The following is a 57,671-nucleotide window of genomic DNA, read 5'->3' as shown; positions in this document are numbered from 1 at the left end:
GTTAACAGATCGTATCCATCAATACGTAAATCGCTGAGTTTGTTTTCATCTAAAAATTTTTCTTCTTCCTTATATCGTTTTTCTTGTTTGAAACAATTTAATTCGTTTGACCACCATCTTAGATGTTCATGTTCATTAGGTACTTTCAATTGAAATTCATTGCTTTTTTTCATGAGCATGAAATCAAAGGACGCCGCTAATTTAGCTGCTTTACTTGAAATTGTTTGGTCTCCTTCTCTTTTAAAGTTACTTGCTAAAATGAGCAAAGGACGCGTCCTCTTTTGTGTGTTACTTTCACTTGTAAAGTAACCTGTAGCCATTCTAGCAATTCCTGTTGTTTTTGGTGTTAACTGTTTTATTTTTTCAGACCATTCTTCTAAACCTTTTTCTTTCAAATTAGAGCTTTTACATTCAATAGCAACCGCAACCGCCTCAATCGGTATAAACTTCAACGAATTGTGTTGGAACACATACGGCGTATACTGCTCATCAAATACGGCAATATCGACTTCGTTAGAATGATTTCCATCTGAGTCAATAATGATGACACCTTGTGCTATTGAATATTTTTTAGGAATGATTTTCCGAAAAAACTCCATCCACATCACTTCTCTAGAATCCCCTGTCAGCCCTCCATGGTTAGAAGCAAAGTCCACTTCTTCTGATATCATGCTGTTTAATCTTTGATAATTCTCTAAGATCAGCTGCTCCACTTTACCGGTTCGCTCCGTTTCACCCAAACCAATTCCTCCTTCATCATTCATTACGAATGGATAAAATTTGAATCTAAATGACTACTTTTCATTTCGACTTATTTTGAGATTTTTTTAGGTTTATTTAGGAAAAAGAAGAAAAAAAACATGACTGCAATGAGTCATGTTTTCACTATACAAATGAACAGTATATTTGATGGCTATTTGAAAGAGGATGTTGTAAGAAGATGGATTTGAGGTGGCCATAACCGTTTAAGAGACAATCATTTAAAATCGCGCACTCATGTAGAGTGCGACTTTCTCGTATGAATATTGACTTTGGAAACAGCATATTTCAATCCACGCACTCATATAGAGTGCGACACTTACCAACAATAGGCGGTGTACAAAGTTGGGGATTTCAATCCACGCACTCATATAGAGTGCGACTGCGATTTCTGCCCTAATTGTAACATTTTTTAGGAAATGATAGGTAAAATCCTCAACTTTCAATAAAGAATTTTGTTTTCTCCTTCACGAAATATACATTTTTACCCATTTTGTCGAATAAAAAGGTGCGAATGTTCCAGGGATTTTATGTTCACCTGACATTCGCACCGAATCTCTCTTAATCCTATTTAATTAAAAACTATTACTGATGATAATCATACTTATTTCGCTGCTTCATCAACATCTTTGAATTCATTAATAAAATGGCTGAGACAGAGTTATGTTTTTCACACCTATTTCAAGCGCAATGTCAATAAATCTTTCAAGCTACCTACTGACAAGAATTTTATTCCTCACATTCAGATAGAGTGCGACAAATATAAGACCTGTAATTAATACGGCTACTGTATTTCAATCCACACACTCATGTAGAGTGCGACGCGTCTTTCTTTCCTTCTGGTGCATCCTCAGCGTTATTTCAATCCACGCACTCATGTAGAGTGCGACATATTTACAAGCTGCAGGAGAAACTATTTGTAAAATTTCAATCCACGCACTCATGTAGAGTGCGACCTTAAAGCAAAACAGACTAGAAGTGTTGCTTTCAAATTTCAATCCACGCACTCATGTAGAGTGCGACAAGACTTAGGCTATAAGATCGACAAAAAGGGCGAATTTCAATCCACGCACTCATGTAGAGTGCGACTGCGATTTCTGCCCTAATTGTAACATTTTTTAGGAAATGATAGGTAAAATCCTCAACTTTCAATAAAGAATTTTGTTTTCTTCTTCACGAAATATACATTTTTACCCAGTTTTGTCGAATAAAAAGGTGCGAATGTTCCAGGGATTTTATGTTCACCTGACATTCGCACCATCAGTTCCTCTTACATCTTCGTCATATATTCCACAATAAACTCCCAAAAGCCAGGTCCTTCTTGGTAAATCAGCCGGTCTACTTTTTCGATGAGTTTGATGTAAAGTTCTTGTTCGAGGTCTTCTCTTTCTTGATATGCCGTGTTTTGTAGTTTCTTTTTGATCATGGGTGTGAAGGTTTCAATGAGTTCTTCCATTTCTCCATTGGTCATTTTGTCTTCGTGCACGGACATCTCCCCCTGTTTCTTCTTTTAGTTTGTTGAGCGCTTTTTTGTGAATGTTTGAGATGTTTTGTCTCGTTTCGCCCAGCCGATCGGCTATTTCTTTCATTGTTTGACCTTCAACATAAATATGGGTTAAGACCATTTTTTGTTTGTCTGTGAGCTGCTGGTAGGCCTTGTACAATCTTTTGTCTTGCAGGTGCTCCCCTAAGTCTTGCTGGTTGAAGAGCACGGCTTCATACGTATCTGTTTGAACAGGATCTTTCACTTCTTGCGTATCAGGATGATCGAGTATGAGCGGAAAACGCTGCTGCTTTTTTTTGACTCGTTTGTCAAAGTCGACTGAAAAGATGCGGATCATTGTGGAAATATACTTGATGATGCGGATTTTTTGATAAAACTGCTTGAACTCAGAATCTAGTTTTTTCGCATTTTCTTCGTTTGGCTCTTCCATGACTTGCCTAAGCAGCTGCTGGTTTTTAGGGTTACTTAAAAATTGCTGAATGAGCGGGTGATCAACGATTTCATTCCATTTTGCTTTCAATAACAGCCGATAATCCATGTGCATCCTCCCCTTTGTTCTCTCTACTTGCATTAAGTGGACAAAAGTTAAAAAAAGTAAACTTTGTAAAACGGGTCTAATGGTTCATTTTCTCCCCCTTTGATTTCCAATTTCTTCTTTCATACCACTTATAAAGATGACGAGCATCCGCTGGGAGGTGAGACAAATGGAGACCTTTTTTTCGGAGGAATGGCTGAAGCAGCTCGGTCAGGCTGGCTTTCCTGCCATTTTGACGGTTTATTTGCTGACACGTTTTGAACGAAAGTTTGATGAATTAAGCAAACTCATCCAACGATTGGTCGCTGTTCAAAAAAATGATGAATCAGATTGACATCTTCTTGATTCGTTTCACCTTATGAAAACGAGGGCGAAATGAAAGGCCTTTTGTCACCTCACACAATACGATGTTGAAAGGGGATTTTATCATGAGTGAAAAGCAAAATGGTGTACCACAGCCGATTCGAGGAGAAAAAGGAGCAACGGTCAAAATTCCACGTAATCTCGAGCGGGACAGACAAAACCCAGATATGCTCACGCCGCCAGAAACCGATCATGGAACGGTTCCCAACATGAAATATTCTTTTTCTGATACGCACAACCGTTTAGAAAAAGGCGGCTATGCCCGCGAGGTAACGGTGCGTGAACTGCCAATTTCTAAAAGTCTTGCCTCTGTGAACATGCGGCTAAAACCTGGTGCGATTCGCGAGCTGCACTGGCATAAGGAAGCGGAATGGGCGTACATGATTTATGGGGAAGCCCGGATTACATCGGTTGATGCAGAGGGGCGCAATTTTACAGAGGATGTGACCGAGGGGGATTTGTGGTACTTCCCTTCAGGCTTGCCGCATTCTATTCAAGCACTTGAACCGGGAGCTGAATTCTTGCTTGTGTTTGATGATGGTTCCTTCTCTGAAAATAGTACGTTCCAAGTGACTGATTGGCTTGCCCATACGCCGGAGGAAGTTGTACTCCAAAACTTTGGAATGACAAAGGAGCAATTTGAGAAACTGCCAGAGAAAGAGAAGTATATTTTCCAAAAAGGAATTCCTGGTTCCCTTGAGTGTGACAAGGTGAAAACAGAGCAAGGAGAAGTCCCGAACTCCTTTAAATATGAGCTGTTAAAGCAAGAGCCGATTACGTCAAGCGGGGGACAAGTGTGGATTGCGGATTCTACCAATTTCAAAGCCTCTAAAACGATTGCCTCTGCTCTTGTGAAAGTTGATCCAGGTGCCATTCGTGAGCTGCACTGGCACCCAAATACGGATGAATGGCAATATTTCATATCTGGAAAGGCACGAATGACGGTCTTTGCTTCTGATGGACATGCGAGAACCTTTAACTATCAGGCGGGAGACGTTGGCTATGTGCCATTTGCGATGGGGCATTATGTAGAAAATACAGGCGACGAACCGCTCTATTTCTTAGAAATCTTTAAGAGCGATCATTATGCAGACATTTCACTCAATCAGTGGCTTGCGGTCACACCGAAACAGCTTGTTTTGGATCATTTAGATCAAGGCGAAGAATTCTTGAAATTGCTTGATACTGAAAAACATCCTGTCATCGCTGCACCTAAAAAAGAGGATTAATTCCAACCTTCCTGCAAAAAGGCTGTCCTTTTTGCAGGTATCTTCATGTAAAGGAGTGTTGGTTCACCTATGCAGCAATCTGTTCACGCTTTATGGCAAGGGCTGAAATGGCTCATGGCGCTATCAGCTATCTGTTACATATTTTTGTTGTTTTGTGTGCTGTTCTTTCATTTGACCGGTGCTTTTTATCAATCGATTTTATCGCTGCTACTGTTTATGGGCATCTATGTTGTACTCGGGATCTCTTTTGAACATCTGGAACATGTGCTCATACGGTTTGTTCGAAAATGCCGGTCCAAAAAACGATCCATCGTTTTCTATGCCGTTTTACTTCACCTTTTGTTTATTTGGGGTGCTGTCTACTTATCAGACGAATTGGTTGACGGCATTTTGCTGAATACTTCTGAAGAAATTCTCTTTGCGCTAAGTCTTTGGCTATTTCATTTTTTATTTGATTATGCGACGTTTCCATTTGAGAAAGAAGCTTCGTGACTCTCTATCGTCTTTTTGTAGAGAGCGCTTGTTTGACCTGCTCCATATGATGAAGATCATGCTTAATTAAACCTTGAAAATAACTTGATAACGTCAGCTCGGTTTGACCGATCAAAAAGGATGTATTCCAGCGAGATGCTTCGATTTTCTTCATTTCTTGAAGCAATTCTGTTCTGATAGCAATAAATCGCCCGATCGTCTCGCTTCTCTCTTCGTGTCTTGCCCTTTCGGCTGACTGTATATTCATTTCATGCACATCAGGTGCCTTACATAACGCCCGATCGTTCCAAAATTCCTTTAGGCGATCATGTAAAATAAATTCATCCCACGGAACAAAATGTGCGATGATCTCAGCAATACTCCACTTCCCATCAGCAATGGCGCGGCGCCATTCTTTGTCTGTTAATTCCGTTAGCGATTGTACCCATTCAAGGGTGTGTTCATAGTGTTTTATCACGGTGTCTTTGCTCATGTTTTGTTATCCCCTTCATGTTGGTTTTAACTTTATTTAAAAGAAGTTGATCAAAAATTGGTTAGTTTCATTCTTGCGAAATCATTTATAACATATTATCATATACTTTAATTACCAAATGAAAAGGGGGAATTGTGATACGCTGTCCTATATGAAAAAGCTTATTTTTTTGCACTAAAATAAACCGACTGGTCTGTTTATAAAAGAGGAGGGGAAATAATGAAATCTCAACATGTGATCATTATCGGCAGTGGTGTAGCAGGATTGGCTACTTCTTTATTTTTAAAAAAGGCTGGGATGGAAAGTACGATTTATGAAAGCAGGTCAGATGAAGAATTAGAAACAGGAGCAGGTTTTTTACTGTCTCCGAATGGGGTAAAGATTTTGGATGAAATCGGGTGTAAAAATGAAGTGATAGCAAATGCAACAGTGATAAAGAAGATCCAGCAAATAAACAGTGAAAATGAAGTAGAAGCGATCTTTCACAATTATAGTGAAAAATATTATGATGCCCCTTTACTGAACGTCATGAGAGACCAAATCATCAAATCACTTTTAAAAGAAGTTCACCGTCAAGGAATAGAAGTGAAATACAACAAAAAGTTAACCTCGATCAAACAGCAGCCTCATTCCGTTCAGGTTCTTTTTGAAGATGAAACTGTGATAACAGGTTGTATTGTAATAGGAGCAGATGGAACTTTTTCGAAAACAAGAGAGGCTATTGCGTTTAATGCTAAATTAGATTATAGCGGCTTTTGGGGACTGCAAGGAGTATCGTTTGTGAAGGATTTTGTATTGGATGAGGCAACAAGTTATTTTTACAATGACGGAAACTTTCAATTCATTTTTGGAAAAGCGCATCCAACAAATAAAATGAATATTTTATGGCAAGCTTTCTCTCAGTGTCCTGAGAAGTTACCTACAAAACATTTTGAGAAAGCCAATAAAGAAACCATTCGACAGTTATTATATAAACAAATGGAACATTGGAACATTCCAAAACACCTATCTGACATCATCGATCATACAGACATGTTCTTTCCAAGAAGTATCTATGAAATAAAGGATCTTCCTGTGTGGTCAAAAGGACGAGTTGTTCTTATAGGTGATGCTGTACATACAGCAAATCCTTTTGTTGGTCAAGGAGCATCGTATAGTCTAGAAGATGCCATGGTCTTAGCAAAAATGCTAAGGGATCATGATGATCGAGATGCGTTCTATTATTATGAAAAGGATCGAAGAAAGAGGACAGAAGAATTGAACGCGCTACTTCAGCACATAAGTATTCAAAACGATATTGATAAAAAAATGAACGAATATACGATTGAATGGGATGAAGAAACTTACGTATGAGATGAAAGACAAAAAAACACCACTTATGATGGAAAGTGGTGTTTCTTGTGTTGTCTCCGTGCATATAGGATCGCCCCAATCAAACTGACGAGTGAAATCAACGCAAGAATTCTGATATAAGGCGGATAGTAGGTTAGCACAATCTCGTTTTTCCCTTTTTCTATTGGAAAACCGATAAAGGCGTAATTGGCTTGTTCAATATCAGTCTGCTGTCCGTTCACCGTGAGCTCCCAGCCTTTTTCATATGGAACAGGCAGAATCATGTAGTCATCACCGCGCTTGTTATCATACGAAATCGTAAAGCGGTTATTTTTTAGCTTTACTTGCTGGTTGCCATCATCCTGTTTTTCTTTTTCATATGCTTTCTCTAGGACGCGGTAAGGTTCTTGATACAGCTTCAGTTGATTGAGCTCGTATGTCCCTTTTGGTACTCGAATGGAGAGGATCTTTTCCGCAGGGACCCGAATCGTCACTTCATTGACACCTGTTTTGTAGATGGATGTATTGCTTTTTCGAGATGTAACATAGTCGTCAATGGATAACTGAAACCCTTCATTACGGTCTGTCCGCTTCACATAAAAACTCACATACACATCCCCGGCACGAGCGATATCATCTGGAAGGGTGATATTCAGCCCGCCCATTTCTCCGTATACATCAAGCACGCCATGTTCGTATACAGCTTGTTCCGTATGAATATTCGTATCTTTGAGTCGATCTGCTGCGCGCTCGATTTCAGCGTTTCCTTTTTTGTCTAAAATGACGCCTTGCAGCATCGCATGCTCTTTATCAAGTGCTGAGGCATCCTTTAAGGATTGTTCTGAATAAACGGTGCTCGTTGTTCTTGCAAATGGCAGTGACCGAGTATTTTCATATACCTCATAATGCTCACTTTTCAAGATTGGCTTAAAATAAGCTGGTGGTGAGTAAGGCATCATGCTGTTTCTCATATAATACTTTCCGTAGGTCAAGCTGTATAAATTCGCCCTGTCCCCCATTGTTGCATACCGGCTGACACTTTCCCGTCCCATATCGATTTGCAGGTCATTCCAATAGAAATTGAGCAAATGCTGATTCAATATACTTGAATACACACTCATGCCTTGAAAGCCTTCAAATAATGGGGTATTGTTGCGCACGCCATTCATCCAATCAATCCGAGCGAGCGGATCTTTTGAGCGGCTTTGAATTTGCTGAATGAGCTTCATTTGTTCATGTCCAGCATATGCCTCACTATTCAGATACGTATCTGATACGCTCTTAATATTGCTTCTTTCAGATAAGTATCCCTGCTGATACACGCCTGCTGTCAGTAAGCTGATGGCAATAAGCACAGCTGAAAAGAGACGAAGGTGCTGACGTTTTTCGGCATGCATCCATAGGAAGAACAAGCTGATCACAACCAGTCCTATACCCGTAAACACAACGACATCCATGTTTCCCTTTGCTCGTTCTGAAAGGACGACAGCAAGAAGGAACACGATCCAAGCGCCTAAGACCGCACGCTTTTTCCACTTCCACTCGATTTGTGAGAAATGCTTGATCGTGATGGCAACGACCGCTCCAACTGTAAAGGCAAGAATGTACTCAAATCTGTATTGCGGTGCTGAAAAACCATTAAACACGCTCGCCATCTTTGGACTGTAGTGAAAAACAATGAGCAGCATACTGATGGATGTGAACATGAAAAACCATCTGTTCCGGTAAAGCGGTACGAGAAACAGACAAATCAGAAAAATCACGGGTAATAAATACACCCTGCTCGTAAACAGCAGATGATCATGCAGTTCGAACCAAGGAATGGCCTGTTCATACGGCGGTCTTATATTGTTAAGAAAGCCATAAACAGACGGGATAAAAAAGGCGGCACTGATCCCAAAGGATAACAGTGTAGAGATCGCAAGCGTCCAAAACACCTTCCACCCGCGCTCCTCACTTCGCAGCTTGATCATATATCTGAAGACAAGATATATCGCTAAAAAGATAAAGTGAATGTAAGCAAAGTAAAAGTTGTTGATCAGCATCAAACTGCAACTCGCAATAAACCAAGCGGGCTTACCCGTTTTGAATATCCGCTCAACCCCAAGTACAAGCAGCGGAAGCCACATCATGCTGTCGGTGAAAAATTCCCAAAACGTTTGATGCCGGAAATATACAATAGATAATCCATAGATTGCGGCACCTGTCAGTGCACCCAATCTATTTTGAACCATTGAAAGAAGCACACGGTAAGCGATGAAAAGAATAAGCGTCAGCTTGATTACACTCAGCCAAATCACGGCATTTGCCCAGAAATGAATGTCCGTTGACTGTATGAGATGGAGCGCATTCATCAGCCAGACGACAGCGACTGTCACCATAAAGACCGTCGACGTAGTGAAATAATACCCTAATTGCGTGTATGTACCGCCGCCTAGACCGAATTGATAGGAATAAAAGAAATTCCCTTTGACATATTCGTCGTACAGCAGCTTTTTAAATGGGAGCATTTGCGAGATGCCATCCCCATCTCCTGTCATGTACCGGCCTTGCGTATATTCATATAAGAAAAAGGAGTGGCCTAATAATGCGAGAATGAGGCACATTCCAATGATTATCCATCTACGTTTCATCATCTAAATCCTTTCCACAAAAGATCCATTGTTCTTTGAAACAAAACAACCCAGCAAGCGATTCGTGCTTGCCGGTTATTTGACTCCACGTTATTTAAATAACTGTGTTAACACTCGGTCTTGTTCCTTTGAGCTTGTCTCTTGTTGCATGACATTTGATTCTTGGATCAAATAATGTGGCCTCTTTTTCGTTTCATAATAAATGCGGCCAATATATTCTCCAATCACACCTAGACTCAAAAGCTGGACACCTCCGAGGAAAAGCACAGCCGATATTAAAGTGAAATAACCAGGTACCATCACGCCCGTTCTGACGATTTGAATAAAGGTGGCAACGATGTAAATCAAAGAAAGGAATAAGATCAGTATGCCAGTATAAAAACAAATACGCAGCGGGCGGTTGTTAAAGGAAATGACGCCATCTATGCCGTAGTTAAACAACTTCTTTAGTGACCATTTTGTATCACCATGCTGTCTTTCTACATTTTCATAATAGATGACCTTTTCTTCAAACCCAATCCAGCAAAAAAGTCCTTTTGAAAAACGATTTCCTTCTTTCAACTGAAGCAATGCATCGATTGCTTGGCGCGAAATTAAACGGAAATCTCCGACGCCATCACGCAAGTCCACTTCGACTACCTTGTTCATCACTTTATAGTACATGGATGATAAATATGAGCGAAGCTTGCTGTCTCCTTTACGGTTCCGTTTGGCAATGACTTGATGGTAGCCTTCTTCATATCCTCTGACGAAGTCCTGAATCAAATACGTTGGGTGCTGCAAGTCGGCGTCCATGATGATCGCAGCTACTCCCTTCGCATATTCAAGTCCTGCCAGAATAGCGGCTTCCTTCCCAAAGTTACGTGAGAAGGAAATGTATTTAACCTTTGCACTTTTGCGAGAGAGCTCTCTCATATATTGAAGTGTGTTGTCTTTGCTTCCATCATTCACAAAGATGATTTCAAAGTCATAATGAAAATCGCGAAACTCTTCCTCGAGTGCCTCAAAGATTCGTCTGATGTTTTCACCTTCATTGTAAGAAGGAATTATAACAGAGAGCAATTCTCGTTCCATATCGCACCTTCTCTTCACTTTTTTCACATAGTCTGATATGTTCATTATTCCTTTTTTGTCAGGAAACGAAACCCTTTTTTATTATCCATAAATTACATGTCTCTTTAATCGTTCCATTATATCAAAGTTTTATTTCCAGTGATTTTCAGTAAGATGAATTTAATGTAATTTTAAGTTTAACCATTGTAAAAAGCCTGTAATTTCGATCACAGACTGGGTATTGTATCATAAAATTGTTTACTCATTTATATATTTTCCTATTTCTTGAAAAAGATGAGGGGCACTTCTTTTAATGAAGCAGCCCTTTATTCTGCTCTTGTAGATGCTCGTTTGCCTTCGATTGTTTATTTTGGAATAAATGCAGCTGCGCACCGTAGCTCTCAATCCACTCTTGGACAATCCGTTCAGTTGTTTCCTGTCCTTTATACTTGTGGCCAGCCTTTGCATAAGTTGTCTCAAAATCACTCCAAAGCAGCTCCACCCATGTACGTGCTTCGTCATATGTTAGCATATTGTTTTTTTCCATCAGTTGTTCTGTTAATCGCTCAAAGTATTGTTCCATGTCGGTTCCTCCTTCATCTAGCAGAAAGTGCCTTTTTAAAAAAACCTCTTTTTTCATATACTACCCTTACGTCTTCAAAAGACGCAAATGATTTGTATTGTTTGGAGGGAATCGATATGCGTAATAAAGCAAAAGGCTTTCCAAATCAAGTGAATCACAAATTTGAAGGCGAGCCAGGCGCCACAGATGCTTATGCGTCTAAAAGGCCGAATGGTGAGACGAATACACGTCCACAGGAACGAATGAGGGCATCAGGGAAACGCTAATTTTTCCAAAGGGAGTGCTTGAGATATGAGTTCAAATGGGAAATCGTATATGGAAGACTTTGTTCAATTAAGGACAACCGCTTACCCTCAACCATGGGCGAATGCAAAGCATTCTGCCTCTCAGGTCAACGGAGAAACGCAGCAAACGCAGCACGACATCGTACTTCAGAACAACGTCCGTAAACAACGTTCGAAGTAAAGAAAAGGACTGATCTCTCGGATCAGTCCTTTTTCGTAAGCATTGAAATTGGCAGTGCATCTTCCTTATTTGGGGCTGATACTCTGTGTCCCCACGCAAATACACCATTTAAATATTCCACATAAAACTCTTCGTCTGTATCTTTGATTTGATAAGTCGTTTTCGTTTGAATCAAGGCTGGATCTAATAAGTAGGCTTTTGCCATATCGATTTTCCGTTCTAAGACGGCATATTCATTCACAATGCCAAGCTGCTCAGCCTTACGTGCTTTTTCAGAAAGAGAGGCTATCTCCTGCTTCAATTCGTATTCCGTCATCTCACTATAACGTTTGTCCATCTGTCATTCCCCTTTGTCTAAAACGTGATCAATTGTGTCGAGATCAAAGCCTTTTCTGAATAAAAATTGCTTCACTTTCATCTTCTTTTCAAATGATCCGTCATATCCTACCTTGCGTTTTGCCTTCTCCAGCATATAGAGGAGGGCTTCTTCTTCCTTTTCCTCTTCTTGTCCATCATAGGCTTCTTGAAGGGCTTTATCAATGATCCCAAACGAAAATCCTTTTCGTTGCAGCTGCAGCTTGATGCGCTGCTCGATCTCTTTTGCGGAACGATTTTTTTCTTTTCTCACAAGCTTCTGAACCTGCTTCACAGCTTCCTCCAGCTGTAAGTCATCAGGATATTGCGATAGTGCTTGTTCAATGTTGTCATCATCTATCCCTTTGAGCTTTAGCTCTTTTTTCAGGACGGACGGCCCTTTGCTGTTCGTTTTACGGTGGGTGCTGACATAGGCTTCCGCAAATTCAAGATCATTTACATACTTGTATTGCTTTAATTTGTGTATAATTTCACTAATAGCAGGTGCCGGGATTTCTTTTTTCGTCAAATAATCGGTTACTTCTTTCACCGATCTCATTCGGTATGATAAATAATCGACGGCCTGCTGAAATCCTTTTTTCACAGCATCACCGAATTGAATGTCGATGATATCTGCTTCGTCCAGCTCTTTCCCTTTTTTCAAATCGTGCTGGACGAGCACATCTAGATCAACGCTAAAGGCGTATTTTTCATCTAGAAAAATGTTCACCCGCTCTGTATTGTTTTTCTGAGCGGAGATTTTTGTAATATAGGGCATCCTGTGATCACTCCTTTTTTAAAACAGTCAGGATGTTTCTTCTGATTCAAAATCGTGAAAGATATAGGTATGTATATGAGAGGAGAGATGTCAATTGAATATCGCCATCACCGGAGGAACCGGTTTTATCGGCCAGCACGTCACGAAAGTGCTCGCTGCTGAAGGACATCATCTATATATTTTAACAAGAAATCCAAAGGAATCCGAACAAAATTATTTACACTATGTGCAGTGGCTGACAGAAGGTGCTGCGCCTGAGCATGAACTTCCTGCGATTGATGTCTGGATTAACCTTGCTGGAAAATCCATTTTCACCCGCTGGACAGACAAGGCAAAAGAAGGCATCCTCTCTAGCCGTATTCAATCCACACAAGAAGTGAGACGCATTATAGAAGCGCAGGAATCGAAACCATCTGTGCTCATTCAAGCAAGTGCTGTCGGAATTTATGGCACGTCTCAAACAGGAGATTTTACAGAGGAATCACCTCCTGCGGATACTGATTTCTTAAGTCATACATCAAAGCGTTGGGAAGCTGAGGGGCAAAAGATTGAAGCACTCGGCATTCGTACCGTCTACACACGCTTCGGCGTCGTGTTAGGGGAAAAAGGTACCCTACCACTGATGACACTGCCATATAAACTATTTGCCGGCGGAACGATTGGCTCCGGCTCGCAATGGCTTTCATGGGTTCATGTCGAAGATGTAGCACATCTCATTGCTTATGCAATACACAATGACGACATCTCAGGTCCACTCAATGTCACATCACCGAATCCTGTTCAAATGAAGCAGCTTGGACAAACGATAGCGTCTGCTCTTCACCGCCCTCACTGGCTGAAGGTCCCATCCTTTGTCATTCGAACGGCACTTGGCGAAATGTCATTACTTGTTTTAGAAGGTCAGCGTGCGCTGCCGAAGAAGGCATTGCTTTCTTCTTATGACTTTTTGCATCCTGAATTAAAAGAAGCGATTTTGCATTCAAAGGAATAATTTTTGTCAAAAACACCCATCCTATTAGAAATGAGATGAGGGGGCGATTTTGATGAAGAAAAAAGAACACCAGCCAACTTCAAAGCTGAAGAAAACCCAGGAAGTCCTGTATCAGCAGGAATTCAAAAAAGCGGAAAGAGCAGCAGAAAAAAGAAACAAATAAGATGGATATTCCACTCCAACAAGCACATAACTAAAGTGATCTTGTAAAGGAGGGAAAGGCTTTGAAAAAAGACCAACACCAAAAAGCCAATCACGAACTTGCAGCACAAGAGTCGGATGGCGAATATGTTGAATTTTCCAAAGAACTTGCAGATCCGAATGACGTAAAAGCAATGGCACGTATGAAAGCAGCCGATCAGCGCGCCAAAAAACAATAAGTAAAAAAAGCAGACCCTTTTGCGGTCTGCTTTTCTTCTTTTATTGAATTTCAGTAAGAAGACTTGATGCTTTCTGACGTGATTTTTCCTCAGGCACCTCTTCTGGATAACCAATATGAAGGATGGCAGCAAACCGCTCGTTTTCCTTTAGGCCCATGTCCTGTTGAAAGCCTTTGTCGTATAAGATGCGGCCGCTCTTCCAGACCATACCGATTCCTTGATCCCAAGCAAGCAGCTGGAAGTTTTGAATGAGCGCGCTCACAGCGGCAAAATCATCATTTCTTACCACTGGGTTCTCGTCTTCCTTTAACACCACAAGTAAAAGGGCTGGGACTTTTGAAAAGTAATCTCTATATTGATTGATCTTTTCTTCCTTTGCATCTGGATTGTTGCGCTTGAAGAACGCAATGAAGCGATCAATAAATGTCGCTTTCGCTTCCTCCGTCACCGCATATAGAAAGCGCCAAGGCTCCGTAATTTTATGATTCGGTGCATAGACCGCATCCTCTAATAACGGCTGAAGCTGCTCAATGGTCACCGGCGTTTCTTTAAATTTTCGAATGGATCGTCTATATCTGACAGCGTCGCGAACCGTTAACGCTTCTGTTTGTTGTTTGATTTCTGGCATATGTGTCATCCTTTCAATCAATCTTAATTGAAATTGATTCTCATTCACATTATAAACATCATTGCGAGCAGTTGCAAATGATGTTTCCCATCCCTTCTGCTAAAAAGTTGTTTGAGTTTTTCAAGTAATGTTACAATCATATTACGTTTTAAACAAATTTTGATAAAAAACCCAAGATGATGAAATAGGTTTAGTTATTCCCATTTTGTCTAATGCGGTTATTTTGTCAAAAGGCTTTCAAACCATGATTGGAAGGGAGGCTTCTGGATGGAATGAAAATCAATATCGGGCAAATCATTAAGCTCTACCGGTATAAACAAAATATGACCCAATCTGAATTGGCAGAAGGAATTTGTTCTGTCTCTCATTTAAGTAAAATCGAAAATGGCTCAAAGGAGGCCAATCAAGATACGATCAATTTATTGCTTGAACGACTAGGCATCAGTCAAGAAACTCTGTCACAAAAGGCACGTCACCTGCTGTCACTCTTGGATGAGTTTCAAATGAATATGTATTTCTATGCACTTGATCAAGCTGAACAAAATGCAGAAATGATCATTCAGCACGAGGAACAGTTCTTTTCGCTAGATTTAGGCATTCAGTATCATTTGTCCCTATTTCAATTTTATTTATTATCGGACAAGCAGCCACTTGCCTTAAAAACACACCGCGTGCTTAAAAAGTTTGAAAAAACCTTTATTGAAACGGAAAAAGAAATATTTGAATATCTAGATGGCATTCATCTCATTACAAATGGTCAGCTTGAAGAAGGGATAAAGAAACTTGAGAGCTGCTTTTCTTACGCGTCTGTTGAACAAAGTGACCTGTATTATCACTATGCAAAAGCACTTGGAAACATGGGACTTCTTGGCGATGCGCTTGAAGCAACCCATCAAGCCATGGATTTATATAGACAAAAGAACAATTTCAAGCGGATCATTCACTGTACACTCATTCATGGCGTGATCTCACTGGAACTAAAAGCCTTTCAAACGGCGAAGAAATATTTAAAAGAAGTGATTTTGCACACGTCCCTTTATCCTGATGCCTATATTAAAATGACCGCTTATTTTTATTACGGGGTGCTCTTAAAACGGGAAGGCGATTTTTCTTCAGCTGTGCCTTATTTACTAGATTCACTCAATTACTTTAATCAAGAACAGATAGAAGACCGTTATTGTGAAACTCTGTATGAAATCGCGACCTTATATGCTGAATACGACCGCAAAAAGGCCCTTCCCTACATACATGAGCTGTTAAAACAGCCTCGCATTCAGCCAAACTGTTTATATATGATCAAAATCTATAAATTGATGATTGAGGAAAACCCTCTTGATTTGAAAACCTATCTGATCGAAGCAGCTCTTCCTTACTTTAAACAAAATGAGCTGCACAGTGAGTACTTGTTTGCTCTTAGAACCTTGCTTTCCTATGCGGGTTCTGAGCTTGACGAACGTACCTATATGTCCTACACGAGAACGCTGCTTCATCACCTTGCATCATATGTCCCCTATTACAAAAAAGCATGACCTTCTGCCGATCGAAGGTCATGCTTTTCCTATTCATTAAATGGTCTTCTGTTGATCTGTATCAGGACGGGTGACTTGTTTGACTGAATGAACATACCGTTTTCTCGCAAAGTAATCGTACGCATGTTGACCAAAGCCTAACCAAATGCTGAGCACGATGAATGGGATCGTTCCCCATAATGCAGGGATATTGCAAGCAATTTTCAGCCATGTATAGATCCCTGAGTTTTTTTGGTTTTTGGCTAAGGAAATTGACACGATTCGCTTTTCTGCCTTTTCTTCACTTATTTTGTTCAGTTTGAGCAGCTGCGAGTGTCTAAAGGATTCAAAATGAATACGGTTCTTCCAATCGAGAGCTTTCAACAAGTCCATCGCTTTTGCACATGAAGGACTTTGCCCGTCATAAAACACAAGCAGCCTAAGTGATTTGATGGAACGCTGTTCTCTTTTTTTCGATTCAGCGAGCTTCTTTCTTTCTTGATCGAGATAAATGATTTTTTTCATAGATTGATCGCCAGCCCTTTTCCGTCATTTGTTTTTTAGTTCGTTCAAAGGAGATTACAACTAGATTACTATAGTTGCTGGGCCTCTTGTATTGGGAAAAAGCAAACCAACGTGCGTTATATGAGCCTTTAGATAAGGGCAAAATTAAGGTTTTCATGGCACATATGAGGTTTTTCAACTAAAAATGGTTGGGAAAATCGTGATGCGTTGCGGCTTTCTGCGGTTTTTTGTAGAATTCTGCGGTTTTTCTACATCTTTATGCGGTGTTTTGTAGGTGAGACGCAAAAACAAGATAAAAAAAGACTACTTCCCGTTGCGGCGAAGTAGTCTTTTGGTTTATATTTTTTCCAAAACTTCTACTATTTCTTTCTCAATATCTTTCCATAAGTAACGATCTGTCGTATAGTGATGTGCGGCTTCTTTCGCAAATACTTGAAAAGCTTCCTCAAAATCAGGTGCATCCTTGTCGGGTTTTTTCTCATCAACAAATCGCTGTGCTTCTGTTGAGCGTGGTCCCCATTTACCTACTTCATTCCCGTCCTGATCAATGATCACGATAATCGGAATCGATCTTGCGGTCCCGTTCGTTAAATACTGATCCATCAGGTCTAGATGCTCGTCCCGAATGAAATAGCGCGCATCAATGAGTGCTTCACTTGCAATACGCATGAAAATTGGTACATTGACCATCGCATCTCCGCACCAATCCGCTGTGATGACAAGCGCTCTGAGCTTTTTCTTTTGCAGCTTTTGAAGCAGCTCTTTTTCTTTTTGATGAATTGCGTACTGATTGTACACCGTGAGTAGATTTTCTCGGTTTTTCTCCATGTTGTGTACATATGTACGTTCAGTTAATCCCTTTTTAAACCATTCATTTAATGTCATATTTACATCCCCCTTACTCTTCAACTTTACCACTTTTGCTATTCTTTTGTCTAAAAAAACCTTCACCTAGTGAAAGGTAAAGGCTTTTGATCTATGGACGCCGGTTGCGATTTGGGTCCATCCCTATCAGCTTGGTGACAAGCACCATTGTGACAGGTAATGATGTATTCTTTTTATACGCTAAGTATTTTCCGCGCCATTCAGGTTTATATTTCTGTTTAAACGACCGTAATCCGCTGAAGCTGTACATAAATCTGACGTTGTTGAAAATAACACTCGCCAAACGCTCCGTGAGGAAGGACTGATGAAATGTTCCTACATTCGATAAAGGCGCCATTCCCATGTTAAAGGATTTGTAGCCTTTTTCTTTCGCCCATTGAAAAAGGTGGATAAACAGCGCATCCATCATCCCGTTCGGTGCATCATGCATATGACGCATTAGGTCGATGGAAATCTCCCCTTCTTGATACATCGGCATTAGTGATACAAAAGAAATGATTTCCCCTTGTTCATCCTTCAGAATCGCAATCGGTGCTTTTTGAAGATAATCTTCTTGAAAATAGCCGAGCGAAAACCCTTTTTCATTTTTCTTTCCGAGCCAGCTGTCAGAAATCTGTTTTAAGGTTGAGATGAGCTCATCTGAAAAAGGCGGTTCCAGCATTTCAAACGTATAGCCTTCTCGTTCAAACTTATTGGCCACAGCCCGTAAATTTGATTTTTTCTTACCGGAAAGAGAGAACGTTTCTAAATCGACCATGGCTTCTTCTCCAAGCTTAAAGAAGTGAAAGCCTAAGTCATGGTAGAGCGCCATCCCTTCCCGTTCTACTTGATAAAAAGCAACGCGATAGCCTGCTTTTTCTGTCTGCTGTAGAAACTCTTCAAGTACAAGTGGATAGGATGCTTTACGTCCGGATGGATCTCCAAGCACAATGACGCAGCGGCCAATGCGCCCAAATTGAAGCATCGCCTCTCCATCACTTGAGAAAAATAGTTTTTTGTCGCCTAAAAAGCCAAGATGACTGAGGGCATTTCCGCCCTTTTCTTCTAAAAACGTTTTTAATTTTTCCTCATCTGCTTTTTCTCCAATCGGAAATGCTCTTTTATTAAAAATCAATCTGCTAATGAAGAAAAAAAGCGGTACACCGATGAGAGCAATCATGCTTGTCATTGTGATATGCCGTTCATTATGCACGAGGTAATCCCTACTCAAGAAATGTCCAATTTTTGTCCAAATAAAGTTGCCGATGACATTATAGTTAAACAGCACGAGTAAATATCCAGCGGCAGCCGCCACAAACTGATACAAGGAATAAGGGGCCTGCTGCTTCACAAATTGATTTCGAAGAGAGAAAAATACAGCCATGATGACTGGCAGTATAAAGATGAGACTCAGGTTAAATCCTTTTAACAAAGTAAACACAAAGCCGCCTGCTAGGGCGATCATCGTCAGCACGTACGATCTTTTTGTTCGTTTATACACTTCAATGGACAAAATCATCAGGATGATGCCGAACATTAAAGAAAGACCATTAAATCCTGATAATAGAAAGCGTGGAATGCTTGTAATCACGCCTAATCGATCGACAGGAAGCACAACAGACGCCATAATGAGCAAGCCGCTTCCAAAGGTTAAAATCGATAAAGATCCGTACAATAAACGGATTAATAAAGCACGGTGCAACACAATTAAGACGTTCGTTGTTTCTATGGCAGGTGCCATTCTCGGATTGCCTTCAAGACGTCTTAGCGTCGTTCCCGTTAAATCGTAAGCAGCTAGACAAAGCCCAAGGATAAACGGGAAGATCGAGTACACGAAGCGGTACAAAACGAGCGCCGTCAGCACCATCTCTTTATCAAACCCAATGTACTGCATGCTCAGTAAAAAGATGAGGTCAAATGAACCAAATCCGCCCGGAACCATACTGATTAAACCACCGATTGACGCAATCGCAAATACGCCTAATACAATTCGGACATCGACATTCATCCCCATAGAGACGACAGCCATGTACATGACGAGACCAGCTGCCAGCCATTCTAAAAACGATGCTCCGATATAAGCGTAAATCGGATGCTTCAGTCCGCTTTCACCGCTCTCAATCGAGCTTTTTCGTACGGACGCCATAATGATGTAAATGGGCACAATACAAGCAAAGATGATCACAAAGGCCCATAGCCACGGCTCTTGGCTAATAATACTTTCAACAGGAAGCACCCTCACCAAGATCAGATCACTGAAAATAGATAAGCCCAAAAGAACCGAGGAAGTCAAAAGGGCAATGCCTTTGAGCAGTTTTTTCGTATCGGTTATGTACTCCTTATATAGAAGTGTTCTAAGCCCTGCTCCTGATAGACCGCCGAACCCAAGGACACTGTTAAAGGAGTTCGCAATCCAAGAAATGCGAATCGTTTTCCAGCCGCTGATGGGCATATTCAGGCTTTTTCGTAAAATAAAATCATATAAGGACATCGATAACACTGCGACAAGTCCAAGAAAAACAAGAATAAACAAGTCCATCCGATTCAAGCTGTCAATGATATAAAACGTTTTTTTAATGGAAAGGCCGCTCAGTTCCTTTTTGGCGACGAAAATTAAGACAAGGATAATCACGATCGGAAAAAGCATTTTTAAGATCGTCATACCCGTTTTTTTGTTCCACATGATTTTCCCAACTTTCTAAGTTGCTTCATTTATTTCGACTGACCATTATTATACAACAAATACCACTTGATTCATGCAGTTTAACATTCAAAAGCTTGTCGAACCTTTCAATTAGAAGTAAAAATCAGTAATATAGAGAAAAGAGCCGCTTAAAGGAAGTGAACGAGCGTGGAATATAATATTCATGACACCACCGTATTAAAAGAAGAGATTCTATCTCCAGAGGAAAAAAAGACATGGGTGCTCTATATGAAAGTACTCACAGCTGCAGGTCTTGGAGATGTGTCAGAATGGATGAAGCTTGATATGAGTATGCCTCAAATGAAGGTACTCATGCTACTCAATAACCATGGCTCTCTCAAGGTATCCGAAATCGCTGAAAAAATGGGCGCTTCTTTGTCCAATATGACAGGCCTGCTTGACCGGTTAGAACAGTCTCATTTTGTTGAACGAAAACACTCTGAGCGTGACCGTAGAATCATTGTCGTCGAACTAACAGAGGAAGCGAAAAATATTTTTAGAAGCATTTATCAAAAAGGACACGAAAAAATCAAAAACTCCCTGCAACGGCTCAATGACGAGGAAAAAGAAAAAGTCAACGAAGGGCTGGCTATTTTAGAAAAAGCACTGCGTCCTGAACGCGGCTAAACATGAAAAGGAAAAAAGACGGTCACTTGAGATCCGTCTTTTTTAGTTCTTCTACTTGTCGATCTGGGGTGAAGAGATTTTTACGAATGACTTCCCTGTCGTCCCATAAAAGATAACCTAAACCGATGATAAGAAAAAAGATACTGATCCACGTACCGCCAGGCAGTATCTGTTCAAGTTCCTCAATCGTTCTTTCTGAGCCTAAGCTATTACTATAGCGTATCTCAAAAAGCACATATTTTACTATATAAAACAATGCCGCCATACAAATAAACATGGCGCCGACAATTCTTCTACCAGACATGTCATGACTCCTTTAATTCCATTGATTTCTTTTGATTAATTCCGTGATATGGGCAAGATGATGCTTTGAGTGCCAGACGTACATACCTGTTGCATCATATAAGGACACCGTTTGTTGATCGGCTGGGTGATAATAGGATGCAGTGAAGTCTTCCTCTGACATCCCTCGAAGTAATGTAACCCATCTGCGATGCAGACTGCTGATTAAGGGCAGTGATAGGCTGATGGGCGCTTTGCTATCTGGAAGCTCGGCGAATCCCGCCTGATCATATGGACGGATGTGCGGTATTTCTTCTGTGAGCGCAAGCTTGAATCGTAAGTATGCATTCAGATGGCTGTCTGCTACGTGATGAATGAGCTGACGGACGGTCCACCCTCCAGGCCGATAGGGTGTATCCAGCTGAGCATCTGTCAATTGATTGGTGACTGTTTCATATTCTTGTGGAATCGCACCCAACTGATCAATCCATGACTCTAGCTGTTCCTTTGTTTTATTTTCAACCGGTTCATATAACCCAATCGGATATTGTAATGACGTCATACCCTCTCCCCTTTCTCAAATCCTTCTAGTACAAATTTGCCAATCATCTTTCCTTGTTCAAGGGTTTGGTGTGCCTGCTTCAAATGAGCGGCATTGATCGGACTGAGAACCTTTGTTAACGTATGCGTTAATGTCCCGTGTTCAAATAACTCAGCCACCTCTGTTAAAAGCTCATGCTGTTTGATCATGTCCGCTGTTTTGTACATAGGGCGTGTGAACATGAACTCCCATACAAATGCAGCACTTTTATTTTTGAGTAATTGAATGTCTAGGTTGTGCTGATTCTCGACAATGGTACAGATCGTGCCTTGCGGTTTGATGGCTTCTGCCATGCCTTTGAAGTGTCCATCTGTATCATTTAGGCATAAAATGAAATCCACTTCGCCTATTCCTTTTTTCTGAAGCTGCGCGAGAAGCGGCTCATGATGATCAATGATATGATCAGCACCTAATGATAGACACCACTCTTTTGTTTCAGGTCTTGATGCGGTGGCGATTACAGTGGCATTTGCTAATTTGGCTAGTTGGATGGCAATAGAACCTACTCCGCCTGCACCGCCGATGATGAGCAGTGTTGCCCCTTCTGCATTTCGCTTCATATGCATCCGGTCAAATAACGCTTCATATGCCGTAATTGTCGTCAGAGGCATCGCGGCTGCTTCTGCAAAGGAGAGATTAACAGGCTTTTTTGCCACAATCCGTTCATCCACAAGCTGATACTCACTATTTGAGCCTTGACGCGTGATATCTCCCGCATAGTACACGTGATCACCAGGCTGAAATAATGTACACGCTTCGCCAACTTCAACAACCGTACCGCTTGCATCGTAGCCAAGAATTTTCAGTTTTTCTTCCTTCTGATCCTTCGGTGATCTCACCTTCGTATCAACTGGATTCACTGACACAGCCTCTACCTTCACCAGTATATCCCTGCCCGTTGCTTTAGGCTTTTCTACTTCCTGATCCATCAAGCTTTGCTCATGCTCAATCGGTAAGTACTCCAATAGTCCAACAGCTTTCACTCGCTCGCACTCCCTTTCACCATGCTTCTTTTCCACATTTTATCATAATTTTCTGATGTTTATGGATAGATCAAACGAGTGATTGCACATTTAGGACCCTTTCAAAGCCTTTCGCTCCCTCGCTATATATGAAGGACGAGCCTTTTGCAATGAAGGAACATAGGAGAACCAGCTTTTGGATTTAAAAAATAGCTGAACGTAATAAAGCTGGATGTGCTGAAGGAAAACAAGGATGAAGAAAAAAGTAATGAAGAAGAGGTTAGACATATCTGCTATCCCCTGTATCCATTCGTTTATAAAAAACAGCACAAAACTGATCATCATCAGCTGTTCAAGCCTTTGCACGATCTGGGTCAAGACATGTCCTCGTTTCGATAGATCACCAGACTGATGCTTTCTGATCTTTCTCGATTTATAAAACCAAATGATACTTTCCGCTAAGTTATGAGTGATAAAAAATGCAATGAGCGTAATGAATAAAAGCGATGGGTAATAAAAGAATGGGATCAAAAATGGGATGACAAGAAAATAAATGGCCATACATGCGTGTCTCACTGATAAGAGAAATAGTTCTTTTTCTATGTATGGTTTCATCTGTTTCACCTCCATATGTACTACGTCTTATCTGCCAAAAAGTTCCCTTTGCCTATCAAAAAAGGATGCCCCAAAGGCATCCTTCCTGAATCACATTTAAAATGCAGCGCTTAGTACGACAGGTCCTTGCGGCAGTTTGTTATCCTTTTTTGGTTCAAGGGTGACTGCCACGGTATCCCATGATTCGCTCGCTTCTTTTTCTGATAATGCATAGGTGACGGTTCCTTCTCCTTTGTTATCTGTTTTAAAGGCACCAGCTGGTACCGGCTGATCTCCTTTAATGAGCCACACTTGATAAACAGCAGATGAATCAAGCTGATCCTTTAATCCGTCTGCACTCACCACCAGCTCTTTTTTGCCGTTATGCTCAATCACTGAAAAAGCACCCGTTGTTTTTGGTGATGCGGCTGATGCCAGTGATTTTGTCGCTACAACCCTGACAGGTTCTTCCGCTTGTTCTTTTCCATTCGATAAGAAATACACGTTTCCAGCTGCTGAAATAAGAAGCAGTGCGGCAACAAGTGGCAATAGCCATTGGTTACGTTTCTTTTGCAGTGGTTTCATCTCGTTTGGTTCATGTGCTGCCTTGAGCTCTTTCCTATGGCTATTCTTTTCTTCGACCGTCTCTTCTTCAAACACCTGGGATAAAATACGGTCTTTCATCCCTGCCGGAGGTGTTTGGTCATCTGCTAGAAATGGAATGTCAGACATGAGCGATGTCAATTCTTCAAGCTCTTCTTTGCAAGCTGAGCAGTTCTTGAGGTGCTCTTCAAATTGTGCTTTTTCTTCTCCTTGTACATGCCCGTTGAAATAATCAATCACTTGATGTTTACACTGAGTCATGCCTCTTCCTCCTTTCCTCCGCGAGACAGTCTCGTCCGTAAGTGCTTCAATGACAATCGAACTCTTCCCTTCACCGTTCCAATGGGGATGCCTAGTTTTTCAGCAATGCTTTTTTGTGTCATTCCTTTAAAATAGACATCTTCTATGATAGTTTGCTGTTCTTTTGACAATGTAGATACTGCTTCACGTATGATTTGTTTTTCCTCGTTCCATTCAACTTCCTTTGATACATCTTCTTGATGATCGGCTAAATATTCAATATGCTCATCTTCTAGTGCCGTTTCGTTCCGGTGCTTTCTTAGGAGATCGATGGCTGTGTTGCGTGACATCATGAATAACCACGAGGAGAATTTGCCTTTATCCGTATGGTATTCTCCTATACCGCGCCAGAGCTTGATAAAGACTTCTTGCAGCACTTCCTCCGCAAGCTCACGACTTCCAGTCATTTTATAAATAAACGAATATAACACACGTTCATAGCGATCATACAGCACTTCAAGTGAAGGCTTGTGACGATCAAATTTGATCTTGTGATACAGCTCAGAATCTTTCAGTGTATCCATGGTCATCTCCTTCCTTTTTCATGAGAAAGAGCATGCTGCATTCATCATGAAATCCTTCACGTATTGCTTATCACTCGATTTGCTGAAATAAGCCTACTTTGTACTTTACTCTTTTTTAAAGGAGAAAAAAAGAGCGCCGAAAAAGGAAGTGTGCTCCTCATGAGAATGTACTTACTGTACGAAAAGCAAGGCCATTTGGATCACTTCTATCTGAAAAGTCAAGAATCCATGTGTTTCCATTCTCTGTTCAGTTGATTTTAGCAAACTCTCATGTCCCTCACAATGTCAACATGTCATAATAGAAGGTAACGAAATGAATTGGAGTGTCCTTACATGATGTTGACGATCGTTCTTTTTTTATTAGCAGGAATAGCAGAAATTGGCGGTGGCTATCTTGTGTGGCTTTGGCTGCGCGAAGCCAGACCTGTCAGCTATGGAATCGCCGGCAGCCTCATCCTCGTCGCTTATGGGGTCATCCCTACCTTCCAGCAGTTCCCGACTTTCGGACGAGTTTATGCGGCCTATGGCGGTGTGTTTGTGGTTCTTGCTGTGTTTTGGGGCTGGTGGGTCGATCGAAAAACGCCTGATTTGTACGATTGGGTAGGCGCTCTTATTTGTTTAATAGGTGTGAGTATGATGCTCTTTGCCCCTAGAAACTAGGGAAAAAGATTGCAATACATGTCATGAGAAAAAAGCCGGCGCTCTTTTGCCGGCTTTCACATTTCTTCTAATGGACTTTTTATGCCCCGAATTGTGTTTCATAAAGGCGCTTATATAAGCCATTTTGCGTTAGTAATGTTTTGTGATTTCCTTGCTCTGCAATGCCACCTTTTGTCACAACCACAATTCGATCTGCATGTTGAATAGTTGCAAGGCGATGCGCAATGACTAGCGTCGTTCTACCTTCTGAAAGCTCTTCTAGTGATCGTTGGATCGAAGCCTCTGTTTCAGTATCTAGTGATGAGGTCGCTTCATCCAGTATTAAAATAGGTGGATTTTTCAGGAAAATACGTGCAATTGATACACGCTGCTTTTGTCCACCTGACAGCTTGACGCCTCTTTCACCAATCATTGTCTCAAGACCTTCGGGCAGGGATTCGACGAGTTCTTTTAGCTCTGCTTTTGACACTGCCTGCCATATTTCATCCTCAGTTGCATCAAGTTTTCCATAAAGAATGTTCTCTCGAATGCTCCCATTAAATAAATAGACGTCTTGTTGGACTATTCCAATTTGTTGGCGCAGTGAAGACAGCTTCATCTGTCTACTATCAATTCCGTCTATCGTAATGGTTCCAGATTGCCATTCATAAAACCTTGGTAATAAACTGCAAAGCGTGGATTTACCAGCACCGGAAGGACCTACTATGGCAACCGTTTCCCCTTGTTTGATCTCCAGATTAATATGCTCAAGGATCAAACTGTCCTTCTCATAACCAAAGCTGACATCATGAAATGTAATTTCACCTTTTAGCCCATCGACATGAATCGCATCAGGGACGTCCTTTTCGTCTGGGGCTTGATCTAAGAGCTTAACAAATCGCTTAAAGCTTGCGACTCCCTTTGGATACGTCTCAATGACTGAATTAATTTGTTGAATAGGTCCTAAAAAGATTCCAGACAGCAGGACGAATGAAATGAATTCGCCATAGGTCATATTCTTTTGCATCACAAACCATGTCCCGCATACAAGTCCAAAGATGGTGACGCCCTTCATAAGCAGGTGACTAATTGAAGCGTGTAATGCCATCATTTTGTATGTGGTTAATTTCGTTTGTTTAAACTGTTCATTGTGTTCAATAAAGCGATCCACCTCGTGCGTTTCATTCCCAAATGCCTTCACTACTCGAATTCCGCTCACATTATTCTCAACCCTTGCATGGAATTGACCAATACTTGAAAACATGTGATCAAAGGCAATCGACATTTTCTTCGTAAAATAAACCGATAGCCCTATTAAGAATGGGACAATGAGAAACGTGAGGACGGCAAGCTGCCAATTGATTGATAGCATCAAGGCAAATGCACCTGTAAGAGTCATCATTGCAATAAATAAATCTTCAGGACCGTGGTGAGCGATTTCACCAATATCCATTAAATCGTTTGTCATGCGTGAAACAAGCTTTCCTGTTTTCTTTTGATCAAAGAATCGAAAAGACATTTTTTGTACGTGGGTGAATAGCTGACTTCTCATATCTGTTTCAATATTGATACCTAGCTTATGTCCGAAATATGTCACCACATAATTCATTGCTGAGCTGACGACATAGACTGCCAGTAAAATTCCACTCCAGATGAGAATCATTTCCCAGTTTCTGTTTGGGAGAAGGTCATCTACAACCATACTGATCGCGAGTGGAAATGATAATTCAAGTAGTGCCGCTATGACGGCACAGGAAAAATCTAATATAAACAGCCCCATATATGGCTTGTAATAGGAGAAAAATCGTTTTAACAAAAAGCAGCCCCCTTACTTCTGAGATAATTCTGTCAATATCTCAACGTATTTTTCTGCTTGATTGGCGATAGCTATTGGATCAAATGGCCAGAAATACGTAATATCCAAGTCATGTACTTGATTCTTTTTCACCGCTTTTAAGCTTTTCCATATTGAATTGTTCTTATCGAACGTACCTCCGTTGGCTTCATCAACAAATATATAATCACCTGCATATTTTGGTAGCACTTCATATGAAATATGTTCAAATCCTGACTTTCCATTTAAAACAGTGTCTGCAACATCTTTTGGCGGCTGAAGCTGCAATTGTTCATAAAGTGCTTGTCCACCTCGATAGATACCATTCCCATACACATAGACATCATTTTTAAATGCACCCAAGATTGACACTGTTTCGCCTTCTTTGATGACTGTTTTCACTTTCTTTCTAGCAGCTTCTATACGTTGATCAAATTTTTTCAAAAACGCTTTTCCTTCTTCTTCTTTATTCAAGATGCTGGCTAATGTAGTGATCTCTTCTTGTGAATTTTTAAATACACCGAACGGATAAACAATCGTTGGGGCAATCTTTCTGTAGACGTCAAGTACCTTTTCATCGTCTACAGCTGAAATGATGAGGTCTGGTTTTAAGCTTGCCACCTTTTCGGCGGAGCGTTCATCACTAATGTCTGCCACACCATCCACTTTGCCTTTGAGATGTATGTTTTTTAAATCTTGTGTTGTGGCACCAACCGGTTTCACCCCTAGTGCAACAGCACTACCCAAATAGCCATCTACGAGAATACGCTTTGGATTTGCTGGAATCTCGACCTTGCCTTTCACTGTGTCAACCGTTTTTGTTTTTTCTTCGGCTTTTTTACTTTCTTCCTTTTGACCGCAGGCTGCTAGTGCGAATAACAACACTAAAGCTATTAAACTAAGAAATATGCCTTGTTTTTTCATAACTTCTTTTCTCCTCCATATCATGATGAATCACTGAGAATCATTATCATTTGTCTCTCGTATTCTATCAACCGCTTGTCTATCGGTCTATGGATAATCGTCATAACTTGTTTATGGACAATTGTTAGATACTCTTATTCTTTTATTAAAAATTGAGAGAATCGTTTCATGATTTCTATCGCCCGTTCCCCTTCACCAAATCTAAATTCTTCTAGTTTTAACAGGTAGAATGTATTATTTTGCACTGCGGGTAAATTACGCAGGACATCACTTTCCTTCATACGTTTGTCCATATGTCTGTACCATCCATTCCGAACAGCCACAATAAAAAACATATGATCTGCTGCATAATCTGCTAAACGCTCAAGCGGAATCACAACATGTTTATCCGGTTTCAGCACCTCCTCTTGAATGGCTTCAGGGGGATTCAACCCCAACGTTTTATATAGGTTGATTGCTCCTCTCGCATGAAAAGACCACATATACACCTTGTCATGTCCCCTTACTTCATATAAAGCAACTGTTTCCTTTTTTTTAGAAAATGGCGTCAAGCGAGCTCTTTCCTTCTGTGCTTGCTTCTCATAACGCTCCACCCATTGCTTTGCTTCTTCGCTCCTTCCGATGAGGCTACCTAAACAAAGTACCTCCTCTACAGGACTCAGACGACTATATGGAAAAACAAGCACAGGAGCGATTTTCTCCATGCGTTTCATCCATTCTATGTTTGTATAGAAATAATCAGGCATTAAAATGAGGTCTAAGTTCATGTCCTTCAAAACGTCGTCAGGTGTATGCTCATGAATGACGATAACATCACTGAGTTGACCTTGAAGCACATCTGAATAAAGAGCAATATCTTCTTCCATGCAAATTGGTTTCACTCCAAGCGCAAGCAAAGAGCCTACAAACTGAAAAGCGGCAATTCGTTTTGGTTGGCGGCTCAGTCGATACTGACTAGGCGATCTGCCCGTTTTTTGACGAAATTTTCTGCTGAAATAGAGGCTATCAGTATAGCCTACTCTTTGTGCAATCGCCTGAACCTGTTCATCGGTTTTGAACAATAGCTTTTTTGCTTCATCCATTCGAATTTGTGCAATATAATCTGTGACACTCATTCCAACGCTTTTCTTAAAAAAAGTAGAGAAATAGCTTTCATTAAAGCCCATTTTATGTGCTAAGTCCTTACGGGTCAGTTCTTGTTGGTAATGCTCTGCAATGTATTGAAGAATCATTTGAATTGAATAATGATCAGCATCAGTTGTTTTTTCATTTTGTTGCTGGAATATTTGCAGTACTAGCTTTAGTAGCTTCACTTGGCTACTTTCTGAATAAGAGGGGTCACTTAAACGTTTAATATGATGAAATAATACCGGTGAGCCCATCACCACTTGCCCGTTATCAGGCAGGGTATCATAATTGATTTTATAAATTAATTCATCATCAGCATCATTTGTGAGCATGTAATGTTCAAATGAAACAGCAAAAATTGTGACTTGCTGATTAGATAAAGAACGGATGACAACGGGGATGTGAGATCGTATAAACAGGCTATCCCCACCGTCAAGCTCGTACTCCATTCCTTCTAGCTGAATGACAACGGTACCATCAGCTGTTAAAACGCTTGGAGATTTTGTCTGCCATCTGTTCGTTTGTTTTGCTTTCAGACACATCTGAACTTTCTTTTTCATATGTAGCATCGTTTCCATTTGTGCGTTCATCTTCAGATACCTCCTTTCAGCGATAAAAAAGGTGATGCCGTTGCGGCACCACCCTTCTTGTTTTGTTTTTTTTAGCGATTCGCACCGGCTGCTAGCAATTCTTTGTTTTTTTCCTTAAAACGTTCATTATGAGAAGATACATACGCCACTTTCTCCGCATCTGGTTCGATATATAATTTCGCACTATTTAGTGCGTTCACACCATCTACAAACGTTCCTGCAATCAAGCGGACCTTGCTTTTATGTGTACATAAATCACCTACTGCATACACACCTGGTAAATTGGTCTCCATCTGCTCATTCACTTCAATGAGTCCCCATTCACCTTGCTTTAATCCCCATTCTGCAAGAACACTTAAATCGCCTTTCATGCCGTGGTTGACAATGACTGCGTCTGTTTCAATACGTTCTTTTTCACCTGTTTCTAAATGCTGAACAGTGACAGCTTCGATTTCTTTTCCGTTACCATGTAGGTCAGTTAATTCATGTGGGGTTAAAATACGTGCACTTGATGCTTTCATATTCGCCACGTTTTTTTCATGTCCACCAAACATATCTCTGCGGTGTATAACAGTGACACTTTTCGCAATTGGCACAAGGGCATTTGCCCAATCCACCGCAGAATCGCCGCCCCCAGAGATGACGACTTTTTTTCCCGCGAAGGTTTTGAGCTCCTGAACCGTATAATAAAGGTTTGTTACTTCATAGCGATCTGCATTTTCAACCTCCAGCTTTCTTTGAACTGGAATACCGTGCCCCATTGCCAAAATCAAGGTTTTGGTTAAATGGCGATCACCATTTTCGGACGTAATCAATATATTTCCATCTTCTAAGCGATGAAAGTCTGTTATTTTTTGATTTAATGCAATGACAGGTTCAAATGTTTTGGCTTGCTGTTCAAGCTGTTTAATTAATTGCTCTCCTCTTGTTGGCACTAATCCACCTACATCCCAAATGACTTTCTCTGGATACAGTAGGATTTTCCCACCAAGGCTTTCGTTATACTCCAGTACCTTTGTCTTTAAATCCCGCATCCCACTATAAAAGGCGGTGTACATTCCTGCTGGACCGCCGCCAATAATGGTGACGTCAAACAATTCAAGCTGCTCTGTCATTTGAGTCCCTCCAGTTTTTCATCGATTGATCTATTTACAAGTGATATTGATTCTCATTATCATATGTACCTATTGTAGTCTACTCTGGTGAAGGGAATCAATAGCTTTCTGCAAAAAAAGAACAGGACGAGCGCTTTCTCGTCCTGTCATCCATCACACAATCGTTAATCCAAGGTCTTTTAATTCAAGCGAAACAAGTCTTGCAATCGCATCTGCTCCTTCTTTTGTAAAGTGCGTGCGATCCTCTACGCCTGTTGACAGCATAAAGTAAGAAGTCGTTTTCTCTATGCCGGAAATTTGATAAAATTGAAGGCTTGCCGTATTTAAATCAACAAGAAGGACTTCTTCTTCATCAGCTAGTTCTTTCATAGCGGCACAGTAATCAGGGAAATCATTGATATATTCTCCGTCTTTTTCATGAAAGCGGCCGACTGGCGTTAATAAAAGCGGTGTAGCGCCTTTCGCTCTTGCTCCGTGAATATATTGAGACAAATAGCTTTTATACGTCGTGAAAGGATCTGTATGCCGTTCGGGCTTCTCCGTTGAAGCATCATTGTGCCCCATTTGTGTAAGCAGCCAGTCCCCAGGCTGAATGTCAGCCAATATTTTATCAAGCCGTCCTTCTTCAATGAATGTTTTTGAGCTTCTTCCACCGATTGCGCGATTGTCGACGCTCACGCCTTGCGCTGTATAGCGATGTAAAAACTCTCCCCATCCTCCTTGAACAGGACGATCCGGGTAAGATGCAACGGTTGAATCACCAGCTAAATAGATGGTTGTCATGTTCATACGCCCCCTTGTTCATATAGCCACTCTTATAAGCGATGCGGACATCCTAGTGGCTGCTGAAAAGATATGAAACAATCAGCATCGCTACTTCATTCATTCTCTTTTTAATGATCAAACCCCTGCTTACCGGTAGATGTGAATGCGTTAAATATGCGGCGGAAGTTCTACTTTTGTCTCAACGGCTTGCTTTAACGCCTGAAGCATATAGCCAATTCCTTTATATGGAGCTAGCGGATAAATCGCTGTTTGATGAGGGAGTAATAAAGGATCGATCACCTTTCGATATTTCTTTCCACCTAGTATCACTAGTTCATCATATGCAGTGAGATGTTTTTCATGAAATTGCTGCCTTAATGCTTCACGTGTTATCTGATCAGCATGCGGTGTACCAAAAGCTACATCATAATTCTCATGAATGATTTCATCTGCCTTTAAGAATCCGTGCTTCGCTGATATGATCAGCCAGTCTGAAAAGAACGTTTGGGCATAGCTTTTCGTACGCTGATGCAGCGGACTTAAATAAACGAGGTTCGCTGGCTGGCTCCCTGCCTCTGGATGGACGTCCCAAATTTTCTTCGCCCCACATGGAATGATACATACTCGCTTCAATTGATTTTCTCCTTCCTTCGTCGATACATTCGATACAACATACAACCTAGCGCTGTGCCGAGTGTATTTAATAGAATATCATCAATATCGCTGCTTCTTGTAATCATACCAGATTGCGAGAATACCCATTGAAGCACTTCAATCATTGTTGACAAGAAAAAGCCAGCAAGAATCGCCTTTTGCCAGCGCAAGGTTCGGAATGCCTGATAGAGAAAAAAACCAAGTGGCACAAATAACAAAATGTTCCCTGCCAAATTTAAAAAAACAAGATTGGGATAGCCGTGATGATAGGCATGGAGATTTTGATAAATGGACTGCAAAGGCATGAGGTTGACACTCACCTGATCCCTTGGTGCGGAAAAACGATTTGGAAAGACCGTCAAATACAATAAAACATTCGTATACATAAACAGACAGGCAAGAACGATTTCTGTTCGTAAATAGATAAAGCGTTTTTGCTTTTTCGCCTGTCTGTATCTCATATGTAAATAGAGCGGGACGAGCAAGAGAAAATAAGTAATGGAAAACATCGCACTGAATGTCATACGGAGAGCTGCCCCTTTCTCACATGATGCTTGACCATATTTACAGCTTATTCAGGCCTGCCCTCATCTATTCATCACTTATTCTCCTATTCAATGACGAGACCCCCATATTGACAAATCGTCAGTTTTCCGCTAAACTGACTGACATTCAGTCATTTAAGGTCGGTGATGATGTGTCGAAACGAGAAAAGATTATGCTTGCTGCCATTGATGCGTTTAAAGAAAAAGGAATCGAAAAAACGACCATTTCGGATATTGTGAAAGCAGCAGGAGTGGCGCAAGGAACGTACTATTTATATTTTCCTTCAAAGCTGTCTGTCATGCCTGCTATCGCAGAACATCTCATCTCGCAGATGGTTCCCGCTATTGAAAAGGAACTGACTCAGCATGCGGATGTCCTCGATCAAGCAGATGCGCTTGTTGAATTCATCTTCTCTTTTACAAGACAATACCGTGACGTCCTTGCTCTAACCTACTCAGGTTTAGCTGCCACGGAGCATTTAAAGGAATGGGAAGATATTTATGAGCCGATTTACAAATGGGTCGCTGCTTTTTTAGAAAAAGCAAAGCAGGACAAAAGGGTCCGTGCGAATTTGAACTGTCAATATGCAGCCAAATTCATTATCGGTTTACTTGAATCGTCTGCTGAGCAAATGTACTTATTTACAGAAACAGATACAGAAGAGGTTCTGATTCAAAAGCGAGAGGTGAAGCAATTTCTTCTTTACGCACTTGGCATAGAGACACCTTAACTTAGTACAGCACTTGCTGTACGGCGTGTAGACAAACCCGCGCATTCGGTGTCAGTCCTGCGTGCTGGTGCTCACGAATGTCAAATTCGCTCCGCGCCAGTACTCGTCCTTCCTAGACTGCAAAGGTTTTCTATCACGCTGAAAAGAAGACAAAGGGCTAAAATAAAGTTCATTTTAGCCCTTTGTCAACAATCTGAGTACAGCACTTGCTGTATGTTCTTTTTTGGTTTTAAAATGACGAATCGTCAGTTTTGAGTTTTAGGAGGAAATACGATGAAAAAAAGCTGGATGTATGTCGCACTCACTTGTTTATTCGAATTACTTTGGGTGTTTGGTTTAAATAGAGCTGATGCGGTGTGGGAGTGGGCGATCATTATCTGCCTGATCCCGGTTGATTTTTATTTTTTAATGAAAGCCTGCGAGAAGCTGCCGACAGGGACCGTGTACGCCGTGTTTGCCGGAGTTGGAACGATTGGTACGTCTTTGATGGATTACGCGCTGTTCGGCGGTTCGTTTTCATTAGAAAAGCTCTTATTTATGGGCATTTTAATTCTCGGCATTATTGGACTAAAAGTGTCTGATGGAGATGCACATGAGCAGAAAGGAGAAGCGGTATAAATGGGCTGGTTTTTTGTACTATTAGCCTCTGCCTGCGAAATCGGCGGAACCATTGGCCTCAATATGTTTAGTAAGAAAAAGCAAATCACGACAGGTATTTTATTTGTCGGCGGATTTGCCCTATCCTTTTTGTTTTTATATGCCTCGTTCTCTTCCGTTCAAGTATCCGTTGCCTATACGGTCTGGATTGGACTTGGAACAGCGGGCTCTGTCTTGTTTAATATGATTCTATTTAAAGAACCGAAAAACATGATTCGTATACTCAGCTTGCTGCTGATTGTGATTGGCGTCGTTGGGCTGAAGTTATTTGCGTAATTGAATGACAAAAAAGGAAGGGAGTCAAAGCCCCTTCCTTTTTTAGTTCTCGTTTAATGTGGATCATGCTGCTCGAGCAAGAGATCCATTGCGTAAATCGATTCGCCTTTCTCATCTAATAAAAAGTACACTATCAAAGGCTCTCCAAAAGCTGCTGTTTGCTGCGTAAACAACACACAGGTGAATTTTTCGATACCAATTGGAAGCTTTCTTTTTAATATAGGATGAAGAATAGGCGAAGTCCGAATTGTATCTACATCAACATCCCAACGTTCGTTTTTTAATGTTGGATAATGCTCTGATAACAATTGGTGTAACATGTCGATCGTGAGCGTTGCTTTTCCATCGTATCCATCATCTATTATGTTGGTGTTATACATCCGACGGTTGCTCACCCTTTGAAGCATTGATTCGTATTCCTTTTAAGACAAATCGTTTCTGACCATCAAGAGTACAAGTGATCAATGTCAGTTCATTTTTCCCGCGATCCTTTAGTACATCAACATCCGTCGGTTCAATCGTAGCTGAGCTGACAATTTTATATTCATATGTTTCAGCTTGATGATGTAAGACGACTTTTTCTCCCTTCGGCACCTCTGGCAGCTGCCTGAAAAGCCGATCGCCTCTATACCCTCTATGGCCTGCAATCGTGAAATTTCCTTCACCTGGCATTTGATGAGATTTGATCTGAGTCAGTGCAATACCTAAATTTTCTTTTGAAGTAACAGGAAGCACTTTTTCGTTTAAATCAATTGACGGGATTTCTAGCTCCATCACATCTCGAAGGTCTTCTTCTGACACAGTTAGATGTGGAATAGAAGAAAGGGCATCACTGTCATTTTCTTCAATCATCTTTAATGCCTGTTCCATTGCTGCTGTCTCTTGAGAAGTTCGCCACTCATATATAAAAGGAACGGAGATGAGCATTAGCCCCGCGACCACCAAAAAGCTGCCTAATAAGGTTCTTTTTTTCATCAATATACTCGTTCCTTCCTTTTACTGAATGGCTCTTCTTCTAAGAACAAGAAGAACAGTTCCAGAAACTACTAGTAAAATCCCTGCATACATCATATAACGCAGCCATTCTTCTCCAGTCTTTGGCAGCTCACCGTTTGAGTCATGAGGTGGATGTTGATCCCCTTTAGGTGAGGCTGGAGGATTCGTGTGGTCCTCTTCATTCTTCACTGGAGCATTTTTCACAATCAATGTCTTGATCTCCACTTCGCCCATTTGAATTGTAAAGATGAGTGGTTTCTTTAAAGCTACATAACCATTTGGAGCTTTCGTCTCTGTGAGTGTATATTCACCAGGTTTAAGCCCTTTGACAATGGCTTCTCCGTCTTTTCCTGTTGTCACAGATTTTATGGTTTTCCCGGCTTTTGTACGAATGTCAAAGGCTGCACCTTTTAAAGTTCTATCTGTCTGCTGGTCTACCTTTATGATACGCAGACTTCCTAAGATCAAGTGATTCTTCGCTGTTAATTGAAGTGGCTTCTGCTGATTTTTTTCAATTGTAAACAGGATCGGCTTATGGTCCAATTGATAGCCATGAGGTGCTTTCGTTTCAACGAATTGATATTCTCCCGGTTTTAGATCGTTGATGCGAAGCTTTCCTTTTTGATCGGTTACAAGTGATTTCTTCAACGTTTTCCCTTCTTTACTCAAAAGAGCAAACTCTGCATTTTCGAGCGTATGTCCCTCATCATCCACTTTGGTCAGTTCCACTGCTCCCGGCGTCAGTTTGTTGATCATTTCTACTTTTGCTGGTTTGTCTTGACCTAAACGGATCGTAAATGAGACAGGTGTCTGATCCAATTCATAGCCGGCAATGCTTGCTGTTTCGACAAATTGATAGGTTCCTGGCTTCAGTTGATCGACTGTCAGTTGACCGTTTTTGTCTGTCTTTAAGTCTTTCTTCACACGCTGATCGTGCGCATCAATCAGGTCAAAGGTCACGCCAGCGAGCAACTGACCATCCTCCCCTTTTTTCTGAAGCTTCACAGCACTTGTCGTCCGAATATTTTCTTTTGTCACTTTCACCAGTTGATTTGGATTGAAATCAATCTTAAAGTCTACTGGTTCTGCATCAAGTTTATGTCCAAAAGGAGCCTTCGTTTCAACCAATTGGTAAGCGCCTGGTTTCAAATCGTTGACAGTGATGATGCCTTTCTCGTTGGTTGTTAAACCTGACATCAATTCTTTACCATCGTCATTGAAAAGTGTAAATTCTGCGCCCTTCAATCTTTCTTTTTCTTCCCCTATTTTTGTTAGTTCTACAGAACCTTTCTTGAGCTGATTGATGGCCTCCACTTGAATCCATTCTTTTTGACCTAATTCAACTTGAAAGACAAGTGGTTTCGCACTCAATTCATAGCCTTCAAGACTCTTTCTTTCAACAAATTGATAGGTTCCAGGTTTTAGACCTGTGAAGGTGATTTCTCCATCCTGATTGGTTGTAATCCCTTCTCCTCCTGCCACTAACTTTCCTTTGGCATCAGATAGATCAAAGACAACCCCTTCTAATGATTTCCCATCTTCGCCTTTTTTGTGTAACAGCACTCCGCCTGTTGTGCGGCTATTTTCTTTTGTCACACTAACCAGCTTCTCAGGGTTAAATGGAATAGCAAAAGTGACAGGTGTTTCGTCAAGCTCATGACCGAATGGAGCCTTCGTTTCAACAAACTGATAGGTTCCAGGTTTAAGATCGTTGACGATGATTTCCCCGTTCTGATCAGTGACGAGACCTGTTTTCATCTCTTTTCCATTTGCATCTACAAGCTTGAATTCTGCTCCTTCAAGCGCTTCATTCTTTTCACCAAGCTTCGTGAGCTGGACAGCTCCAGTTTTGAGATCATTGATCACTTTGATCTCTGCCGGTGTTTTTTGTGCGATTTCGATGGTAAACGGATAAGGTTTATTTTTCTTTTGATAACCATCAATACTCTCTGTCTCTACAAGCTGATATTTGCCCGGTTTGAGGTTATCGACCAAAAGCTTCCCATCTTTATCTGTTGTCAAATCTTTACGCACAACTTCGTCATTTTGATCCGTGATTTCAAATCGAACACCTTGAAGCTGCTTGCCATCTTCCCCTTCTTTCACCACTTCTAATGCACTTGTTTCATATAGGTTCTTTTGTGAAATGATGACTGGTTCTGTTGGATCGAGTGGTACTTCAAATTTGATTGGTGTTTCATCTAATACATAACCATCAGGTGCTTTTGTTTCAATGAGCTGATACGTACCCGGTCTTAGTTCGTTTATCGTGATCTTGCCATTTTCTCCTGTAACAAGCGAACCATTTAGCTCATGCCCATCTTGATCTAAGAGCTTGAACTGTGCACCTTCTAGTCTCTCTCCACCTTCACCTATTTTGCTCAATTCAGCAGAGCCTTTGATGATGTCATTTACTGCAGTGACAATCGTTGTTTCTGTTTGATTTTCTTTGATTGTGAACGGCCATTTTTGCTGATTTAATTGATAGCCTTTCGGTGCGTTTGTCTCAACAAAATAATAGGAACCTGGCTCAAGATGTTTGAAAAGGATTTCTCCTTTTTCGTCCGTTTTCAACTGGGTTTGGACGGTATCTCCAGATTCATTTTTCAGTTCAAATTCTGCACTCTCTAATGCCGCACCCGTCTCTTTGTCTTTTTTCGTTAACTTGACATGCTGGCGGATTTCTTGGTTCTGCACCGTCATGCTATTTCCTGTTTTCGCTTGATCTCCTGATTCGTAGGGCTGATCAATCGTTACATTGATTGGTTCCTTCGTCTTAATATAACCATCAGGTGCTTTCTCTTCTGTCACGATATAGTCACCATACAGAAGACGATCAAATCGAAGAGCTCCTTCTTCATCTGTTGTCTTTGTTCCAATGACGATACCGCTCGCAGCATCTGTCAGAGAAAAGCTTGCTCCTTTTAGCGCTTTTCCACTACTCGCGTCTACCTTTTTAATGGTTAAAGCGCCAATCGCTCCTGTGCCATCTCCCATACCAGCGGTGCGTTTGACCACAATTGAGGCTTCGGATTCCTTTTTGATTTCTTTTACATTTTCACCTCTAAACGTTACTTCGTTTTGAAGTGTACTTCCCACCTTATCTAAAATGAGAGATTGGTATTCTAAAATATATGGTCTCGTGATTTCTTCTTTAAATTTGATTTGAAAAGAATCTGGATCGAATTCAAGGTCTAGTTCATAATCCTTCCCTTTTTCCAGCTCTTCCTTTTTGGTCACTTGCCCCTTTTCATCTATTGTCGTCGAATAGAGATGAAATGAGTTTTCTATTATCGCTTGGTTACTGCTCGGATGGTCTATAATCGTCGCATCTTGGACTGTTGATTGACCAAAGTTGATATTCAGTTTCCAATCAATGACTTTCCCTTGTTGATTTCCTGATTTGCTCGTGTATTTCCCTCCATTTGGAATGGACACCACAGCATTCACGTCTGATTCTTTCGTCTTTCCATCAAAAAGAGTCGCTTTATTTTCGTAGGTTTTCTGTACTAAATCCATTCCTTCAACACTTGTTTGATACGTGATTTTGTATGGGGAATCAATGGCATGTTTGAAAATGACTTCGAAGCCTGATTCTCCTTTTTCATTTTCAAGGAATTTGATGTCATAATGTTCTTTCGCTAATACCTCTTTTTCTTCCGCTCCATTTTCCCCGCCTTGTAAATCAAGCGAGTAGACGGTGATTGAATCTTTTAGCAAACGCTGATTTCCTTGAATGAAATCCTCGATTTTCGCCTCTTCTAAATGTTTCAAGTTATAGTTCACACCGATATTCCATGTGATCTCTTTTTTCTTTGCATCATATGTTCCGTTCTTGAAACCATTTGACTGCGTGTATGTGTCAGGCGTGAAGACAGACTGATTTTCCTTCGTCAAATCCTTGCCATCTTCATTTACCCATTCAAGCTTTACATGATTACGCAGGTTCTTTTGATCTTTATCTGCTCTTTTTTCATAATCAAAAGACGTTGTATATGTGACGGTATGTTCTGTCTTGATTTCTTTCGTAAATTGAATATCAAATCCATTTGCATGTTCAACTATTTGATAATCTGTGCCTTCTTCAAGCACTGTATTACCTGTCGTCACTTTTAAACTATCTTTTTGCAGCGTCAATCCTTCGTTTGTAAACGTATCTTTTAATATCAGGTTGTTCATGGTTTGTTGATCTTTGTTGAAGGTGATACGCCATGGAATGGTCTTGTTCTTGTAATTCGGTGTTCCATGATTTTTCGTTAGGATTTGTTGATCAATTCTTTGCTTCCCTTGTTTGCTCTCTTTGCCAGCTGTTACAGTATTGATAATCTCTTCAGCTTCGAAAATCCGCTCGGTTGCTTTTGTTTGATATGTGATGAGATAAGCCGATTGAATATCTTGATTGAATTGCAAGGTAAACCCGTTTTGTTCATCCTTTTTTTGAGGTTGAACCACATAATGTTCAAATGCTTTTGTTCCTGATTCTTTGCCATTCTGATCAATTGTGACTTCCTTGACTTGAAATGAATCAGAAATCAGCGCCTGTGTGCCATTAAAGAAGTCTTCTAACAAAGCATCCTTTTCAGCAATCTTTTTTTCGTTATAGTTGTAACGAATTTCCCACGTAATTGTTTGTGTGACTGGATCGTAGTGGGCGGCTTTTTTATTTAAAGGACTGCCTCTTGTCACATTCACTGTTCCTTCTGCTGAACTAATCACTTTATCAGCAGAGACAAGGGACGCTTTATTACGAAACGCAGACTGATCTTGATTCGTAATGTCCGTTTCATACATTAAACGGTAAGCTAGATGCACGTCATCTTTAAATTCAATCGTGAAATCTTGACCATCTGCTGTTTGGCCAATTGTGTAGTGGTTTTCGTCAAGCAGCTGACCAAGCGATGTTTCACCATTTAGCTTTGTATCAACACGATAAAGCTTGATTGAATCTTTCTTTAACGCTTGACCTTCTTGAATCGGATCTAAAAGTCTCGCTTGTTTCACATCGTCTAAGTCCATATTAAAATCGACTGTCCATTGAATGGTTTCAGCATTGTAAGATCGATTTGGTTCTCCCTTTTTAGAGACGTTTGGACCATTTGGAATGTATTGAATCGGGATCGATATCGTATCTTTGCCTTCAATCGGGGTTATGACCACTTCTTTTTCTTCAGTAATGACTGTTTTTTGATCTAATTGCGTCCATACTTGGAGTGTTCCATGGATATTTGAATATTGTTTGATAAAATCAGTGAATTCGATGGAGGCATTTCCGCTCTCATCTACAGAAAAATAACCAATGGTTACCTGATTAAATTTCATCTCGAGACGATCGATTTTTTCATAAATCACTAATTCCTCTGGAACCTTGAAATGGAATTCATCCCCGCCATTATAGCTATGACCATTTGGGATCGCCCACTCATAGTTAATGGAAATAAGCGAGTTGATGTCAGGCTTATCAACTGAATTTCCTTCCTGATCTTCAAATATTAATTTCGCATCAGTGAGGAGATTTTCTTGTATCAGCATTTGTTTTGAAACACTTTGCAGCCCTACACGCTTAGATACGTTCACTTTGTTTTTTAGTAATTCATCTTCATCGCTTTGTTTCGTTTGAGCGGCTTCTTGATTCTTATCGTCTTTTTCAGATGAGGTTGAGTCATCTTTTGGAAGGCTTTCTTCACGCTCGTTTTGCTTTGTTTTCTCTTTTGGCTCAGCTATACTGGTGACATCTATGTTTATTGATCCTTCTAAATTTGGATCAAGATCAACATCTTCTTTAAATATGACCGTTACTTCATTTTGTTTTGAAACGGTATACTCACCAACAAGTATGTCACCCACAGTAATGGGTTCCTTCTGTTCCTTCTCTACCTGTATGGCTGAAGGAAGAGTGAGAACATACGGATATTGTTTTTTTAGATCGATTCCTTTTATCGACCAATGGACAATTGCCTTTCTGACTTGCTGATCTTCCATGTTTGATAACTTGTTTCCTTCGCTATCAGCAAACTCAATATCTCCATAAATGTTTTCTTGGATTTCTTTTGCTTGTGCCCCTGCTAAAGGCAAGATTCCTAATATACTAGACTGTATGACTAACACCGCGATGAGAGCCAATGACAATATTCTTTTCAATACATCCACCCTTTTCTAAAATTAATTTTCAACCATGATAAAAAAATCATTTGTATACTGTCAGATCAATCACTCCGCTTCTGATCAAAATATTTTCTAAAAATTTGCACCTTAAGACCCTATGAATAAAATGAGTTGATCAATCATGAGCTTGAAAGGGAATCATGAGTAGTGGATATAATAACTGGGTAGGGGTCTATAGAAATGGGGAATAGTGAAAGAGATCATGAAAGAATAAAAGTGAATTTTTCTATTTATACTGGAATGAACAATAAATTATGTGTACATGCATATATAAGCATGTATTCACATATGGTTCGTTCATATGAAACAAGCATGTATCATATCGTATGTAAGGTGAGACAGTTCAGCATTATATAAATCGCATTCCTTTCTACTCCCTTTCATATGGTAATCAAAAAGTTGCTGCGTTTTATTCTTACATTTACCGTTTCAACAGCAAAAAAATAAACGAAATATCTAAAATGATCCATTTTTATAGGATTCATGGCTTACTTACCACTTTATAAATGAAAAATATGGAGAATCAGGGCATAACATTTGTTTTCGTCTAATTTTTTTCTCTTTTATCATGAAAAGTGAAGACAAAACGATTTAGCCTAAACATTACAATCATTTCATGCCTATTTTGAGTATCAAATGTTCTTTAAGTGAACTTCATAATATAGAGGCAAGCCAAAGGAAGGAGTTAGTTGTTTGATGGAGCTCATTGATAATAAATCAAAGAGATGGATAAACATTTTAAAACTACTTGTATCCAAAAATAAGTGGTGGAGCCTTCAAGAGATATCGAATGAACATATCGGTTCGGTTCGTGCCATTCAAAGCGATTTAGAACAAATGAAATCGTTCAAAACAGAGAACGGTGAGCCGTTAATCCACATAAAGCCGAGACAAGGCATATCCATTTGTTATACACAGACGATACGAGTGGACTACTATATCAAGGAAATTTTAAAAGATACGATTGAAATTCGATTGATTGACGGCATTTTTTTCGAACAAAACAGGTCCTTCTATGAATGGATGGACACGCTTAATATCAGTAGATCCACATTGTATAACACCATTCATAAAATCAATTCCATTCTTATCTCTTATGACATTGAGTTACGCCCAGATAGTATGCAGTTCCATGGAAATGAGAAGGAGATTCGTCAATTCTTTGTTGAATTTTTGTTTGAAGTGTATGGAAGCCGGCTTTGGCCATTCGATGATATTCATAAGCAAGATGCAGTTGATTTACTACAGGAGCTATTTCAGGTGCTAGAAGTCAATGTGCCAGATGTGGCGATAGATAAATACTGCCTATGGTTCGCCGTTTCCATTCACCGAATGAGGAAAAATTTCACAATAAGCCGTAAATATACGTACTCAATGAAAGAGGAAAAACAAACTTCTGTAGCCAAAGGGATCTATGATCAAATCCAAACATGGGAAGAGCATATTTGCCGAATGACCAAAGACGTATTTGATGTGACGCTGGATCATCATGAATTTGTCTTTTTGCTATTGATCGAACCAGCTATTGGACACTTTAAATCAATTGAAACTGTCGAAGAAAAATTGACGTTCTTCCAATCACATACACCACGACTTTATGATGCCATTCATTCATTTATCAACCAATTGGAGTCGATTTTTCATCAAGAAATAGCGAATCGCAAGGTGATGACACTCGTTCTTCTCCAATATTATGTGTATTCCAATGAAATTACCGTGAGAGATGGATTCCTTTTCAAAAAGAAATCGAGCTATTTATCAGAGGTGAAAAAACAGTTTCCTTATTTCTATTCGAGGATTACTCATATCATCCAAGAGTTAAAAACAGACGATATCCTCGGTCCTTTTGTGAAAAATGAACGGGAATTGATTCGTATGATTACGTCGTCCTGGAGAGGGCTTGTTCAATTGGAAATGGAACGGAGAAACGTGTTGAACATATTTGTTATTTCAACATTAGGCTATTATCATAGTTTGTTTATTGCGGATTTAATTAAATTAAGCGTACCTCCTCTCATTCACATTTTTACAAGTCCAGAGAATACATTAAATGATGTCACGATGGAGGAACTTGGGATCGATATGATTGTGACCGATACCGAGCTGCCTCTTCAATTCGGACAATCTACGCTGCTGATCAGCTCTTTTCCAACAAAGAAAGAATTGGACAACTTGCACTCAAGATTGGTTGATATGACAGGCTAATGTTCATCAAAAAAAGCTGCTGAGGAGCTCTCAAGCAGCTTTTTGCTTCTGTATTAATGAAGCACTATTTGTTCATTCATCAAATCAATGGCATAAAGTGATTGCTCATATTCATCTAATAGAAGGTATACTTTGAGCGGTGCAGCGGTTTGATCTGTCTGCTGCGTGAATAGGACACAAGTGAATTTTTCGATCCCCTCTGGCAGCTTGCTTTTCAGAAAAGGATGAAGAATAGGAGAGATTCGAAGGGTATCAACATCTTTTAGCCAAAGTTCATCTTGTAACGCAGGATAATGGTCAACCAAAAACTGACGAAACACTTCCAATGTACTCAAGGTAGACATCCTCACTTTCTTCTATCATGGCTTCAAGCTTACCTAAATCAAACATGTTCAAAGTCATCCTATGATGTCAGCCCACCAAATGTCGTATACTACTAGAGACACGATTTCATTTTTTTCAAAAAGCATTGTAGATCAACTTTACTGTCATGAGTGTTTCATATGTATGACGTCTACTAATATTCCAACCGATGGACCTATGATCATATTCTTATCTGTTTCTTTCGTGATGAAACGACAACTTCCTGCTACAAAATTCCAAATTTCTTCAAAAAATTGGTGCAATGAGACAAAAAAGAACAGCTTCTCACTGTTCTTTCAAAAGCGTAAAGTGCCGATTCAAATATCCTGTAATGGAATGACTTCCCCACTCGCTGCATCCACTCCATCATGACAATCCAGTTTTCCGCATAAAACATACTGCTTTTCCGTAAAGTCATATACATAAATGGGGATCAGCTCTAAACGATCTTTTAATTTTTCGAAGGCTTCTTGCTTTGAAATGGTGATTTTACCAGGAGATTGGAGTTCATCCAACATCCCACACATCTTAAATATTTCTTGTCTATTTATGTAATTGACGGCTTCAAATGTATAGGCATCAATGAATATCATGATTTTACCTGTAAACATGCTTCTGTCTTGTCTATTTGCTTTTACTGTTGCATGAATGTAACCATGATCACGGTGAAGTGATATGCAGACCCATTTTCCGGTGTCGTTAGGATATTCCTTTCTCAATAAGTTTTGAACTGCTTTCAAACACTTATCCTTTTCTTCTTCTGAAATTGGCATTGTATCTGGTGAAGGTTCAAGTGAAAAGGCTTGATCAGTTGAGATGCCTTCCTGAATATTCAATCCCTTTCTTACAAAAGGTTCAGTTATGGATTCATCCCATTTTATGATTTGGTTGATATTGAAACATTGATGTTCCTGAATCGTACCTTCAAACGAGAGGATTCCGGTCCCATCATTCTTTACATACACTTCTTCTAACGCATAAATTGGACGGATTTTATTCTGATCAAAGGAAGGCCATTCGATTCTTTGCACTTGCTGCTGGGCTAAGCTTTCAATCATCTCAATGAGAAGCGTATATTTTTCAGCCCTGTGCTTTTTTTTAGCAACAAATGGGCCGTGATGAACAAAGTAAATGAGCTGTCCATGTTCATCCCATTTCACCTCAATCATGCCCGAAGGGGTCACTGGTACACCAGCAATTTTTTCTTCAAAAGTAAGCTCCCCTTTTTCCTCCTTTTGCAAGTGAAAATGCTCTCCATAAATCAAATCTGTTTCTTGTTCAATCCATTTGATGACAACATTTGGCTGGGCGCTATCAAACTGCACACCCTCCTTTGCATATGTCTTACCCATGACAAAAACAGCACTCTCAATCTTTCCCGTATTCAAATTCACTTCTATCACGGCTGTGCCATCCGGGTTTAAATCATCGTCCACAGGTTCAGTTTCGTGTGGAGGAAACCACTCCATACACAATTTATAAATTGTCTCATTGAACATATTGACATTTCGATAATACTCGTAGTTTTTTAAACGATAATGATCTAAGCCAAACTTCTTTCTTGTATCATCTATCAGATGCTGTAGAGTTTCATTCATTTGTTTCACCTCAATATGTTAAGTGATTCATCTTATGGAAGCACGAAAATGACAATAAAGCCGAATATGATGATAGCTGACAAAAGGCCTAAAGCCAATCCCATCATATTTGATTCCTTTGTGTAACCTTGTAATTCATGTTCTTCAATAGATCGATCAATTTTTCTAAAACGGAAAAGCATGCTTACATTCATAATTACGAGAAACATAGCCAATAAGAAAAATAGAAATGCAGGTTGTATTTCAAAGAATGGGTTCGTTACATCTTGGAAACTAAATGACTGTAGAAACATCAGACCACTCAATACTACTCTCGAAATATTTTCTGTTCTCTGTTCTTTTTCCCACTCTTTCCCTAATTTCTCTTTTTCATAAATAGCTACCTGCTCAAAAATGGGAATGAAAGATTTTGTTGATTTTTTTTTAAGGAATCCTAAGATGCTTTGAACGAGCATGACAAGTCCTAGACAAAAAAACAAATGAGTTAATTGAATATGTAAGGTTTGAAAAAAGATTGAAAACGTCACGATCATGATGCCAGCTATTAAATTACATGCGGCTAATTGTTTTGTTCTCATCTTTTTGAGTGCGGCTTGTTCCATACAAAACTCCTCTCCGTTTCAAATGGTTTTGATAAACGCTCTATCTGTATTACGTTTTTATCGAATAAATGTTTCAATATTTTCCCTTTCTACTTTTCCATAAATGAAAAAAAGATTAGACGTTTAATTCAATATTCGTCTAATCCTTCTTATTTTAGATGACGACAACGACAAGCATCACACCAATTCTTGGGCAACCGTTCTGTTTTGTATTTGCTGAACTGCCAAATGTTTAAAGTCCTCGATAAACAGCTGCTTCGAAGCTTTTTCTCCATGCTGTCTAATATTTAGCGATTTGTCTTGCATTTCTGTATCACCAATGACAGCGATATAAGGGATTTTTTGCATTTGTGCTTCTCTCATTTTATAGCCGAGTTTTTCATCCCGTTCATCGATTGTGACTCTGATTCCGATCTTTCTTAATTGCTGCTGCACCTCAAGGCAATGATCAAGGTGAATCTTTGAGACAGGAATGATTTGTACTTGCACTGGTGCCAGCCATAACGGGAAGGCACCTGCAAAATGCTCGATGAGAATCCCAAAGAAACGATCTAGAGAACCAAAAACGGCACTGTGAATGACAACTGGTCGTACCTTTTCATTCTTTTCATTGATATATGTTAAATCAAATTTCTCAGGCATTTGAAAATCTAGCTGAATTGTGGCGCACTGATGGCTCCGCTGCAAGGCATCTTTTATATGAAAATCGATCTTCGGTCCATAAAATGCCCCATCTCCTTCATTTAGCTGGTAATCGACCTTTAGCCGATCAAGCACATTCTTTAGCGCTGATTCAGAGATATCCCAAATGGCATCATCCCCTAACGCTTTTTCTGGACGAGTGGATAGTTCCACAGAGTACTCAAACCCAAATGTCCGATACACATGATCAACTAATTGGAAAATCCGTTTGATTTCAGCTTCAATTTGATCTTCTCTCAAAAAAATATGGGCATCATCTTGGCAAAAAGTTCTGACCCTGAACAATCCATTTAATGCTCCGCTAAATTCATGACGATGCACCTGACCGAACTCAGCCATTCTGATCGGAAGGTCTCTGTATGAATATAAGTTATTTTTAAACATGAGCATATGCCCTGGACAATTCATCGGTTTTAAAGCAAAGCTTGTATGATCTACTTCTGAGAAATACATATTTTCATGATAATGATCCCAGTGACCTGACTTTTCCCATAGCTCTTGGTTCATCATAAACGGTGTGCTCACTTCTTCATATTGCGCTTTGTTTCGCACTTCTCTTGAAAAGGCCATTAATTCATTTCTCACAATCTGACCTTTTGGTAAATAAAACGGCATACCTGGCGCTTCTTCCGAAAACGTGAACAGAGATAATTGTTTCCCTAATTTCCGGTGATCACGTTTGCTTGCTTCTTCTATGAAATGAAGATACTCAGCTAGATGTTTTGGATGTTGAAACGCTACACCATACACTCGCTGCAATACATCTTGATGACTATCCCCCCGCCAATAAGCCCCTGCAACACGTGTTAGCTTAAATGACTTTACGAACCCAGTAGAAGGTAAATGAGGCCCGCGGCATAAGTCGATAAATTCACCCTGCTGATACACTGTGATGGCTTCTTCAGATGGGAGTCGTTTTAAAATATCCAGCTTATATGGATCATGTGCAAACAACGATTCAGCTTCTTTGTAAGTGACCTCCTTTCTTTGGATGAGATGATTCTCGTTTATGATCTTTTCCATCTCTTTTTCAATTGCAGCCAAATCCTCTACACTTAATGTTTGATTCAGCTTCATATCATAGTAAAATCCATTTTCGATAACAGGTCCGATTCCAAGTGTGACATTGTCGAATAACCTTTTCACAGCTTGGGCTAATACGTGTGCCGATGTATGGCGCAGTACTTCAAGCCCTTCTTTTGAATCGAGTGTGACAATAGACAGCCGAGCATCACTTTCCAGCTGATGACTTACATCGACCATTTGTTCATTGATCTTTCCTGCCACTGCTTTCTTCCTTAAGCTCGGGCTAATATAGGAGGCAACATCTGCGACAGTCGTACCTGCAGAGAACCCCTTTATCTTTCCATCTGGAAATTGAATCTTCACCATGTTTTCTCTCATGACTGACACACCTTTCTTTTTTAAAAATAAAAAAACACACCCATCCCGCATAAAGGGACGAATGTGTAATCCGTGGTTCCACCCAAATTCCCATAACGCATAGTCGCTTTATGGCTCTGGTGCCGTAACGTGGCATAGTCGGTATTGGATACTTCAATTTTCCCCAATACAGCTCAAAGGTGGTAAGACAACTTTTCTGCGTTAGGAAGATTTCAGCGTGACTTCCCTCTCTGGTAACCGATAAAAGTGGCTCATGTCCTTTTCAAAGCAATGATAATCGTTGAGAGAACAAAAAAACACACCCATCCCTCATAAAGGGACGAATGTGTAATCCGTGGTTCCACCCAAATTCCCATAACGCGTATTCGCTTTATGGCTCTGGTGCCGTAACGTGGCGTAGACGATATTGGATACTATGATTTCCCCAATACAGCTCAAAGGTGGTAAGACACTTTTCTGCGCTAGGAAGATTTCAGCGTGACTTCCCTCTCTGGTAACCAGTAAAAATGGCTCATGTCCTTTTCTTCGCTTTTAATTTCTCCATATCTTACATGAAGGTGATGGATCATGTAAAGCTTTATTTTTTTGCAGTGCAATTGAATTTTCATTCTTTAAATGATATGTTGCGTGTATTTACTTGGGCTGTATTCAATTTTAAACGCGGGAGATAGGGCTCGTTTCACTTCTTCAGTGATACGCTCTCCTTCTTGATTGAATTTCTTTTCCATGTCTGCACCATTTGGCAGCAAATCATCTGTCTCTTCGTCAAACCAGCGGCCATACTGTATAGCCCAATTCCAAATCTTCGAGAAAAGGGTATCGCTTATTGGTACATCGTCTCTTTCTAAATGACATTGACAATGCCCACAATGAAAAGGTTCACCACCGTAATATCCTTCAATTTTCACAAAAGGATGATCCTCAAATTCTCGACAGCACACCCATTTTTTAAAGTGCTGACCGAAGTCTGTCAATTTAATTGAGTAATAACGCATGGAAGTGCGCCTTCCTATCATGTCAAAAATTCCTTGATCAATTAATGTCTTGAGTCGATGCTCAATAAAATCATCACCGATATACTGTTCTAAATGACCGAGGACTTCCCCAATTAAACGTGGAGTTTTGATGTACTCCTCTTCGGGATCTGACTGATGAAGCCGCTTAGCCATTTTCACTAAATAAGCATCAAATTCATCTTCTGGTACACTGATCGTTTGTCCTTTTTGCCATATCCTCAGGGTATGGTTTTCTTTAGCAAATGATAGCCATTCGTTTTGTAAATTCTCTCTTTCTTCTTTTGACACTGCATGAATATGCTCTTTACATCTGTACAAAACCTTCAATTTTTCAGTTGTGATTTCCCCGGCATGTCGAATATCCATTCGTCTTGTATTTGTATTGAACAGCTGATCAAATGCAGTCGTTGTATTGATGAGAGACAATTCAATGTTTTTCTCTTTTAATAAATAGATGGCATATCGCAAACCAATTTGCTCATGGGCATTATTGCCTATCCAGATGAGGATACTCGTACCATCTTTTATATCTTTTATTTGCTGAAACATTCTATGCTGATTGGTGATCATGTCATCAAAATAGCCATATTCATTTGACATCACGTGACGAAGCCACTCTATACGTTTCTCCTGTCCTTCTTGTTCATGTAAATGCAGAAGGGGTCCAATCGAATAAATGTCATCAAAGGCGATGATCTCATTTACTTGGTCTTGCTTCATTTCGCGCAATGCTTGTTTTAAACTACCGGCAGCTGCTGCTCCAAATACGATATGTATCATCAGTCGTCTCCCTTTATCTTACAGTTTACTTCATCTTCACCTATTCATGGTTCCCTCGTCAATTCTATTGAGTCAATTTCATTCAAAAGTATGACAATGAGAGGTTAAGATATATATAGAATGCAGAATTGAAGAGACTATATCCCATGAAATGGGGCAATCTGTTTACTGAGCTCGCTTTAAAACTTTCTCTCTGAATGATTGATAGAATCCCCCTTCATTTAGTTCAAATTCTTATTCACAAATTCCCCTTCACAATCGTTCTCTTGGCTTTCTTAACAATTCTGCTAGTTGCTTTTGTGTCAGAATTCTTTGACCACTGGTCGCACAGGTTTGTTACCCAATTTGGTTGTGTTTTACTTGCGTCATTGAGCCAGTTTCCTACAGAATCTTGAACATATATGGATGGATCGGATTTGAGTAAATTTAGAATAGGCAGTGCCCTCTCTGGCTCTTGTTTTAATAACTCAATATGCTTTGTCCATACCCCTCTCGGACGGAGCGACTCTACAGAGAACCGGCGAATATTTTCATCCTCGCTTTTTGCCCATTCTGTTAAATGCTCTATACTTTGATCGAGCTGAAGACTTAGACTTTCTCTCACTGACATCCACGCAATTTCTCGAACACCAAAATGATGATCAGCTGCAAATGGCTGAATGTACGCAAGTTTCTCTTCCAGTGTTGATAAACTCTGTTTGTTCATATAAGCAGCCCAGCATCGAACGCTATCAGATACGTGGTGAGCAAATACCTGCAGCACTTCCGCTTGTTTTTCTTCATTCTCTTCACGCAGCACGTCATTTAACAATTGACCAATGAGCCGAATGGCTTTCATTCCTGATTCAGCTTTTTGTTTAGCGATCTCAGATGATACTTCCCCTAAACGATGGTCTAAACCAATGGACGACAAAACATGCTGTATTAGCGTCATATGATTGACAGCCAGCCATTCAGTTAAATTCACACTTTCGATCTCTCCCTGATTCAAAAGGGTCAAGACGTCATGAGGGATATCAGTCCCCTTTCGAGCGCCTTTTCGATTGATCATTTCCTCACTTATTGGCATTCTGTATTCTCTCCTTGTCTAGTGGTTCTTTTGTTTGATATTCATTGTTTTTAAAAGGAATTTGTTGATGCTTTCAATCTTTGGATATTGACTCCTATTTTAGCAAATAAACAACTTCACTGGTGCATTCTTCAAATCAAAAAGGAACTACCCGAAATAAGTAGTTCCTTTCATACAACATTGAATGTAAGTTAGCTTCCTTGCTCGATCACCTTCAAACTCTTGCGCTGAGAAAATCGGTCAAATGCTACCATTAGAATGGTCATGAGTAGAGCGAGAAAAACAGTGCCAGCACTGATCCAGCTTAGGTTTAATATAGATGTTTCGCTTAGCACAATCCCTCCTACACCAGAGCCTAATGCAAATCCGAATTGAATAAATGATGTATTGACACTTAATGCGATATCAGGAGATTTTGGTACAAGTGTGACAAGATATAGCTGCTGAGCTGGTGATGTGCTCCATGTAGCGATCATCCATATCATGATGACAGCCACCATGAGCACGAGATTACCTGTGACAAATGATAGCAGCAAGAGCATGATGATTTGCAAAATGATTCCTGAGAAAATCGTAAATATTGGGCCTTTTTTATCTGCCGCCATCCCTCCAAGGCTGGAGCCCAAAAAGCTGCATATTCCTGCTAGTAACAAAATGCCACTAATTTCTGTGATGCTAAGATTTGCTGATGCTTGCAGGAAGGGCGTTAAATAGGTAAATAACGTGGAATATCCACCTACATAGAATAGCGTCACTGCCACCGCGAGTAATATTCGCTTGTCTTTTAAAATCGATAACTGCATACGAAGCGTCACTGGTTCTTGTTCTTTCATAGAAGGAATTCGCCTATACACTACAATCAGCGGAATAAGCGTGATCAATCCAATGGCTGCGAATAATGCTTTCCATCCGATCATACTGCTTAGAAATGTCCCGATTGGAACGCCTAAAACCAAGGAGCTGCTGAGTCCCATTAAAATGATACCAATAGCTGTTCCTCTTTTTTCACGTTCTACAAGACGAGTCGCAACAGCCATTGCCACCACAATAGCCGTTCCCCCACTGATTCCTTGTAAAATCCTTGTCATCATCACCATTTCAAACGAATGGCTGACACTTGTGATGAGATTACTTAAAATAAAAATAATTAACATCCATGACAGTATTTTTTTGCGGTCTATATTGATGGTCAGTGCAATGACAATCGGTGCGCCGATTGCCGCTGAGAGCGCTAAAGACGTGACCAATAATCCAGCGGCAGACGTCGTGACATGTAGATCATTTGCGACCATCTGGATAATGCCTGTAATGATATATTCGATTGTTCCGATTAAAAAGGCTGCTAATGCAAGTAAATAGACAACGGTTTTATTTTTCATCGTGACGTTTCTCCTTTGGACAATGCTTACGATTTGATTTCATCTATAATAGGAATTTGAATTTCAATGAGTCTGCCTTCTTCATTTTCAGACAATGGGTAATAAATCTCTCGGCCTGGCTGGTCTTCTTTCACGCGGTATCCATTATTTTCGATCCATGTCGCTAGGTCAATACAAGCTGTTTGTGCAGATGGAGAATGGGAATGAAATAATAATGTCGCCATGGTTTCTTCAGCAGGTAACGTGCGAATCGTGATCCCTTGAGGTAGAGTGCCCCTTAACGCTTTGACGGAATACCCCACCTCAAATTCGAACTCACTTTCTTTTTCGAATGATTCCCTCCATAGCACCACTTGTGGTCCCGAGATCGATTCTTGTTGATGTTTAAGTAATAAATGATGAAACATTTGAAAGAATGAAGGAATGTCGTCAACAGTTCCGTTGGATTGAAAAGACATGATGCGTTTGCTTTCAACAGATTTGATGATGACCTCCTGTTCTTTTTCAACACATCCCTCTCGTTTGATGAGGTGCATCCGCTCCTTAATACGCGCTAATTTCTGTTGTTCTCTCTCGATCAATTGCTGAATTTCACTTTCTTTCAGCAGAAACATGCCCTGAATCTGCTCTACTGATATATCTTCACGAAGAAGCTGAGCCATTTGCTTTAACGTAAAGCCCAATTCCTTGTACAGAAAAATTCGGTTGACCTCAAGCAGCTGTTCAGCTGAGTAATAACGGTATCCTGAATCTTGATCAATCTGCTTAGGCTTTAATAAATCAATTTGGTCATAATATCTTAAGGTTTTAACAGGCACTTTACTTAACATAGAAAAATCGCCGATCTTGAACATCCTACATCTCCTCCGTTTTGTTGATCTGATCAAAGTATAAACCTTTCAGTTAAGGGGAAGGTCAACATGAAGTTGAATAAATTTTTCAAAAGCGCGAAAAAACCTAGATGTCTCTAACATCTAGGTTTTGCTCATTATTCTAAAATTTTTCTAACAAGCCCATCTCTTCAACAATCTTTATATCATTCATAAACCGTTGCAAACTTACTTTGTTCTCTTTTTTCTGTAAATCTGAAGAATAACCTAAGCATAGATTAAAAATACGATCTAACCTTTCACCGACTCCGCTATAAAAATAATTTGTTAATATTCCATTATTTTCACTTGCAAGAACCACAACTGTAGCCATCTCTAGTACATATTCAATATCTTCTTTAGAAATCGTTCGATCCTTTTTCTTAGCATTCATGAATTCATGACTATGAATAGAACGTATCCTACCTTCAAGTAAATTGAGTATAGACTTTTTATAGATGACATACACACTGTGAATATCACTTTTATCAGGACAATAGGGATCTTGTAAAATGAATTTTATACGCTCATCTTCTTTTTCCATTTTTACTGCATCAAGATCATTTAATAAAATGTTATCGATTTCTTCTATTTTCATAGGAGGAAAAGTGTTGGCTGCATCTGTTTTACTTTTCATTTGATCACTCTAAACAATCCAATCTTTCTAGGCACTTTACAATAGCTCCGCTTTTAAAGAAATTGAGTATGGCACCCTCGCTAAATCGTTCGGCTCTCACAACCTCCATCATAAGAGCAAGCACACACTGCGCATTTAAATTTGAAATGTCCACATTCTCCATATCATTCATTCCCGATTCAATCCCATTTTCTCTAAGGATCTCTCTGTAGCGGATAAGCCCCATCTCTTCGTGTTGTTCTGCAAAGGTATAAATATCTTCAATCAAGTGACGGACCGTTTCGGAATATTTCACAAAAGGCATTTGAATCGGATGTTCAGCTGTTCCATCATTTTCTTGATCTATCACCCATTCTCCAATAGGATCTTCCTGAAGCAGCGGTATGTATTTTGTTAGAATATCGAATTGGCTCATTCTCATCCTCCTCTATTTCATTCATACGTTTTACTTTGTTTCTCACGATTTCATCAAGTATCCTACTATTAAAATTTTTTAGCCAGGCTGGTCTACCTCAAACCTTTTATTTATCCCATACCCTCATCTGCCTTATGACCAATGCTGCCGTTTCACTCGGATGGCTAAGTGGAAAATGATGACCATATGGAACAAAATCAACCTTGCCAAGATGTGACGGGGCAGAATAGCCTTTGTCATAATCCCCCCAAATAATATGAAGATGATCCTTTGTGACCTCATTGAAATCATCTTGATTGGTTTTCTGTAGTAAATGGTTAAGCTGAACCGTCGTATTTAATATTCTAGGAGACGTAAAACTATTTCTGACTTTTTCAATATAATGTTCAGGGATGCTCTCCGTATTTTCAAACAAACCATTCCTTAATACATAACGCCCTATCATATTAGTCGTTGCCCATTTCAATGTCCATTTGTTCATCAATTGAGGAACATGTCGCGATGCAGCATTTTTCTTATCAACAGGCGGCTGAAGTAAAGTGATTGAATACTTCTTATCGATGTACTCTTGTACCAATGCTTCCAAGAGAATATACGCACCGAATGAATGGCCGATTAGATGTGCACCATTCGTCGCTTTCTCCAATACCTTTTTCACGACATTCAAATAGATATCTAGAAGATGTTTCTCTCGTTTAAAAGGAGATCGTCCCAAACCTGGAAGATCCAAGATCCATACAGGTTGACCCGTTTTTTCATGTAGCTCTTGTGCTAAGGGGAATAAATCCTCTCCATCACTCAATAAACCATGTAATAAAATAAACGGTTTACCCTCTCCTTTTAATTGGTAAAGGGTCGTGTTATCACATAGTGTTCGTTTAAATAAATGATCATCCTTACCGTTTTGATTCATCATTCGATAATCCAGATCAGCTACTACAGCAGGGAAAAATTTCATGACACTCGTCTTCTGAAACCAATCTTCTCCCATTATTTTTTTCGCTGCAACATTTGAAAATGTTCTTTTTGTCATAAAGTTCAGTCCATCAGAAGGAATGTTTGTGAGTTTACTTACGCCACTATTCATCATAGCTTTCATCAGTGGCATTGGGACAGAGATTTTTGGTGCCCTCATATTCATACTTTCTGACATCACACTCAATAATTCACCAATATTCTGATCGCGCTGCTTGTCTTCAACAAGCGTATATGTTTGAATAGCCGGTTGCTCCAGTTTGAAAACCTGCACAATAAACCTCGCAAACTCATCGTTTGAAATAAGTGGTAACCTATAGTCCTTACCTCCAGGAATCACCGGCATGAGCCCTCTTCGCATACTCTTCACAAGCAAACCTACTCCTGCTATTTGCTCTGTACTCCCCGTTTGACTACTGCCGATGACAGTCGGCGGATTAATGACAGAAAGCGGATAACCTACTGCTGATGCCTGTTGACGAATATAAAGATCTGCTAAAAACTTTGTTCTCTCATATGGATTTTTTATTTTCAAATAATGGTTTCCTTCTTTAAACACATCAATTGCAATCTTGCTATTTTGATCATCAAAGGGACTCATATAACCGACAACATGAATAAATTGCTGCAAGCCCTTCGATTGATGAATACTTTTAGCTAATTCACTCATATGTTTGGCGCCATTTAAAAAGACGGAAGCTGCCTTTTTACTTGTCGTTTGAATATCCATGGGTCCTCCTGCGTGAATGATCACATCCGTTTTCAACACCTTCTCCTTATCTTCAACACTTAGACCCAAATCGACTTTCGTCAAATCACCTTCAACAAAGTGCATCACTGCCTCTTTTAAAATACCTCTTTCTTGAAAAATGCGTGTTGCTTTACTTTTCGACCTCACTAAAAGAAGAATGTTCACATCCTCTTTGGCTAATTCTTTTACTAACTCCTTTCCAATAAAGCCCGTTCCACCAATTAATAATACTGTTCTCATATAAACATCTCCCTTTTAGTACTAATCAGTACTAATTTAGTGTGAAAAAAAAGCTTCTTTATCGAAGCAAGTTAAAAATATGATCGGCTGTTTTCGTAATGACAGTGGCATCCTTCAATGTTTCTGAAATAAATAACGCGCCTTCAAGATTGGTAATAAATAGTGATGCAACCTCATCAATATGAATCGTCTTTCTGAATTCTCCATTCTCTACTCCTTGTTTCAGTAATAGAGAAACCTTCTTTTGTAATCCTGTAAAAAACCGACCTATTTTTTCTTTTATTTGTGTGGCCTGTGTAGGACTTTGAATATAAAGAGTAATAAATGGACAACTCCCTTTATAGTCTCTCGATTGAACTCCTTGTGATAATTGCTTCAAAAACAGTTGGATACGTTCTTCAACTAAAAATTGGTTCTGAGATAGTACGTCATCAATTGCAGATTGATACATGTCAATCCAATAATCAACGACCCCTTCTAATAATTCCTCCTTATTAGAAAAGTGATAATACACATTAGACTTTGACACTTTGCTTACACGTACTAATTCATCCATGCTTGTATAAGCAAATCCTTTTTCTAAAAATAAAGTTGCAGCTACTTCAAGCACACGTTTTTGATTCATTAATTTTACTTTTTTCATAATTAGAACTATATAGTACTAATTTACACATTGCAAGTATTTATGTTCATTTAGAAAAAGTCTGATGAAAGAAATGCCCGCTAAACAAAAAAAGCTCGAAAATCTAATATTGATTTTCAAGCCTTGATTTAAAGTCTATTTTTTCACAAGCGATACAACAGTCTCCACATGAGATGTATGCGGGAACATATCGACTGGCTGCATGTATTCGATTTTGTAGTCTTTTGACATGTATTCAAGGTCTTTTGCTAGTGTTGATGGGTTGCAAGAGACGTAGACAAGGCGTTTTGACTTGACTTGTTTGACGGTGTCTAAGAAAGTGCGCTCGCAGCCTGTTCTTGGCGGGTCCACGACGATGACGT

58 protein-coding genes and 1 CRISPR repeat array (2 of these 59 only partly in view) are annotated in these 57,671 nt (G+C 40.0%); of the genes, 16 read left to right on the top strand and 42 right to left on the bottom strand.

Going from position 1 to position 57,671, the window contains the following annotated elements:
• The 3 genes from MHB83_RS09200 to MHB83_RS09190 all read right to left on the bottom strand — a co-directional run.
• Positions 1–740 carry the 5' portion of a DUF6602 domain-containing protein gene (locus tag MHB83_RS09200; RefSeq protein WP_309217518.1) on the bottom strand. It extends 103 nt beyond the left edge of the window, so only the first 740 of its 843 coding nucleotides appear in the window; its start codon is at positions 738–740; its stop codon lies beyond the left edge, outside the window.
• Between the two features lie 745 nt (positions 741–1,485).
• Positions 1,486–1,848: direct repeats of the CRISPR family, unit length 32 nt; unit sequence ATTTCAATCCACGCACTCATGTAGAGTGCGAC.
• Between the two features lie 181 nt (positions 1,849–2,029).
• The gene (rsoA, locus tag MHB83_RS09195) at positions 2,030–2,251 is read right to left on the bottom strand and encodes a sigma-O factor regulator RsoA (protein ID WP_151284160.1); all 222 of its coding nucleotides are present in this window, start codon (positions 2,249–2,251) and stop codon (positions 2,030–2,032) included.
• On the bottom strand, positions 2,199–2,801 hold the full coding sequence (locus MHB83_RS09190; protein WP_342496259.1) for a sigma-70 family RNA polymerase sigma factor: 603 nt from the start codon (positions 2,799–2,801) through the stop codon (positions 2,199–2,201). The genes rsoA and MHB83_RS09190 overlap by 53 nt, the downstream gene beginning before the upstream one ends.
• 166 nt (positions 2,802–2,967) lie before the next feature.
• Here MHB83_RS09190 and MHB83_RS09185 point away from each other — a divergent pair, with 166 nt between their 5' ends.
• The 3 genes from MHB83_RS09185 to MHB83_RS09175 all read left to right on the top strand — a co-directional run bounded on the left by MHB83_RS09185 (position 2,968) and on the right by MHB83_RS09175 (position 4,882).
• Positions 2,968–3,132 (top strand): YvrJ family protein, encoded by a 165-nt coding sequence (locus MHB83_RS09185; protein ID WP_003217819.1) that lies wholly within the window; start codon positions 2,968–2,970, stop codon positions 3,130–3,132.
• Between the two features lie 94 nt (positions 3,133–3,226).
• On the top strand, positions 3,227–4,390 hold the full coding sequence (locus MHB83_RS09180; RefSeq protein ID WP_008341972.1) for an oxalate decarboxylase family bicupin: 1,164 nt from the start codon (positions 3,227–3,229) through the stop codon (positions 4,388–4,390).
• A 69-nt stretch (positions 4,391–4,459) separates the two neighbouring features.
• Positions 4,460–4,882 carry a regulatory YrvL family protein gene (locus MHB83_RS09175; RefSeq protein ID WP_342496258.1) on the top strand — a complete coding sequence of 141 codons (423 nt, stop codon included), beginning with the start codon at positions 4,460–4,462 and terminating at the stop codon, positions 4,880–4,882.
• Between the two features lie 4 nt (positions 4,883–4,886).
• Here MHB83_RS09175 and MHB83_RS09170 read toward each other — a convergent pair whose 3' ends face one another.
• Complete coding sequence (locus MHB83_RS09170) at positions 4,887–5,354, bottom strand: DinB family protein (protein WP_342496257.1); 468 nt, start codon at positions 5,352–5,354, stop codon at positions 4,887–4,889.
• A gap of 219 nt (positions 5,355–5,573) precedes the next feature.
• Between MHB83_RS09170 and MHB83_RS09165 the strand changes: the two genes are divergently transcribed.
• Positions 5,574–6,707: an NAD(P)/FAD-dependent oxidoreductase gene (locus MHB83_RS09165; RefSeq protein WP_342496256.1), complete on the top strand. Its 1,134-nt coding sequence runs from the start codon at positions 5,574–5,576 to the stop codon at positions 6,705–6,707.
• 23 nt (positions 6,708–6,730) lie between these two features.
• Here MHB83_RS09165 and MHB83_RS09160 read toward each other — a convergent pair whose 3' ends face one another.
• The 3 genes from MHB83_RS09160 to MHB83_RS09150 all read right to left on the bottom strand — a co-directional run bounded on the left by MHB83_RS09160 (position 6,731) and on the right by MHB83_RS09150 (position 10,955).
• Positions 6,731–9,322 (bottom strand): YfhO family protein, encoded by a 2,592-nt coding sequence (locus MHB83_RS09160; RefSeq protein ID WP_342496255.1) that lies wholly within the window; start codon positions 9,320–9,322, stop codon positions 6,731–6,733.
• Positions 9,323–9,409: 87 nt separating this feature from the next.
• Positions 9,410–10,393, bottom strand: coding sequence for a glycosyltransferase family 2 protein (locus MHB83_RS09155; RefSeq protein WP_003217835.1), 984 nt, complete (start codon positions 10,391–10,393; stop codon positions 9,410–9,412).
• Between the two features lie 289 nt (positions 10,394–10,682).
• Entirely contained in the window at positions 10,683–10,955 is a 273-nt protein-coding gene (locus tag MHB83_RS09150) for a YfhJ family protein (protein WP_003217809.1), read from the bottom strand.
• Between the two features lie 116 nt (positions 10,956–11,071).
• Between MHB83_RS09150 and MHB83_RS09145 the strand changes: the two genes are divergently transcribed.
• A complete protein-coding gene (locus MHB83_RS09145; RefSeq protein ID WP_003217849.1) occupies positions 11,072–11,221 on the top strand; it encodes a small, acid-soluble spore protein K in 150 nt (49 codons plus the stop codon).
• Between the two features lie 25 nt (positions 11,222–11,246).
• Entirely contained in the window at positions 11,247–11,420 is a 174-nt protein-coding gene (locus MHB83_RS09140; protein ID WP_003217811.1) for a YpzG family protein, read from the top strand.
• 22 nt (positions 11,421–11,442) lie between these two features.
• Here the strand turns inward: MHB83_RS09140 and MHB83_RS09135 are convergent, their stop codons facing one another.
• Both MHB83_RS09135 and recX read right to left on the bottom strand, forming a co-directional pair.
• Positions 11,443–11,757: a YfhH family protein gene (locus MHB83_RS09135; protein WP_106033150.1), complete on the bottom strand. Its 315-nt coding sequence runs from the start codon at positions 11,755–11,757 to the stop codon at positions 11,443–11,445.
• Positions 11,758–11,760: 3 nt separating this feature from the next.
• Entirely contained in the window at positions 11,761–12,552 is a 792-nt protein-coding gene (gene recX / locus MHB83_RS09130) for a recombination regulator RecX (protein WP_050944745.1), read from the bottom strand.
• A 94-nt stretch (positions 12,553–12,646) separates the two neighbouring features.
• Between recX and MHB83_RS09125 the strand changes: the two genes are divergently transcribed.
• The 3 genes from MHB83_RS09125 (at position 12,647) to MHB83_RS09115 (ending at position 13,923) form a co-directional block, all read left to right on the top strand.
• Positions 12,647–13,543 carry a TIGR01777 family oxidoreductase gene (locus tag MHB83_RS09125; RefSeq protein ID WP_251191498.1) on the top strand — a complete coding sequence of 299 codons (897 nt, stop codon included), beginning with the start codon at positions 12,647–12,649 and terminating at the stop codon, positions 13,541–13,543.
• Between the two features lie 52 nt (positions 13,544–13,595).
• Positions 13,596–13,706 (top strand): YfhE family protein, encoded by a 111-nt coding sequence (locus MHB83_RS09120; RefSeq protein WP_017358836.1) that lies wholly within the window; start codon positions 13,596–13,598, stop codon positions 13,704–13,706.
• Positions 13,707–13,767: 61 nt separating this feature from the next.
• Positions 13,768–13,923 carry a YfhD family protein gene (locus MHB83_RS09115; protein WP_003217852.1) on the top strand — a complete coding sequence of 52 codons (156 nt, stop codon included), beginning with the start codon at positions 13,768–13,770 and terminating at the stop codon, positions 13,921–13,923.
• Between the two features lie 40 nt (positions 13,924–13,963).
• Here MHB83_RS09115 and MHB83_RS09110 read toward each other — a convergent pair whose 3' ends face one another.
• On the bottom strand, positions 13,964–14,551 hold the full coding sequence (locus MHB83_RS09110) for a nitroreductase (RefSeq protein WP_003217860.1): 588 nt from the start codon (positions 14,549–14,551) through the stop codon (positions 13,964–13,966).
• Positions 14,552–14,823: 272 nt separating this feature from the next.
• Here MHB83_RS09110 and MHB83_RS09105 point away from each other — a divergent pair, with 272 nt between their 5' ends.
• Positions 14,824–16,080 carry a transcriptional regulator gene (locus tag MHB83_RS09105; protein ID WP_050944748.1) on the top strand — a complete coding sequence of 419 codons (1,257 nt, stop codon included), beginning with the start codon at positions 14,824–14,826 and terminating at the stop codon, positions 16,078–16,080.
• A 36-nt stretch (positions 16,081–16,116) separates the two neighbouring features.
• Here MHB83_RS09105 and MHB83_RS09100 read toward each other — a convergent pair whose 3' ends face one another.
• The 3 genes from MHB83_RS09100 to mprF form a co-directional block, all read right to left on the bottom strand.
• Positions 16,117–16,584: a DUF393 domain-containing protein gene (locus tag MHB83_RS09100; RefSeq protein WP_050944749.1), complete on the bottom strand. Its 468-nt coding sequence runs from the start codon at positions 16,582–16,584 to the stop codon at positions 16,117–16,119.
• Positions 16,585–16,920: 336 nt separating this feature from the next.
• The gene (locus MHB83_RS09095; RefSeq protein ID WP_003217810.1) at positions 16,921–17,469 is read right to left on the bottom strand and encodes a thioredoxin family protein; all 549 of its coding nucleotides are present in this window, start codon (positions 17,467–17,469) and stop codon (positions 16,921–16,923) included.
• 91 nt (positions 17,470–17,560) lie between these two features.
• Entirely contained in the window at positions 17,561–20,131 is a 2,571-nt protein-coding gene (gene mprF / locus MHB83_RS09090) for a bifunctional lysylphosphatidylglycerol flippase/synthetase MprF (RefSeq protein ID WP_050944751.1), read from the bottom strand.
• Positions 20,132–20,299: 168 nt separating this feature from the next.
• On the opposite strand from mprF, the gene MHB83_RS09085 reads away from it, so the two are divergent.
• Positions 20,300–20,779 (top strand): MarR family transcriptional regulator, encoded by a 480-nt coding sequence (locus tag MHB83_RS09085; protein WP_003217817.1) that lies wholly within the window; start codon positions 20,300–20,302, stop codon positions 20,777–20,779.
• Between the two features lie 22 nt (positions 20,780–20,801).
• On the opposite strand, the gene MHB83_RS09080 is transcribed toward MHB83_RS09085, so the two are convergent.
• The 6 genes from MHB83_RS09080 to MHB83_RS09055 all read right to left on the bottom strand — a co-directional run bounded on the left by MHB83_RS09080 (position 20,802) and on the right by MHB83_RS09055 (position 24,645).
• On the bottom strand, positions 20,802–21,083 hold the full coding sequence (locus tag MHB83_RS09080) for a hypothetical protein (RefSeq protein WP_050944752.1): 282 nt from the start codon (positions 21,081–21,083) through the stop codon (positions 20,802–20,804).
• Between the two features lie 12 nt (positions 21,084–21,095).
• Positions 21,096–21,623: a YfiT family bacillithiol transferase gene (locus MHB83_RS09075; protein ID WP_003217850.1), complete on the bottom strand. Its 528-nt coding sequence runs from the start codon at positions 21,621–21,623 to the stop codon at positions 21,096–21,098.
• Positions 21,620–22,645 carry a zinc-binding alcohol dehydrogenase family protein gene (locus MHB83_RS09070; RefSeq protein WP_340989109.1) on the bottom strand — a complete coding sequence of 342 codons (1,026 nt, stop codon included), beginning with the start codon at positions 22,643–22,645 and terminating at the stop codon, positions 21,620–21,622. The genes MHB83_RS09075 and MHB83_RS09070 overlap by 4 nt, the downstream gene beginning before the upstream one ends.
• Positions 22,646–22,735: 90 nt before the next feature.
• Positions 22,736–23,239, bottom strand: a complete 504-nt coding sequence (locus tag MHB83_RS09065; RefSeq protein WP_340989107.1) for a hypothetical protein — start codon at positions 23,237–23,239, stop codon at positions 22,736–22,738.
• 96 nt (positions 23,240–23,335) lie between these two features.
• Complete coding sequence (locus tag MHB83_RS09060) at positions 23,336–24,082, bottom strand: anti-sigma factor (RefSeq protein ID WP_212046489.1); 747 nt, start codon at positions 24,080–24,082, stop codon at positions 23,336–23,338.
• A complete protein-coding gene (locus MHB83_RS09055; RefSeq protein WP_050944756.1) occupies positions 24,079–24,645 on the bottom strand; it encodes a sigma-70 family RNA polymerase sigma factor in 567 nt (188 codons plus the stop codon). The genes MHB83_RS09060 and MHB83_RS09055 overlap by 4 nt, the downstream gene beginning before the upstream one ends.
• Positions 24,646–24,978: 333 nt before the next feature.
• Between MHB83_RS09055 and MHB83_RS09050 the strand changes: the two genes are divergently transcribed.
• A complete protein-coding gene (locus tag MHB83_RS09050; protein WP_050944757.1) occupies positions 24,979–25,305 on the top strand; it encodes a YnfA family protein in 327 nt (108 codons plus the stop codon).
• A gap of 79 nt (positions 25,306–25,384) precedes the next feature.
• Here MHB83_RS09050 and MHB83_RS09045 read toward each other — a convergent pair whose 3' ends face one another.
• The 7 genes from MHB83_RS09045 to MHB83_RS09015 all read right to left on the bottom strand — a co-directional run bounded on the left by MHB83_RS09045 (position 25,385) and on the right by MHB83_RS09015 (position 32,818).
• A complete protein-coding gene (locus tag MHB83_RS09045; protein ID WP_050944758.1) occupies positions 25,385–27,100 on the bottom strand; it encodes an ABC transporter ATP-binding protein in 1,716 nt (571 codons plus the stop codon).
• Positions 27,101–27,112: 12 nt separating this feature from the next.
• Positions 27,113–28,042 (bottom strand): ABC transporter substrate-binding protein, encoded by a 930-nt coding sequence (locus tag MHB83_RS09040; protein WP_050944759.1) that lies wholly within the window; start codon positions 28,040–28,042, stop codon positions 27,113–27,115.
• Between the two features lie 134 nt (positions 28,043–28,176).
• On the bottom strand, positions 28,177–29,760 hold the full coding sequence (locus MHB83_RS09035) for a helix-turn-helix domain-containing protein (protein WP_340989102.1): 1,584 nt from the start codon (positions 29,758–29,760) through the stop codon (positions 28,177–28,179).
• Between the two features lie 71 nt (positions 29,761–29,831).
• A complete protein-coding gene (locus MHB83_RS09030; protein WP_050944761.1) occupies positions 29,832–30,875 on the bottom strand; it encodes an NAD(P)/FAD-dependent oxidoreductase in 1,044 nt (347 codons plus the stop codon).
• Between the two features lie 153 nt (positions 30,876–31,028).
• Positions 31,029–31,658: a rhamnogalacturonan acetylesterase gene (locus tag MHB83_RS09025; RefSeq protein WP_003217853.1), complete on the bottom strand. Its 630-nt coding sequence runs from the start codon at positions 31,656–31,658 to the stop codon at positions 31,029–31,031.
• Between the two features lie 150 nt (positions 31,659–31,808).
• Positions 31,809–32,273 (bottom strand): DUF6884 domain-containing protein, encoded by a 465-nt coding sequence (locus tag MHB83_RS09020; RefSeq protein WP_113386861.1) that lies wholly within the window; start codon positions 32,271–32,273, stop codon positions 31,809–31,811.
• On the bottom strand, positions 32,270–32,818 hold the full coding sequence (locus MHB83_RS09015; RefSeq protein ID WP_212046492.1) for a VanZ family protein: 549 nt from the start codon (positions 32,816–32,818) through the stop codon (positions 32,270–32,272). The genes MHB83_RS09020 and MHB83_RS09015 overlap by 4 nt, the downstream gene beginning before the upstream one ends.
• A gap of 173 nt (positions 32,819–32,991) precedes the next feature.
• On the opposite strand from MHB83_RS09015, the gene MHB83_RS09010 reads away from it, so the two are divergent.
• The 3 genes from MHB83_RS09010 to MHB83_RS09000 all read left to right on the top strand — a co-directional run bounded on the left by MHB83_RS09010 (position 32,992) and on the right by MHB83_RS09000 (position 34,503).
• Complete coding sequence (locus MHB83_RS09010; RefSeq protein WP_034620888.1) at positions 32,992–33,570, top strand: TetR family transcriptional regulator; 579 nt, start codon at positions 32,992–32,994, stop codon at positions 33,568–33,570.
• Between the two features lie 273 nt (positions 33,571–33,843).
• A complete protein-coding gene (locus MHB83_RS09005; protein WP_003217798.1) occupies positions 33,844–34,188 on the top strand; it encodes an SMR family transporter in 345 nt (114 codons plus the stop codon).
• On the top strand, positions 34,189–34,503 hold the full coding sequence (locus MHB83_RS09000; RefSeq protein ID WP_003217878.1) for a multidrug efflux SMR transporter: 315 nt from the start codon (positions 34,189–34,191) through the stop codon (positions 34,501–34,503).
• Positions 34,504–34,556: 53 nt separating this feature from the next.
• Here MHB83_RS09000 and MHB83_RS08995 read toward each other — a convergent pair whose 3' ends face one another.
• The 3 genes from MHB83_RS08995 to MHB83_RS08985 are packed head-to-tail and all read right to left on the bottom strand — an operon-like array spanning position 34,557 to position 41,646.
• On the bottom strand, positions 34,557–34,883 hold the full coding sequence (locus MHB83_RS08995) for a hypothetical protein (protein ID WP_113386859.1): 327 nt from the start codon (positions 34,881–34,883) through the stop codon (positions 34,557–34,559).
• Positions 34,876–35,478: a class D sortase gene (locus MHB83_RS08990; RefSeq protein WP_012009295.1), complete on the bottom strand. Its 603-nt coding sequence runs from the start codon at positions 35,476–35,478 to the stop codon at positions 34,876–34,878. The genes MHB83_RS08995 and MHB83_RS08990 overlap by 8 nt, the downstream gene beginning before the upstream one ends.
• A gap of 21 nt (positions 35,479–35,499) precedes the next feature.
• Positions 35,500–41,646: a SpaA isopeptide-forming pilin-related protein gene (locus MHB83_RS08985; RefSeq protein ID WP_342496254.1), complete on the bottom strand. Its 6,147-nt coding sequence runs from the start codon at positions 41,644–41,646 to the stop codon at positions 35,500–35,502.
• Positions 41,647–42,357: 711 nt separating this feature from the next.
• Between MHB83_RS08985 and MHB83_RS08980 the strand changes: the two genes are divergently transcribed.
• Positions 42,358–43,866, top strand: a complete 1,509-nt coding sequence (locus MHB83_RS08980) for a helix-turn-helix domain-containing protein (protein WP_212046495.1) — start codon at positions 42,358–42,360, stop codon at positions 43,864–43,866.
• A gap of 53 nt (positions 43,867–43,919) precedes the next feature.
• Here MHB83_RS08980 and MHB83_RS08975 read toward each other — a convergent pair whose 3' ends face one another.
• The 13 genes from MHB83_RS08975 to rlmD form a co-directional block, all read right to left on the bottom strand.
• Positions 43,920–44,201: a hypothetical protein gene (locus MHB83_RS08975; protein WP_003217864.1), complete on the bottom strand. Its 282-nt coding sequence runs from the start codon at positions 44,199–44,201 to the stop codon at positions 43,920–43,922.
• Between the two features lie 345 nt (positions 44,202–44,546).
• Positions 44,547–45,827: a hypothetical protein gene (locus tag MHB83_RS08970; RefSeq protein WP_335365578.1), complete on the bottom strand. Its 1,281-nt coding sequence runs from the start codon at positions 45,825–45,827 to the stop codon at positions 44,547–44,549.
• Between the two features lie 32 nt (positions 45,828–45,859).
• Positions 45,860–46,429, bottom strand: a complete 570-nt coding sequence (locus MHB83_RS08965; protein WP_335355736.1) for a hypothetical protein — start codon at positions 46,427–46,429, stop codon at positions 45,860–45,862.
• 177 nt (positions 46,430–46,606) lie between these two features.
• On the bottom strand, positions 46,607–48,535 hold the full coding sequence (gene thrS / locus MHB83_RS08960) for a threonine--tRNA ligase (protein WP_335355735.1): 1,929 nt from the start codon (positions 48,533–48,535) through the stop codon (positions 46,607–46,609).
• Positions 48,536–49,146: 611 nt separating this feature from the next.
• Positions 49,147–50,331 (bottom strand): DUF1835 domain-containing protein, encoded by a 1,185-nt coding sequence (locus MHB83_RS08955; protein WP_309217502.1) that lies wholly within the window; start codon positions 50,329–50,331, stop codon positions 49,147–49,149.
• Between the two features lie 238 nt (positions 50,332–50,569).
• Positions 50,570–51,400 (bottom strand): DNA alkylation repair protein, encoded by an 831-nt coding sequence (locus MHB83_RS08950; RefSeq protein WP_342496253.1) that lies wholly within the window; start codon positions 51,398–51,400, stop codon positions 50,570–50,572.
• Positions 51,401–51,591: 191 nt separating this feature from the next.
• Positions 51,592–52,779, bottom strand: coding sequence for an MFS transporter (locus MHB83_RS08945; RefSeq protein WP_268459423.1), 1,188 nt, complete (start codon positions 52,777–52,779; stop codon positions 51,592–51,594).
• Between the two features lie 26 nt (positions 52,780–52,805).
• Positions 52,806–53,633: a MerR family transcriptional regulator gene (locus MHB83_RS08940; protein WP_342496252.1), complete on the bottom strand. Its 828-nt coding sequence runs from the start codon at positions 53,631–53,633 to the stop codon at positions 52,806–52,808.
• A gap of 139 nt (positions 53,634–53,772) precedes the next feature.
• Entirely contained in the window at positions 53,773–54,285 is a 513-nt protein-coding gene (locus MHB83_RS08935) for a hypothetical protein (RefSeq protein WP_050944775.1), read from the bottom strand.
• A 4-nt stretch (positions 54,286–54,289) separates the two neighbouring features.
• Complete coding sequence (locus MHB83_RS08930) at positions 54,290–54,700, bottom strand: DUF6508 domain-containing protein (RefSeq protein ID WP_251191481.1); 411 nt, start codon at positions 54,698–54,700, stop codon at positions 54,290–54,292.
• A 106-nt stretch (positions 54,701–54,806) separates the two neighbouring features.
• Positions 54,807–56,666 carry an alpha/beta fold hydrolase gene (locus MHB83_RS08925; protein WP_342496251.1) on the bottom strand — a complete coding sequence of 620 codons (1,860 nt, stop codon included), beginning with the start codon at positions 56,664–56,666 and terminating at the stop codon, positions 54,807–54,809.
• Between the two features lie 58 nt (positions 56,667–56,724).
• The gene (locus MHB83_RS08920; RefSeq protein ID WP_137055526.1) at positions 56,725–57,291 is read right to left on the bottom strand and encodes a TetR/AcrR family transcriptional regulator; all 567 of its coding nucleotides are present in this window, start codon (positions 57,289–57,291) and stop codon (positions 56,725–56,727) included.
• Between the two features lie 153 nt (positions 57,292–57,444).
• Positions 57,445–57,671, bottom strand: the 3' portion of a protein-coding gene (gene rlmD / locus MHB83_RS08915; protein ID WP_342496250.1) for a 23S rRNA (uracil(1939)-C(5))-methyltransferase RlmD. It continues 1,159 nt past the right edge of the window; the window shows 227 of its 1,386 coding nt (coding positions 1,160–1,386); its start codon lies off the right edge, out of view — the gene reads right to left on this strand; it ends in the stop codon at positions 57,445–57,447.

It is taken from the genome of Bacillus sp. FSL K6-3149, from assembly GCF_038630515.1.
Lineage (GTDB): Bacteria > Bacillota > Bacilli > Bacillales > Bacillaceae > Bacillus > Bacillus pumilus.
Note: the sequence above shows the minus strand (reverse complement) of the source record. Positions and strands in the feature narration are given on the sequence as shown.

What these genes read in the sequence shown, in the direction of transcription:
- rsoA (WP_151284160.1), bottom strand. Translation starts at nt 2,251, where the DNA reads ATGTCCGTGCACGAAGACAAAATGACCAATGGAGAAATGGAAGAACTC.
- MHB83_RS09190 (WP_342496259.1), bottom strand. Translation starts at nt 2,801, where the DNA reads ATGGATTATCGGCTGTTATTGAAAGCAAAATGGAATGAAATCGTTGAT.
- MHB83_RS09185 (WP_003217819.1), top strand. Translation starts at nt 2,968, where the DNA reads ATGGAGACCTTTTTTTCGGAGGAATGGCTGAAGCAGCTCGGTCAGGCT.
- MHB83_RS09180 (WP_008341972.1), top strand. Translation starts at nt 3,227, where the DNA reads ATGAGTGAAAAGCAAAATGGTGTACCACAGCCGATTCGAGGAGAAAAA.
- MHB83_RS09175 (WP_342496258.1), top strand. Translation starts at nt 4,460, where the DNA reads ATGCAGCAATCTGTTCACGCTTTATGGCAAGGGCTGAAATGGCTCATG.
- MHB83_RS09170 (WP_342496257.1), bottom strand. Translation starts at nt 5,354, where the DNA reads ATGAGCAAAGACACCGTGATAAAACACTATGAACACACCCTTGAATGG.
- MHB83_RS09165 (WP_342496256.1), top strand. Translation starts at nt 5,574, where the DNA reads ATGAAATCTCAACATGTGATCATTATCGGCAGTGGTGTAGCAGGATTG.
- MHB83_RS09160 (WP_342496255.1), bottom strand. Translation starts at nt 9,322, where the DNA reads ATGATGAAACGTAGATGGATAATCATTGGAATGTGCCTCATTCTCGCA.
- MHB83_RS09155 (WP_003217835.1), bottom strand. Translation starts at nt 10,393, where the DNA reads ATGGAACGAGAATTGCTCTCTGTTATAATTCCTTCTTACAATGAAGGT.
- MHB83_RS09150 (WP_003217809.1), bottom strand. Translation starts at nt 10,955, where the DNA reads ATGGAACAATACTTTGAGCGATTAACAGAACAACTGATGGAAAAAAAC.
- MHB83_RS09145 (WP_003217849.1), top strand. Translation starts at nt 11,072, where the DNA reads ATGCGTAATAAAGCAAAAGGCTTTCCAAATCAAGTGAATCACAAATTT.
- MHB83_RS09140 (WP_003217811.1), top strand. Translation starts at nt 11,247, where the DNA reads ATGAGTTCAAATGGGAAATCGTATATGGAAGACTTTGTTCAATTAAGG.
- MHB83_RS09135 (WP_106033150.1), bottom strand. Translation starts at nt 11,757, where the DNA reads ATGGACAAACGTTATAGTGAGATGACGGAATACGAATTGAAGCAGGAG.
- recX (WP_050944745.1), bottom strand. Translation starts at nt 12,552, where the DNA reads ATGCCCTATATTACAAAAATCTCCGCTCAGAAAAACAATACAGAGCGG.
- MHB83_RS09120 (WP_017358836.1), top strand. Translation starts at nt 13,596, where the DNA reads ATGAAGAAAAAAGAACACCAGCCAACTTCAAAGCTGAAGAAAACCCAG.
- MHB83_RS09110 (WP_003217860.1), bottom strand. Translation starts at nt 14,551, where the DNA reads ATGCCAGAAATCAAACAACAAACAGAAGCGTTAACGGTTCGCGACGCT.
- MHB83_RS09105 (WP_050944748.1), top strand. Translation starts at nt 14,824, where the DNA reads ATGAAAATCAATATCGGGCAAATCATTAAGCTCTACCGGTATAAACAA.
- MHB83_RS09100 (WP_050944749.1), bottom strand. Translation starts at nt 16,584, where the DNA reads ATGAAAAAAATCATTTATCTCGATCAAGAAAGAAAGAAGCTCGCTGAA.
- MHB83_RS09095 (WP_003217810.1), bottom strand. Translation starts at nt 17,469, where the DNA reads ATGACATTAAATGAATGGTTTAAAAAGGGATTAACTGAACGTACATAT.
- mprF (WP_050944751.1), bottom strand. Translation starts at nt 20,131, where the DNA reads ATGTGGAACAAAAAAACGGGTATGACGATCTTAAAAATGCTTTTTCCG.
- MHB83_RS09080 (WP_050944752.1), bottom strand. Translation starts at nt 21,083, where the DNA reads ATGTCTGGTAGAAGAATTGTCGGCGCCATGTTTATTTGTATGGCGGCA.
- MHB83_RS09075 (WP_003217850.1), bottom strand. Translation starts at nt 21,623, where the DNA reads ATGACGTCATTACAATATCCGATTGGGTTATATGAACCGGTTGAAAAT.
- MHB83_RS09065 (WP_340989107.1), bottom strand. Translation starts at nt 23,239, where the DNA reads ATGAAACCATACATAGAAAAAGAACTATTTCTCTTATCAGTGAGACAC.
- MHB83_RS09060 (WP_212046489.1), bottom strand. Translation starts at nt 24,082, where the DNA reads ATGACTCAGTGTAAACATCAAGTGATTGATTATTTCAACGGGCATGTA.
- MHB83_RS09055 (WP_050944756.1), bottom strand. Translation starts at nt 24,645, where the DNA reads ATGGATACACTGAAAGATTCTGAGCTGTATCACAAGATCAAATTTGAT.
- MHB83_RS09050 (WP_050944757.1), top strand. Translation starts at nt 24,979, where the DNA reads ATGATGTTGACGATCGTTCTTTTTTTATTAGCAGGAATAGCAGAAATT.
- MHB83_RS09040 (WP_050944759.1), bottom strand. Translation starts at nt 28,042, where the DNA reads ATGAAAAAACAAGGCATATTTCTTAGTTTAATAGCTTTAGTGTTGTTA.
- MHB83_RS09035 (WP_340989102.1), bottom strand. Translation starts at nt 29,760, where the DNA reads ATGAACGCACAAATGGAAACGATGCTACATATGAAAAAGAAAGTTCAG.
- MHB83_RS09030 (WP_050944761.1), bottom strand. Translation starts at nt 30,875, where the DNA reads ATGACAGAGCAGCTTGAATTGTTTGACGTCACCATTATTGGCGGCGGT.
- MHB83_RS09025 (WP_003217853.1), bottom strand. Translation starts at nt 31,658, where the DNA reads ATGACAACCATCTATTTAGCTGGTGATTCAACCGTTGCATCTTACCCG.
- MHB83_RS09015 (WP_212046492.1), bottom strand. Translation starts at nt 32,818, where the DNA reads ATGACATTCAGTGCGATGTTTTCCATTACTTATTTTCTCTTGCTCGTC.
- MHB83_RS09005 (WP_003217798.1), top strand. Translation starts at nt 33,844, where the DNA reads ATGAAAAAAAGCTGGATGTATGTCGCACTCACTTGTTTATTCGAATTA.
- MHB83_RS09000 (WP_003217878.1), top strand. Translation starts at nt 34,189, where the DNA reads ATGGGCTGGTTTTTTGTACTATTAGCCTCTGCCTGCGAAATCGGCGGA.
- MHB83_RS08995 (WP_113386859.1), bottom strand. Translation starts at nt 34,883, where the DNA reads ATGTATAACACCAACATAATAGATGATGGATACGATGGAAAAGCAACG.
- MHB83_RS08990 (WP_012009295.1), bottom strand. Translation starts at nt 35,478, where the DNA reads ATGAAAAAAAGAACCTTATTAGGCAGCTTTTTGGTGGTCGCGGGGCTA.
- MHB83_RS08980 (WP_212046495.1), top strand. Translation starts at nt 42,358, where the DNA reads ATGGAGCTCATTGATAATAAATCAAAGAGATGGATAAACATTTTAAAA.
- MHB83_RS08970 (WP_335365578.1), bottom strand. Translation starts at nt 45,827, where the DNA reads ATGAATGAAACTCTACAGCATCTGATAGATGATACAAGAAAGAAGTTT.
- MHB83_RS08965 (WP_335355736.1), bottom strand. Translation starts at nt 46,429, where the DNA reads ATGGAACAAGCCGCACTCAAAAAGATGAGAACAAAACAATTAGCCGCA.
- thrS (WP_335355735.1), bottom strand. Translation starts at nt 48,535, where the DNA reads ATGAGAGAAAACATGGTGAAGATTCAATTTCCAGATGGAAAGATAAAG.
- MHB83_RS08955 (WP_309217502.1), bottom strand. Translation starts at nt 50,331, where the DNA reads ATGATACATATCGTATTTGGAGCAGCAGCTGCCGGTAGTTTAAAACAA.
- MHB83_RS08950 (WP_342496253.1), bottom strand. Translation starts at nt 51,400, where the DNA reads ATGCCAATAAGTGAGGAAATGATCAATCGAAAAGGCGCTCGAAAGGGG.
- MHB83_RS08945 (WP_268459423.1), bottom strand. Translation starts at nt 52,779, where the DNA reads ATGAAAAATAAAACCGTTGTCTATTTACTTGCATTAGCAGCCTTTTTA.
- MHB83_RS08940 (WP_342496252.1), bottom strand. Translation starts at nt 53,633, where the DNA reads ATGTTCAAGATCGGCGATTTTTCTATGTTAAGTAAAGTGCCTGTTAAA.
- MHB83_RS08935 (WP_050944775.1), bottom strand. Translation starts at nt 54,285, where the DNA reads ATGAAAAGTAAAACAGATGCAGCCAACACTTTTCCTCCTATGAAAATA.
- MHB83_RS08930 (WP_251191481.1), bottom strand. Translation starts at nt 54,700, where the DNA reads ATGAGCCAATTCGATATTCTAACAAAATACATACCGCTGCTTCAGGAA.
- MHB83_RS08925 (WP_342496251.1), bottom strand. Translation starts at nt 56,666, where the DNA reads ATGAGAACAGTATTATTAATTGGTGGAACGGGCTTTATTGGAAAGGAG.
- MHB83_RS08920 (WP_137055526.1), bottom strand. Translation starts at nt 57,291, where the DNA reads ATGAATCAAAAACGTGTGCTTGAAGTAGCTGCAACTTTATTTTTAGAA.